General features: G+C 31.9%; 57 protein-coding genes (2 of these 57 running past the window's edge). 18 read left to right on the top strand and 39 right to left on the bottom strand.

The window, feature by feature from the left end; translation table 11 throughout:
- Together ASF10_RS20475 and ASF10_RS20470 are read right to left on the bottom strand one after the other, a co-directional pair.
- Positions 1-347, bottom strand: the 5' portion of a protein-coding gene (locus ASF10_RS20475; RefSeq protein WP_056253463.1) for a tetratricopeptide repeat protein. The gene continues 490 nt to the left of window position 1, outside the view; 347 of the gene's 837 nt are visible here — the first part of the coding sequence; its start codon is at positions 345-347; its stop codon lies beyond the left edge, outside the window.
- 176 nt (positions 348-523) lie between these two features.
- Positions 524-952: a DUF5713 family protein gene (locus ASF10_RS20470; protein ID WP_198529617.1), complete on the bottom strand. Its 429-nt coding sequence runs from the start codon at positions 950-952 to the stop codon at positions 524-526.
- A 663-nt stretch (positions 953-1,615) separates the two neighbouring features.
- Here ASF10_RS20470 and ASF10_RS20465 point away from each other — a divergent pair.
- The 3 genes from ASF10_RS20465 to ASF10_RS20455 all read left to right on the top strand — a co-directional run bounded on the left by ASF10_RS20465 (position 1,616) and on the right by ASF10_RS20455 (position 4,384).
- Positions 1,616-2,575 (top strand): hypothetical protein, encoded by a 960-nt coding sequence (locus tag ASF10_RS20465; RefSeq protein ID WP_056253460.1) that lies wholly within the window; start codon positions 1,616-1,618, stop codon positions 2,573-2,575.
- Between the two features lie 146 nt (positions 2,576-2,721).
- Positions 2,722-3,579 (top strand): DUF4238 domain-containing protein, encoded by an 858-nt coding sequence (locus tag ASF10_RS20460; RefSeq protein ID WP_056253458.1) that lies wholly within the window; start codon positions 2,722-2,724, stop codon positions 3,577-3,579.
- A gap of 349 nt (positions 3,580-3,928) precedes the next feature.
- On the top strand, positions 3,929-4,384 hold the full coding sequence (locus tag ASF10_RS20455) for a hypothetical protein (RefSeq protein WP_157849074.1): 456 nt from the start codon (positions 3,929-3,931) through the stop codon (positions 4,382-4,384).
- 77 nt (positions 4,385-4,461) lie between these two features.
- Here the strand turns inward: ASF10_RS20455 and ASF10_RS20450 are convergent, their stop codons facing one another.
- The gene (locus tag ASF10_RS20450; protein WP_241774993.1) at positions 4,462-5,034 is read right to left on the bottom strand and encodes a GNAT family N-acetyltransferase; all 573 of its coding nucleotides are present in this window, start codon (positions 5,032-5,034) and stop codon (positions 4,462-4,464) included.
- A gap of 221 nt (positions 5,035-5,255) precedes the next feature.
- Between ASF10_RS20450 and ASF10_RS20445 the strand changes: the two genes are divergently transcribed.
- The 3 genes from ASF10_RS20445 to ASF10_RS20435 all read left to right on the top strand — a co-directional run bounded on the left by ASF10_RS20445 (position 5,256) and on the right by ASF10_RS20435 (position 7,566).
- The gene (locus ASF10_RS20445; protein ID WP_056253451.1) at positions 5,256-5,798 is read left to right on the top strand and encodes a hypothetical protein; all 543 of its coding nucleotides are present in this window, start codon (positions 5,256-5,258) and stop codon (positions 5,796-5,798) included.
- A 112-nt stretch (positions 5,799-5,910) separates the two neighbouring features.
- On the top strand, positions 5,911-6,318 hold the full coding sequence (locus ASF10_RS20440) for a helix-turn-helix domain-containing protein (RefSeq protein WP_056253448.1): 408 nt from the start codon (positions 5,911-5,913) through the stop codon (positions 6,316-6,318).
- A 51-nt stretch (positions 6,319-6,369) separates the two neighbouring features.
- Entirely contained in the window at positions 6,370-7,566 is a 1,197-nt protein-coding gene (locus ASF10_RS20435; RefSeq protein WP_056253445.1) for a PQQ-binding-like beta-propeller repeat protein, read from the top strand.
- A 102-nt stretch (positions 7,567-7,668) separates the two neighbouring features.
- Here ASF10_RS20435 and ASF10_RS23990 read toward each other — a convergent pair whose 3' ends face one another.
- From ASF10_RS23990 to ASF10_RS20320, 23 genes are all read right to left on the bottom strand, one after another.
- Positions 7,669-8,805, bottom strand: a complete 1,137-nt coding sequence (locus tag ASF10_RS23990) for a nuclear transport factor 2 family protein (protein WP_082472476.1) — start codon at positions 8,803-8,805, stop codon at positions 7,669-7,671.
- Between the two features lie 40 nt (positions 8,806-8,845).
- The gene (locus ASF10_RS20425; protein ID WP_056253441.1) at positions 8,846-9,304 is read right to left on the bottom strand and encodes a nuclear transport factor 2 family protein; all 459 of its coding nucleotides are present in this window, start codon (positions 9,302-9,304) and stop codon (positions 8,846-8,848) included.
- An 82-nt stretch (positions 9,305-9,386) separates the two neighbouring features.
- Complete coding sequence (locus tag ASF10_RS20420) at positions 9,387-10,421, bottom strand: helix-turn-helix domain-containing protein (protein ID WP_056253437.1); 1,035 nt, start codon at positions 10,419-10,421, stop codon at positions 9,387-9,389.
- A gap of 92 nt (positions 10,422-10,513) precedes the next feature.
- Complete coding sequence (locus tag ASF10_RS20415; RefSeq protein WP_056253435.1) at positions 10,514-12,073, bottom strand: serine hydrolase; 1,560 nt, start codon at positions 12,071-12,073, stop codon at positions 10,514-10,516.
- A 234-nt stretch (positions 12,074-12,307) separates the two neighbouring features.
- Entirely contained in the window at positions 12,308-12,688 is a 381-nt protein-coding gene (locus ASF10_RS20410; RefSeq protein WP_131726563.1) for a hypothetical protein, read from the bottom strand.
- 87 nt (positions 12,689-12,775) lie between these two features.
- Positions 12,776-14,146 (bottom strand): hypothetical protein, encoded by a 1,371-nt coding sequence (locus ASF10_RS20405; protein WP_056253431.1) that lies wholly within the window; start codon positions 14,144-14,146, stop codon positions 12,776-12,778.
- A gap of 263 nt (positions 14,147-14,409) precedes the next feature.
- The gene (locus ASF10_RS20400) at positions 14,410-15,486 is read right to left on the bottom strand and encodes a calcium:proton antiporter (RefSeq protein ID WP_056253428.1); all 1,077 of its coding nucleotides are present in this window, start codon (positions 15,484-15,486) and stop codon (positions 14,410-14,412) included.
- A 381-nt stretch (positions 15,487-15,867) separates the two neighbouring features.
- Positions 15,868-16,287 (bottom strand): VOC family protein, encoded by a 420-nt coding sequence (locus ASF10_RS20395; RefSeq protein WP_056253425.1) that lies wholly within the window; start codon positions 16,285-16,287, stop codon positions 15,868-15,870.
- A gap of 91 nt (positions 16,288-16,378) precedes the next feature.
- A complete protein-coding gene (locus tag ASF10_RS20390; protein WP_056253422.1) occupies positions 16,379-16,921 on the bottom strand; it encodes a hypothetical protein in 543 nt (180 codons plus the stop codon).
- 26 nt (positions 16,922-16,947) lie between these two features.
- On the bottom strand, positions 16,948-17,451 hold the full coding sequence (locus ASF10_RS20385) for an endonuclease V (RefSeq protein ID WP_056253419.1): 504 nt from the start codon (positions 17,449-17,451) through the stop codon (positions 16,948-16,950).
- 60 nt (positions 17,452-17,511) lie between these two features.
- Positions 17,512-18,474 carry a hypothetical protein gene (locus ASF10_RS20380; RefSeq protein WP_056253416.1) on the bottom strand — a complete coding sequence of 321 codons (963 nt, stop codon included), beginning with the start codon at positions 18,472-18,474 and terminating at the stop codon, positions 17,512-17,514.
- Between the two features lie 161 nt (positions 18,475-18,635).
- Complete coding sequence (locus tag ASF10_RS20375; RefSeq protein WP_056253413.1) at positions 18,636-19,202, bottom strand: DUF4256 domain-containing protein; 567 nt, start codon at positions 19,200-19,202, stop codon at positions 18,636-18,638.
- A gap of 42 nt (positions 19,203-19,244) precedes the next feature.
- Positions 19,245-19,628, bottom strand: coding sequence for a DoxX family protein (locus tag ASF10_RS20370; protein WP_056253410.1), 384 nt, complete (start codon positions 19,626-19,628; stop codon positions 19,245-19,247).
- Positions 19,629-19,633: 5 nt separating this feature from the next.
- On the bottom strand, positions 19,634-20,101 hold the full coding sequence (locus ASF10_RS20365) for an SRPBCC domain-containing protein (protein ID WP_056253407.1): 468 nt from the start codon (positions 20,099-20,101) through the stop codon (positions 19,634-19,636).
- Positions 20,102-20,107: 6 nt separating this feature from the next.
- A complete protein-coding gene (locus ASF10_RS20360) occupies positions 20,108-20,431 on the bottom strand; it encodes an ArsR/SmtB family transcription factor (RefSeq protein ID WP_056253405.1) in 324 nt (107 codons plus the stop codon).
- Between the two features lie 212 nt (positions 20,432-20,643).
- Positions 20,644-22,230 (bottom strand): ribosomal protection-like ABC-F family protein, encoded by a 1,587-nt coding sequence (gene abc-f / locus ASF10_RS20355; RefSeq protein WP_056253402.1) that lies wholly within the window; start codon positions 22,228-22,230, stop codon positions 20,644-20,646.
- A 242-nt stretch (positions 22,231-22,472) separates the two neighbouring features.
- Positions 22,473-22,841, bottom strand: coding sequence for a hypothetical protein (locus ASF10_RS20350; RefSeq protein WP_056253400.1), 369 nt, complete (start codon positions 22,839-22,841; stop codon positions 22,473-22,475).
- A gap of 234 nt (positions 22,842-23,075) precedes the next feature.
- On the bottom strand, positions 23,076-24,008 hold the full coding sequence (locus ASF10_RS20345) for a transglutaminase-like domain-containing protein (protein WP_056253397.1): 933 nt from the start codon (positions 24,006-24,008) through the stop codon (positions 23,076-23,078).
- Positions 24,009-24,026: 18 nt separating this feature from the next.
- Complete coding sequence (locus ASF10_RS20340) at positions 24,027-24,878, bottom strand: substrate-binding domain-containing protein (protein WP_056253394.1); 852 nt, start codon at positions 24,876-24,878, stop codon at positions 24,027-24,029.
- A gap of 47 nt (positions 24,879-24,925) precedes the next feature.
- Positions 24,926-25,399 (bottom strand): DUF4265 domain-containing protein, encoded by a 474-nt coding sequence (locus ASF10_RS20335; protein WP_056253392.1) that lies wholly within the window; start codon positions 25,397-25,399, stop codon positions 24,926-24,928.
- Between the two features lie 118 nt (positions 25,400-25,517).
- A complete protein-coding gene (locus ASF10_RS20330; RefSeq protein ID WP_056253389.1) occupies positions 25,518-26,387 on the bottom strand; it encodes a nucleoside phosphorylase in 870 nt (289 codons plus the stop codon).
- 264 nt (positions 26,388-26,651) lie between these two features.
- A complete protein-coding gene (locus tag ASF10_RS20325; protein WP_056253386.1) occupies positions 26,652-26,984 on the bottom strand; it encodes a translation initiation factor in 333 nt (110 codons plus the stop codon).
- Positions 26,985-27,097: 113 nt separating this feature from the next.
- On the bottom strand, positions 27,098-28,048 hold the full coding sequence (locus ASF10_RS20320; RefSeq protein WP_056253382.1) for an isopenicillin N synthase family dioxygenase: 951 nt from the start codon (positions 28,046-28,048) through the stop codon (positions 27,098-27,100).
- 371 nt (positions 28,049-28,419) lie between these two features.
- Between ASF10_RS20320 and ASF10_RS20315 the strand changes: the two genes are divergently transcribed.
- Both ASF10_RS20315 and ASF10_RS20310 read left to right on the top strand, forming a co-directional pair.
- Positions 28,420-30,396 (top strand): thiamine pyrophosphate-dependent enzyme, encoded by a 1,977-nt coding sequence (locus ASF10_RS20315; protein WP_056253381.1) that lies wholly within the window; start codon positions 28,420-28,422, stop codon positions 30,394-30,396.
- Between the two features lie 68 nt (positions 30,397-30,464).
- On the top strand, positions 30,465-32,207 hold the full coding sequence (locus tag ASF10_RS20310) for a DUF885 domain-containing protein (protein WP_056253379.1): 1,743 nt from the start codon (positions 30,465-30,467) through the stop codon (positions 32,205-32,207).
- 415 nt (positions 32,208-32,622) lie between these two features.
- On the opposite strand, the gene ASF10_RS20305 is transcribed toward ASF10_RS20310, so the two are convergent.
- The 4 genes from ASF10_RS20305 to ASF10_RS20290 form a co-directional block, all read right to left on the bottom strand.
- Positions 32,623-33,594 carry a zinc-binding alcohol dehydrogenase family protein gene (locus ASF10_RS20305; RefSeq protein WP_056253376.1) on the bottom strand — a complete coding sequence of 324 codons (972 nt, stop codon included), beginning with the start codon at positions 33,592-33,594 and terminating at the stop codon, positions 32,623-32,625.
- A 153-nt stretch (positions 33,595-33,747) separates the two neighbouring features.
- On the bottom strand, positions 33,748-34,323 hold the full coding sequence (locus ASF10_RS20300; protein WP_056253373.1) for a Crp/Fnr family transcriptional regulator: 576 nt from the start codon (positions 34,321-34,323) through the stop codon (positions 33,748-33,750).
- The gene (locus ASF10_RS20295; protein ID WP_056253370.1) at positions 34,323-34,910 is read right to left on the bottom strand and encodes an RDD family protein; all 588 of its coding nucleotides are present in this window, start codon (positions 34,908-34,910) and stop codon (positions 34,323-34,325) included. The genes ASF10_RS20300 and ASF10_RS20295 overlap by 1 nt, the downstream gene beginning before the upstream one ends.
- Positions 34,911-34,940: 30 nt before the next feature.
- Positions 34,941-35,348 carry a hypothetical protein gene (locus tag ASF10_RS20290; protein WP_056253367.1) on the bottom strand — a complete coding sequence of 136 codons (408 nt, stop codon included), beginning with the start codon at positions 35,346-35,348 and terminating at the stop codon, positions 34,941-34,943.
- A gap of 174 nt (positions 35,349-35,522) precedes the next feature.
- Between ASF10_RS20290 and ASF10_RS20285 the strand changes: the two genes are divergently transcribed.
- A complete protein-coding gene (locus tag ASF10_RS20285; RefSeq protein WP_056253795.1) occupies positions 35,523-35,954 on the top strand; it encodes a hypothetical protein in 432 nt (143 codons plus the stop codon).
- Positions 35,955-36,079: 125 nt separating this feature from the next.
- Here ASF10_RS20285 and ASF10_RS20280 read toward each other — a convergent pair whose 3' ends face one another.
- Together ASF10_RS20280 and ASF10_RS20275 are read right to left on the bottom strand one after the other, a co-directional pair.
- The gene (locus ASF10_RS20280; RefSeq protein ID WP_056253365.1) at positions 36,080-37,336 is read right to left on the bottom strand and encodes a mechanosensitive ion channel family protein; all 1,257 of its coding nucleotides are present in this window, start codon (positions 37,334-37,336) and stop codon (positions 36,080-36,082) included.
- The gene (locus ASF10_RS20275) at positions 37,329-37,616 is read right to left on the bottom strand and encodes a DUF3817 domain-containing protein (RefSeq protein ID WP_056253362.1); all 288 of its coding nucleotides are present in this window, start codon (positions 37,614-37,616) and stop codon (positions 37,329-37,331) included. The genes ASF10_RS20280 and ASF10_RS20275 overlap by 8 nt, the downstream gene beginning before the upstream one ends.
- 104 nt (positions 37,617-37,720) lie before the next feature.
- On the opposite strand from ASF10_RS20275, the gene ASF10_RS20270 reads away from it, so the two are divergent.
- The 5 genes from ASF10_RS20270 (at position 37,721) to ASF10_RS20250 (ending at position 43,647) form a co-directional block, all read left to right on the top strand.
- On the top strand, positions 37,721-38,254 hold the full coding sequence (locus tag ASF10_RS20270) for a DUF6155 family protein (RefSeq protein WP_056253361.1): 534 nt from the start codon (positions 37,721-37,723) through the stop codon (positions 38,252-38,254).
- Between the two features lie 108 nt (positions 38,255-38,362).
- On the top strand, positions 38,363-39,907 hold the full coding sequence (locus ASF10_RS20265) for a DEAD/DEAH box helicase (RefSeq protein WP_056253358.1): 1,545 nt from the start codon (positions 38,363-38,365) through the stop codon (positions 39,905-39,907).
- A 416-nt stretch (positions 39,908-40,323) separates the two neighbouring features.
- A complete protein-coding gene (locus tag ASF10_RS20260) occupies positions 40,324-41,658 on the top strand; it encodes a DEAD/DEAH box helicase (protein ID WP_056253355.1) in 1,335 nt (444 codons plus the stop codon).
- An 82-nt stretch (positions 41,659-41,740) separates the two neighbouring features.
- Entirely contained in the window at positions 41,741-42,265 is a 525-nt protein-coding gene (locus tag ASF10_RS20255) for a GNAT family N-acetyltransferase (RefSeq protein ID WP_056253353.1), read from the top strand.
- Between the two features lie 122 nt (positions 42,266-42,387).
- Positions 42,388-43,647, top strand: a complete 1,260-nt coding sequence (locus ASF10_RS20250; RefSeq protein ID WP_056253350.1) for an NAD(P)/FAD-dependent oxidoreductase — start codon at positions 42,388-42,390, stop codon at positions 43,645-43,647.
- A 256-nt stretch (positions 43,648-43,903) separates the two neighbouring features.
- Here the strand turns inward: ASF10_RS20250 and ASF10_RS20245 are convergent, their stop codons facing one another.
- Positions 43,904-45,133: a multidrug effflux MFS transporter gene (locus ASF10_RS20245; RefSeq protein ID WP_056253347.1), complete on the bottom strand. Its 1,230-nt coding sequence runs from the start codon at positions 45,131-45,133 to the stop codon at positions 43,904-43,906.
- Positions 45,134-45,284: 151 nt separating this feature from the next.
- On the opposite strand from ASF10_RS20245, the gene ASF10_RS20240 reads away from it, so the two are divergent.
- The 4 genes from ASF10_RS20240 (at position 45,285) to ASF10_RS20225 (ending at position 49,047) form a co-directional block, all read left to right on the top strand.
- The gene (locus tag ASF10_RS20240; protein WP_056253344.1) at positions 45,285-45,704 is read left to right on the top strand and encodes a hypothetical protein; all 420 of its coding nucleotides are present in this window, start codon (positions 45,285-45,287) and stop codon (positions 45,702-45,704) included.
- A gap of 100 nt (positions 45,705-45,804) precedes the next feature.
- Positions 45,805-46,182 carry a hypothetical protein gene (locus ASF10_RS20235; protein ID WP_056253792.1) on the top strand — a complete coding sequence of 126 codons (378 nt, stop codon included), beginning with the start codon at positions 45,805-45,807 and terminating at the stop codon, positions 46,180-46,182.
- 349 nt (positions 46,183-46,531) lie between these two features.
- On the top strand, positions 46,532-48,448 hold the full coding sequence (locus ASF10_RS20230; protein WP_056253342.1) for a DUF294 nucleotidyltransferase-like domain-containing protein: 1,917 nt from the start codon (positions 46,532-46,534) through the stop codon (positions 48,446-48,448).
- Between the two features lie 2 nt (positions 48,449-48,450).
- Entirely contained in the window at positions 48,451-49,047 is a 597-nt protein-coding gene (locus tag ASF10_RS20225) for a PolC-type DNA polymerase III (RefSeq protein ID WP_056253340.1), read from the top strand.
- Positions 49,048-49,251: 204 nt separating this feature from the next.
- On the opposite strand, the gene acs is transcribed toward ASF10_RS20225, so the two are convergent.
- The 6 genes from acs to leuB all read right to left on the bottom strand — a co-directional run.
- A complete protein-coding gene (gene acs, locus ASF10_RS20220; RefSeq protein WP_056253337.1) occupies positions 49,252-51,162 on the bottom strand; it encodes an acetate--CoA ligase in 1,911 nt (636 codons plus the stop codon).
- Positions 51,163-51,656: 494 nt separating this feature from the next.
- Positions 51,657-53,126 (bottom strand): ketol-acid reductoisomerase, encoded by a 1,470-nt coding sequence (gene ilvC / locus ASF10_RS20215; RefSeq protein ID WP_056253334.1) that lies wholly within the window; start codon positions 53,124-53,126, stop codon positions 51,657-51,659.
- Between the two features lie 66 nt (positions 53,127-53,192).
- Positions 53,193-53,714 carry an acetolactate synthase small subunit gene (ilvN, locus tag ASF10_RS20210; protein WP_056253331.1) on the bottom strand — a complete coding sequence of 174 codons (522 nt, stop codon included), beginning with the start codon at positions 53,712-53,714 and terminating at the stop codon, positions 53,193-53,195.
- A gap of 91 nt (positions 53,715-53,805) precedes the next feature.
- A complete protein-coding gene (gene ilvB / locus ASF10_RS20205; RefSeq protein ID WP_056253329.1) occupies positions 53,806-55,494 on the bottom strand; it encodes a biosynthetic-type acetolactate synthase large subunit in 1,689 nt (562 codons plus the stop codon).
- A gap of 68 nt (positions 55,495-55,562) precedes the next feature.
- On the bottom strand, positions 55,563-57,236 hold the full coding sequence (ilvD, locus tag ASF10_RS20200) for a dihydroxy-acid dehydratase (RefSeq protein WP_056253324.1): 1,674 nt from the start codon (positions 57,234-57,236) through the stop codon (positions 55,563-55,565).
- A gap of 267 nt (positions 57,237-57,503) precedes the next feature.
- Positions 57,504-57,671, bottom strand: partial view of a 3-isopropylmalate dehydrogenase gene (gene leuB / locus ASF10_RS20195; RefSeq protein ID WP_056253321.1) — the final stretch only. 951 nt of this gene lie beyond the right edge of the window; the window shows 168 of its 1,119 coding nt (coding positions 952-1,119); its start codon lies beyond the right edge, outside the window; the stop codon is at positions 57,504-57,506.

The following is a 57,671-nucleotide window of genomic DNA, read 5'->3' as shown; positions in this document are numbered from 1 at the left end:
TTTTTTGGATAAGTCCATATTATTTTATGCTTTTTTGAGTTGAATTCTTTAGGAAGACATTCTCTTGAAATGTTAAATGCTTTTTCAGCAGTCAATAAACTTTCAAATGTCTTCTTCTGATTTCTAAAAGCAATACTTAAATGAACATAGGCATCAATATAAAATGGATACTTTTCGATTAATTTTTTTAAAGCATCTTCAGCAAACTTGTCGTCGTATTCCAATAAGTCTATCGCTTCCCAAAATTCGCCAGCCACAATTTCATTATTATATGATTCTGGATTGACAAATTCCCAATCAGTTTCATTAAATTTTCTTAGTGTTGGTCTTTCTAGTATTTTTAACATATATTTTATAAGATGAGTTTTATTTAAACTTGCACATAACGTTCTGGTACCGCCACGGGTTTGCGACTAAATTAAGCCCATTCTTCGGATTTGCCAAATCAGTCAAAATACAAAACCATTTTTCCATTAAGCCAATTACCTAAATCCGTTGTAGTAGCTGTTAGCACTAGTTTTTTCTACCATTCTCTGGGAGCAATCAGTTCTTCTACATCAGCATTGAATCCATATGCTTTAGCTATAAAGTCAAAGTCTGCCCCGATCGATTCCCTAGCACCAGTTTCAATTTCGCTGTTATGCTCAAAGAATTCGTTTTGTAAATCATTTATTTTCATAGTTGCTGTATGTGTTAACTTATAAAGTTCGTCAAGATTTTTCGGCGATGTTTTTTCAATATCAATGCATAGTTCAATAAGAATAGTTCTCACTTTGTCAACGAGAAATTTTGGAAAATATGAATCTGCGTACATATCTTTTAAATAAGCATAATTTTTCATTTTCTCGTTTTTTAAATTTTCTTGTTTTACAATTGTGTTTTGATTTTTCACTTGCTTATTATTACAAGAAAATAAAATTATAGAAATTATTAAAATAATATGTCCTTTCATCTTTATAAAATTAGTGCTAACTAGAATGTACTAGTGACAACATCTGACTTATCTCCTCAAAATTGACTAGATATGCCTGATAATGTTCAGGGTTTATTTATTATCAAATATATAATAATAAACTTATAAATAATTAAAAGGACGTTTAATTAGTTGAATGCTTTTAGTTCTGATATGGGGATAAATTCGGTAGTTTTGCTATTCTGAAAAATAGCGTAGCAATGTGATTCTCATCGCCATGATTTTATTCTATTTCTAAATATTTTAGCAGAAAGTTTTTTCAAGTCTTGGAGAAAATGGCTCGTAAACAGGTTCTTAAGGACCACCATTTTTAAAAAATCTCTAAAGTCTTTTGATTTTAGAGATTTTTTATGGTTCGAAAAAAGCTTAAATTTTTTATCTAATTCTGTAAAACCCTATGTTTACTAAAATAAATGATTCGTAGTTCTTATCGATCATAACATTACTAAGATCGCTAAGCTTTTCACTCAACTACATGAACAATTTAAAATCACAATTAATTATTTATAAAGAATTGTTTCTATATTAGTAAAGAAATAATAACTGATATTTTTCATACTTATACATCTTAATTAGGGTTGATATGTTTAATAAATCAGACATATGTATAAGTTAACTGCTATATTACTAAAAATCCTAAAAATGAATTGTATAATTTGCGACAATACAGCTGATGAAGTTGGTTCTCATTTAATCCCTGCAAGTTTAATAAAAAATTGTGTAGGGAAACATTACAGTGAAGAATCGTTTAATATTAATAGCAAAGCTTCAAAAATTGACACTTATTTTGGAAGAGATAATTTAAAAAATCAATCTGCAGAAATAAAGCAAAATCACTATAAAAGAGATTATATTCTTTGTAAAATCTGTGAAAAAAAATTAGCAGAATTAGAATCCAAATTTGCTTCTGAATTTTTACAAAAATTTAGAGAAGATAAATATTTAGCTAATTTTAATTCATATAAATCAAGTTCAGATTTAGAGATTTTAGAACCAAAAAAGATTCTTAATGTTGAGATTCAAGCTTACTTTTATTCAATTATATTACGTTTTTGCTACATCTATAAATTTGAAGGAGGTGACAGCTATATTGAAGAAAGTGATTTGTTAAAAATCAAAAAGTTTTTGTACAACTACTTATTTGCTAATAGCATTAATAAAGAATATGAAATTGAAAATTTTAAAATTGCAATAATTTTTAATAAATATTCAACTAATAGCGCATTTATTTCGACATCAGATAAACTCAAAAACCCATATATTTTTTATTTCTGCGAAGCAATTTTAATATTATATATTGAAGAGAATAAAAATGATAACAAATCATTATTTGTTGATTGCTTAAATTCCATCACTGATAAAACTTCTAAAATAATTGTTGGCCCAAAACTTATGTATGAAAAGTTTACGTCATTGATTTCATATATTATTGCAGAAGATTTTATGACGAATGGAATTAATTATATTTCAGAATTAAACAAAAAATCTTTTAAAGAAAATGAAATTGAAGTTAAAGAATTAATTGAAAAATATGAGAAAGATGAAAAAGGATTATACATTATGAAAATTTTTGAAGAACTAAAAACAAAATACAGCATTTAACAGCCGTTAAGAGAGATTTGGGTATTAGGTTGAATTTAAAGATTGTTTTTATTTGTAAAATTGTGGATATTGAAAAAAACGCGCATCTTTAATCCCAAACCTCTTGTAGCGCTAGGAAATTATATAACATTTTTAAAACCGCAAAAATGAACAACATCTCTTGGAGACATCATTATTTACCTGTTTTTTATCTTAAAGGTTTTACTAAGGATTCAGAACTTATTAAAATCTTTAATGTTCAAGAAAAACGTTTCCTGAAAAATGGGAAAGAATTCTCACCGGAATCTTTCTTTTTTGAAAAAGATGCTAATACTGTAGTATTTGGAGATAAAAGAAATGATTATATAGAAACGAGTTATGCGGATTTTGACAACGAGATGGCAATATTAATTGAAAAAATAAGTAAGTCAGATTACACAACTAATTATGATGTTACAGATGATGATATGCCACGAATGAATCACTTTGTAAGTCTTATGTATTGGAGGTTACCACATCGGACAAACGAATTAAAAAAAGTTATAAATAAAAATGATTTATCCAGCTTAGGTTTAAAAATAATAAACAAAAGCGGAGAGCGACAAAAAGCTACAGAAGAAGCGTTTAAAAACAACCCAGAGTTTGTTAAAAGTTATAAGTTTTATAATTCATTAATGGATTCAGTTCGCGGTTATAATTGTAAAACGCCATACTCAATATTAGAAAGTCATAAAAATTTTCCATTTCTATGTTCTGATAGTCCTGTAATTTTTGAAAGTGCAAATCCAAAAGTTTATGAAGATGATTATCTATTTCCGTTGTCAGGAAATAGATTGTTTATTAAGGCAAACCGCACTAGTGACTTTCCGCCATACTTAAGAATGCTAGTTGATGCTGTAGTATATAAACAAGCTCAAAAATATGTAAGTTGCACAGATGAATCATACATCCAAAATTTAGAAACTTTATTAGAAAAACAGAACATAGATGAACTAAAAGCCGAAATATTTAACTTTATAAAATAAAACATAATATATCAGCCGTTAAAGAGATTTGGGCAAAAGGCTGAATTTGAAGATAGTTTTGTATTTGGAAAATTATGCATAATTAATCCCACATACTTAATGCACAAACATTACAAAGAATATAACGCTGTGACAAATTAAAAAAATCCTCTATTTAATCGCAATTTTCTTCAAATCCTGCATAAAATGGTTCGTAAACAGGTTCGTAAGGACCACCAAGAAACTCCTTAAGAAATTAAGGAGTTTTTTTATTTATATTCTTCACAGATTTATCCGCTTAAATTTTTATTGTTTCAAAATAAATCTCAGTTTATTAAAATATGTTAGCTAATATCTAAAAAAAAATAGAGTGAACAAAAATGAATTTCTATTGATGAATAAATATATTTTATTTCTACTACTTTTAATTCTTAATAGTTGCAAATCTGAAGCAATTATGGCTAGCGGACAATATCAAATCAATTCCGTAAATGAAGGCGAATATACATTTGATATGAATACTTGTAGTTACTCTATAAAAACAGGGAATAAATCCCTTGCAAAAGGAAAATTCAAAGTTTTTGTATTGAGTTCAGAAAAAATATTAATTGTTTTTAATGATATAATTTTAAAAAAAACTAGTGGCGATGTAAGAGAAATGGATAAATCTGGCGATTCGATTGTTTCACACGTGTTTGATGGATATAAAAATGTAGGATCCACAATTTTTGAAATAACTTCAAAACAAAATATATTCTCATTTAGAAAAACATATGTAAATCAATTACAAAAAACTGAAAGTGAAGGTACTTTAATTAAAAAATAAAAATACCAAATAAAACACTTAAAATCAACTAGTTATAAGTAAATAAAAGATCTTCTGAAATAAGCGATTTGATCTTTTTAAATCGTCAATCTATATAGAATAAGATTTGGATTATTTTCGACTATATTATCTAGTTTCTTAAAATTTAATTTTTGAAGAAGTTTCGTTGAGCTGTGATTATCTTTATGAGTTTGGGCATCGATCGTTTTTTGCCCAAGTGTTTTAATTGCGTATTCTACAACCTTTCTTGCAGCTTCGAGCATAATTCCCTGACCGTGAAATTGAGTTAGAAGTTCACATCCAATTTCGCATTTCTTTAAATCATCTACAAAGTCAAATAGACAAATTGTACCAATTAGTTTATCTTCATCAGTCTTTGTAATTGCCCAATAAAAAAGATTGTTACTTTCGTTTTCTATTATAATATTGATGAAGTTTAAAGCATCTTCTACTGTTTTTCTTGGTTTTCTGTCAAGAAATTTATTTATTTCTGAGTCTGAACGTAATTGCAGTATTTCTTCGGAATCATTTTTTGAGAGTTTCCGTAGTGTTAACCTTTCGGTAATTAATGTTGGGAAAGTTTGTAAGTTCCTGTCCATTTTTGTTTTATGATGGTTTTTCTGCCTGACAACCAATATAAGAAATTTCAAATAGTTTTTTTTATCGCTTTATTGTTTTATTATTGCTTCGCGCATGAATTTAGAATCTTTAAGAGATTATAAGATATTTTCAAGTAATCATAAAAGTAAATAGACAATAAATACTAACACATTTGAGAGCAAAACAAAACCAAAAGAAAATAGACAGAAGGAAGATTAAAAACAAAGAAAAAAAAATAAACCGAAAACATTATATCCTTCTAATATTGGCAATGATTTTTTTTATTATAAATCATACGCTCTTAGAAAGCAAAACAATTGGACACGATGTTAGGTATACAATTTATATATTTTTTCTGCCAGTACTTATCGGAATACTCTTTTTTGGAATTTACAGGAAAGATTTTTTAGTTAGAACATATTTAAGTTTCAATGAAACATATGCCAAAATATACGTGATTTGCTTTTATCTACTACAAGGAATCATAATTTCATATTTGAGTTTTGGGCAAATTGCAGACGTAACATGGAATTATATAAACACCAGAGAAGCAGAAAAAAATAAGGTAGAAATAATAAATTGTAAAGTTGAAGGTTTTTACACTAGAAAAAATCCGGACATTTCTTTTAAGTTTAAAAACCGAATCGAAGTTTTTAGTGTTACTCAGGAAATGAACAGACAAAACTACAATCGCAATCCAAAGAACTATTTATTAGAAATTACAGTGCAAAAAGGAATTTGGAATTACTATGTTGTTAAACACTGGGAACTTAAAAAAATCTATTTTTTAAAGAGAATAACGTATAAAAAATAGGGATATAATACCTAACGAATAACTATTTTACAAGATAATTTTTTTATTAAAAACAAGACTTTTTAACCTAAATGGCTTTATATTTGAGCTTTCGGAAAAATTGATATTTATTATGGAACAAAAAGTACATCAGGGAAGAAACGTAAAACGTTTTAGAGAAATGCTTGGCATCAAACAAGAAGCGTTGGCTTTTGATCTTGGAAATGACTGGAATCAGAAGAAAATTTCTATGTTGGAGCAAAAAGATGTAATTGAAGACAATTTGCTTAAACAGATCTCAAATACATTAAAAATTCCTGTTGAAGCTTTTAAGAATTTTGATGAAGATCAGGCAATAAATATTATTTCTAATACATTTAACGACCAATCGAATGGATATAATTATTATCCAACTTTTAATGCAAATCCAATAGAAAAATGGTTAGAAGCTCTGGAAGAAATTAAACGATTGAATCTGGAACTTTTAAAATCTAAAGAAGAACATATTAAAGTTTTAGAGAAATTGATTTCTAATAAATAGTCCAGTATAACTTAAAAAGAACGTTGGCATTCATCAACCCAAATCATAAAAATGAGAAAAAAAATAACAACTCTTTTATTCGTATTTACTGTTATAAATATATTTGGGCAAGCGCCAGAGACACCAAAACCTGGTATTGCTAATACTAATAATAAAACTTTACCACTTACTGATATGGTGGTTAATAAGGTAATAAGTCCGCTTAAAAAAGTACCTTTAGATCTGGCATCAATTTTAATTTATGATTACGACGGTTCACTTTTTTCATTTGATTTAGAATCTGAGCAAATTGGCTGGACCGTAAAAGCTACAGACGCTTATACTGAAATGTGTGCAAACGCAATAACACTGCTGGATGGCGTTGTATATGTTCCGTTTATTAATGGTGAAATATTTGCAATTGATAACGAAACCGGTAAAGTTTTTTGGAAAACAAGATTGGGCAATATCACAGATCAAACTGTATTAAAGGATCAAATTCCGGTTATAAATGGCGGAAAACTATATATAACTTCTCAAAATGGTAATATTTATGCGCTTGATATAAAAGACGGAAGTTTGATCTGGAACTACAAATTAGATTCTGCAAATAACGATATTCCGGTTCTGTTTTTTGACAACAAAATTTTCGCTCAAAGCGGTTCTAGTTTCTATAGTTTCGAAGCAAATACAGGAAAAGTAGTTTACCAGAAAACTTTCGAACAACCTTTGCACGGAAAACCTGTAACTGATGGTGAAAATGTTTTTGTAGCAAACGAAAAAAACGTGGTTTTTGCCTTAAGTGCTAATAAACCGGATATTTTATGGGAATTTAAATTTGATGAAAATCAAAATAATGTAAAAGAACGCATATTTTGCAAAGACAAAAAAGTATATTTTGCAGCACAAGGTCCAGAAGTTTCTTCTATATATGCTTTAGATTCAAAAACAGGAACTCAGCTCTGGAAAACTGATTTTAAAGGCGATAATGTAGAATATATAGTTGAGGAAAGTGATAATATTTGGGGATATACGCGTAAGAAAAAACTTTTTCAGATAGATATCACAAATGGTGAAATAGCATTAGAAGCAAAATTAACAACAAATCCTATTTCAAATCTAGAATTTGCAAATGATGATTTCTTATTTTATTATTCTGATGCCGCTTTAATTCAATTTGAGTTTAAAACACAAGACGAAAACGAAATCTACCTTCGAACTTCAATCAAAGACGACGTTTATAGTGCTTATATCAAAATGATTCGATAAAACAATCAATTTGTTAGGTTTAAAGCCTGATAATTCACAAAAAACTCCTTAATAGCTTAAGGAGTTTTTTTTTAGATTTGATTCTTTATTTTCTTTTCCATTTTAAGTCTTTTCAGTTTTTGGTAACGCTCTCCAGGAATAACTTTTATGTACTATTTTCCAGGTATTTTGATATCTAAGTATCAAAAAATAGTCGGTAAAAGTACGCTGATTTGGTATTACGATTTCTGCTTTTGCTATTGCTGCGTCTTTTTCTATGTCGATGGCAATTATATTTCCAATTCGGTTATTTTTTTCACCAGCTTTTATATTCGCAATATATTCTTTGCCGGAACGTATCCACAAAGTATCTTTTGCAACGGTATATAAATTAAAATCCGGATGAAACGCCTTTCGCAATCTTTCGGGTTGTCCGTTTGCGGTTCCTTCAATATAATCCAGCAACATTTCTGTAATTTGTACCAAATCACTTTTTACAGCTGGATTAGTGTTTTCAAAATTAGTTTTTAGGATCGTTATAACTTCATTTGCCACTTTTAATGCTGAGCTTGGATCTTGTCCGGTTACAAATCTTCCGTCAACAATATAAAAACCGTCTCCGGCTTTTTCAGAATACTTAAAATTTCCTTTATTTTTACTTATTTCTTTGTCTATCGAGAACGGAAATGCTTTATAATATTCGGCATTTTTATTTTCGAATATATCCGGATATCCTGTAATTTTTTTTCCGGCATAAAGCGAATTCCCTTTTTCGTTTTTTAGATAAGCGATTCCGGCGGTTCCGTGGCAAATTGCAGCAATTACTCCGTTTTTGTTGTAAATCTTTCCGGCAATTTTCTGAATAGCAATATCTTCAGCTACGCCAAACATTGCTGCACCGCCGCCACTGTAAAAAATTGCCAAATAGTCATCTGCAATAATTTCCGTTGGTTTCATTGTATTCGCTAATTTGTTCATAAACCAACCATTATACAAAGACTTTTTTTGCAAACTGTCTGATATATTCATGTAACCCAAAGCAATTGCTCCGCCTTTTGGACTAATAAAATCAACTTCGTAACCGGCTTTTATGAACGCATTATAAGGCACGATAATTTCCTCAAAGTGATTGGCGGCAGGAATATTTGTGTTTCCATAAAACTCCTGGCTTGATGTTACAAATAGTATTTTATTCTGCGCATTGATGCTTGCACAATTCAAGCCTGTTAAAGCAAGCAATAAGATTATCGTTATTTTCATTTGTTAGAAATTAGAATGTTTAACTATAAAAACAACATTATTATTTTGCTTTTGGCGCAGGAGCTTCAACGGTTTTATGAGGTGTTCTGGTCGAAATTTTATCTACAATTAACCAGCCTTTGTTTGTCTTTATAAAATGAAAATAATCTACAAATAGAAGTGTCGCTGTACTAATTTCGACTTTTGCAATTGCCACATTGTTTGTAATATCTATAAATACAGTGCGACCTGACCAATTTTTGGGTCTTGGATGCGCTGTAAAACCTACAACATATTGCGCTTTAGTGACGGTTTTTAATTCATTATCAGCAAAATATTTCAATTGCCAGGAATCATCAAATGAAGAACCTACTTTGACAGAATCTCCCGTAGCTTGTCCGTCTAAGTATAAATTTATTGTTTTTTGAATAAGATCCCAATCGTTTGGAGTGTCGCTTGTTTGTGCATTTACATTTAAAGACAAAAGAATAACCGAAATAAATAAAAGCATTTTTCTCATTTTAATTTTTTTAAATTATTAATAATGAGTACAAATATTCAGGTTTTATGCGGCTTGCTGGTTTTAGATTATAAAGTAGAACTTATTTTTTCAGGATATTTTTTTGATATTCTGCAGGAGTTACGCCCGTGATTTTTTTAAACGTAGTAAAAAAGGTCGATTTTGAACTAAAGCCGCTGTCATAACCCAAACTTTCGATTGTATAATTGTTTGTGGATTCTAACAGTAATTTTGCCTTTTCGATTCTATATTCTTTAATTAGGTTTGAAAAAGATTTACCCAATATTTCATTGACATATTGAGAAAGTACATGTTTGGTTACTTTAAGTTCTTTTGCAGCTTCATCAAGAGAGAAATCAGGATTTAGAAAAAGTTCTTTTTCTAGTATAACAGATAGTTTTTGATTCATTAAACCTAATGTTTCTTTGTCGATTTCTTTGTTCTTGTATTTCTCTTTTTCAATAAAGAAAGTGGATTCAGAATTGTTTTTAAAGATTAATAGTAAAATAATTAGATATAAAACAAATGTAAAAGACAAAGCTCCAACAATATATGACGTATAGGCTGCAAATGTATAGGCCAACCAGATAAATGCCACGCCAAAATAAATACTAAGAAACCAAACATCGATTCGTTTTAAAGTTTCTTTGTCCTTTATTTTTTGAATAATCGAACGAATATATTTAAAAGATAAAAGAATGTAGACAAACCATTGAGCGTATATGACACACACAATATATTTGCTCCAAATCGCCCTGTGTTCTACGTAAGGATATAGCAAACCCAAAATGGTAATTATTACCAAATTGGGTATTACATTTTGTTTCCAGTTTGCTTTTTCTACTTCTGAATATGATTTTAGATATAAATACAGAAACGGACCAATAAGAACGCAGGCAGAAAGCCCAATATGAATGAAAATATTAGACAAATGCGGATTAAAATAAAAAAATATCGATTTGATAATTCTAATACTTAAAACCAATAGGAGCAAGGATAAAAAATAGTTTGTAAAATTTTTCTTTTTAGCATTTACACCAAAATACAACGAAAGTAAAACACCGTTGAAAGCGCCTAAAGCACTAAAAAAGAAAAGTAACAAATTTGATCCTGCCATTATTGAGTAAAATTAATAGGGTTTTAATTGGTCGTTAAACACTTGTATGCATGTATTTACGATCATATTAATGATCTTTATATTTCAATGTTTTATTTTACCCTTTTTAAATCTAAATCCTGAAAGTCGAAACTAAAATCTATGTTTGGAGAAATTCCTTTCATTAAAATAGATTGGGCTTTGCCTGTTTCATCAAGCGAAAACATAGCAAAAGCATCACAATTCATTGCCTGATATTCCCATTTTATAGCAAAAGTGTTGGCGTTATAAAAAGCCATTGGACCATTTAATTTAGGCGAACGATATGATTTGAACCATAATTGTTTATCTTTTTCAAATACTTCAATTTCACCAAACCATTTATCTGCATAAACTCCTATAAAATCTGCATTTTTTACTTTTATATTTTTTGAGGATTTTACTTTTTCCCAAATACTTTTTGTCGCTTCGTCACTTGAATTTTCACCTTGTTTCATCCATTCGGCTACTTTCTTGCTCCAGCCATAATCGTCTAAGCCCAAATAACTATCAGCAATAGTATTTGTAACTGCAGTAAAAAGTGCTGCACCGCCATTTTGGGTATTTGTCAAAATTACAATTCCAAGATTCAGGTCCGGATACATCGTTACAATCGAAAGCATTCCAGGCAAACCTCCTGTGTGTGATACTTTTAGATTTCCTTTCTCTTCAGATATTCCCCAACCTAAACCATAACCGCTAAAATGAGAATTATATCTGGGATTTGGATCTGAACCTAAAACAGTATGAATACGCCACATTTCGTCATGGTTTTTTTCAGAAAACAGAGTCGATTTTAAATCAGCTCCGTATTTTCCTTTATTTAAGCGCGTAATCATCCATTTAGACATATCGGCTGCATTTGAGATTATTCCTCCGGCAGCGCCATTAACCTGAATTTGAAATCTTTCGATAGTTTTTATTGTTCCTGATTCTGACGAATGAGGTACTGCCAGATTACTTTTATCACTTATTAAATCGCTTCCTGCAAACGAATTATTCATTTGCAAAGGCTCAATGATTCGCTTTTGTACAAATGCTTCATAACTCATACCGCTTACTCTTGCAATTACTTCTCCGGCTACAATATAAAGCAAATTGTCATAATCGAATTTAGTTCGAAAAGCCGAAACTGGCTTAAAATACTGAAAACTTGTCATAACATCCTTAATAGTAAAGTTTGAACTGTCAGGAAAAAACATCAAATCGCCAATGCCTAAACCAAGTCCGCTTCGATGCGTTAATAAATCTTCTATATTAAAATTCTCCGTTACATAATCATTATACATCTTAAATTCAGGCAAAACGTCCCTTACTTTATCTGTCCATTTTAGTTTGCCTTCATCTTCTAAAATAGAAAGTGCCGCGGTTGTAAAGGCTTTACTATTAGACGCTATTTGAAAATTGGTAAATTCGTTTACAGGCTTTTTAGTTTCTACAGAACTAACGCCATAACCTTTTAGATGAATTATTTTTCCATCTTTTACAACAGCAACTGATGCGCCGGCAACTTTTAATTCTTTTAATGAATTTTCTACTAAAGAATCAATTTTTGCAGATGATATTTGAGCAAACATTGAAGAGGTAAAACAAATAAAGAGGAGGGAGGTAAAACGAAATGTTCCTTTTTTCATAATTTTTTGTGGTTATTAGTTTCTTAAAAGTTAGAGATAAAAGGTAATAATACCCTTAAATTATAAGCGATTTGTATTACAAATTAACATTTATCGATGGCTAATATAAGAAATATCTTTCGTCTAAATAATCAACTAATTTAAGTTAATAAAAGACTTATGAACATTATTTTTATGAAGTTGAGAGGGATTTTTTGAATGATGAAATAGTAATGTTTATACTATAAATAGTTGTTATTCCTGAGAAGTTTGAATTTTGAAAGGCAATCTAAAACAACCACTTTTGTCAAAAATATTAATCAGGTTTTCCTTTTTCATTGTCACGATCAATTCGTCACAAAAATTCTTTATGGTTGTAATAGCGCAATTGCTTTTTCCTTTTTTATCCATTTCATAAGAAGATATTAAACAATTCGAATCTACATCAAAATTAACGTAAACTGTTTCTTGCTGAACTTCACAATCGTCTGGAAACAGTATAAAACTACTAATTTGAGTAAATTTAGTTCCATTTCCTGTGCTTTGGGCAATAATAAGATCTCCAAACTTGGTTTTGATTTTATTAGTGGTTGTGGTACTTTTTACATCATTTTCCTGAGCATAGATCGAGGACATAAAAATTAGCATAATTATATGTAGTGTAATTTTGATTTCTTGTCAAAAATTTAGTTTAATTGTCTCGAATATTTATCGCAATAAATTCTATTTTATCAATTTAATAAGTTCCTCGATTGTTGATTTTTTTTGGTTTAATATTATAAGCTGGCTTTTATCATTTAATAAAATTTTCTCTGCAAACTCTTTGTCTGCGTTAGCTTTCCAGTTTTTTAACTCTGGGAATTTATTCTTTATCAGTTTTAATTTTTCAGCATTGTTTTTCGAAATTATGATGATTTTGGTTAGCGTCGTTTTCTGCATTTTTTCAATGCTTGTTTCAGTAATTTCATTTTCAAACTCTGATCTTGAACGATATCTGAATAGTTTTCTTATTGTATTTTCATCCTCTTTATTCTCGCTTATCACATATCTGTAAGACATTATATTATTGAGCTCATTTATCCAATCCGGAAAATTTTCTTCGTAAATCCTGATGTAATTATCAATAAAGTTTTTATCAATTGGTTTCTTCTGATCGATATATGCTGTAACCAACGGATAAATTTGCTTTGCCATCAGGCTAATGTATTTTTTATTATACCAATCTCCGCTGTCAATTTTACCGTCTAATTTTCCGTAAACATAGCCATTTCCTAATGCCGTTGCCAGGGCTTCATTCATAAGCTGATAGGCATAATTGCTGTATTTTGATTTATTTTCTTTAAAATAAGTATCAATTTCTGTTTTTACTTCAAGCGATTGTTCGTCATAAATAATATGGTAGGTTTCGTGCAGCATCACACTAAAAAGATCTTTATAAGATCCTAAATCCGTTTGTACGGCGCTTATAAAATTGTTGCAAAATGCCTGTGCCGTAAATCCGTTAGAATTAGGCAAAGGATAAAATGCGATTATAAAAGGAATCGATTTATCCCAACTTGAATTATAAAATACCAATCCGGTTTCAAAATATTTTTCTATATCCTGCTCGTTAGAATATTTTGTAATTTCTAGAAGTTGTTTTTCGAATTTTTCTTTGTTCGGATTATAAATGAGTTCTTTATAAATGGGAGTAAATTCTGAAATTGCTTCTGCCAAGTCACTCAATGTTTTATTAGGAATAAAGCCAATTGTATGCAATTTAAAATCGGTCAAATTTTCGGTTTCAATTAGATTTTTTTTCAGCAGATCTTCTGTTTGCATGGACTTTTTTGATCCATACGGATATTCTTCATATCTAAAACTATAGTCAATAGATAATTTTCCAAATTTTGAAATAATGCTTTTGTATTTCTCGGTATTGTATTTTGATTGCTTAAAAGCTGTTTTAAAAACATTCTCGGGATAATCTTCAGATAGATTTTGCAAAAAAACAAAAACAGCTAACTGTTCAGAATATTTAATTTTAAAGGTTGTCTTTTGTGCAAATGCAAAAGTTGTTAAAAATAAAAAAGTTAATAAGAGTTTGTTTTTCATCCTGTCGTTTAAAGTTGTTACACTATTTTTGGCTATTTGAATAATTTAATAAATACTATTTTTTGAAATCATAAATAGTCTTTATTTCTACGTTTTAGATATCATATACAAGCGAATATAAGAAATATCTTCATTGTTAATACTTTAAACTTTTAACTTAGAAAATTAAAAACTTCCTTACATCAATTATAAAAAAGTATAAAAACAAAAAAACTCCATTAATTATAATGGAGCTCTTGTATGTATTCAAATATTAAAAACTATTAAGGATATATCATAAGAAATACAAAGGCAAATAAATTTACCAGAAGTACGACTCCGTAAACAATATTCGATTTTCCTTTGCTAAGGGATAACATTACAGTAAATACTGATAACGCTAACAGAACTATAGATTTAATATCAAGTCCCAGAATAATAGGCATATCCATCATGATACAAACCGCAGCAACACTTGGAATCGTTAACCCAATACTTGCCAAAGCTGAACCCAGAGCTAAATTTATACTCGTTTGCAGTTTATTTTTTCTGGCTGCGATGATTGCTGCAATAGCTTCAGGAAGCAAAATTATGGCTGCTATTACAACTCCTACCAATGTTTTGGGAAGATGGTAACTTACAATAATGCTTTCGATAGTAGGCGAGAGGGTTTTCGCTAATAAAACAACAATACCCAAACTTACAATCAGGAAAACAAGACTGGTATAAAAGGTTTTATTATCGATTGATATAGGCTGAACAGCTTCTTCGTTTTCATCATCGCCAACCGTCAGGAAATATTGTCTGTATCTGCTGGTTTGTGCAAATAGAAAGGAAGAATAAATAACAATACAAGCAATTGAAGCAAATACAAGCTGTGGAATTGAATAATAAGATCCGGCAACACTTTCTGTAAAAGTGGGGAAAACCAATGTAAATACGATAATTGAAACCAGCGAAACCAAACCAATAGTTACAGAAGATACAGAGAAATTTTGTTCATAATGTTTTAATCCGCCAATTAAGAGGCAAAGCCCAATAATACCGTTTAGAATAAGCATTGTCGCAGCATATACGGTATCACGTGCTAAAGAAGCCGCTTCTGAACCTTCTGACAACATTAGTGAGACAATAATCGAAACTTCGATTACGGTTATGGATATCGCGAGAATAATGGTTCCATAAGGTTCACCAACTCTTTCTGCTATAATCTCAGAATGATGCACCGCAGACATAACACTGAGGATAAGTAAGATACTTGCTACAACCTGAAAAATACTGCTGTTGTCTACAAGTCCGCTAAAAAAAAGTATCCAGGCGAGAGCCGGAATTATGGTAGTCCACTGAAGTAATTGTTTCATTTTCTTAATATTTCTACCAATAGATTTTATTATAGATTGGCGTTTTAAATTCCTGTAATATAAGGCTTTTTGCAAAAAGGAGCAAACAAAACAAGGCTTGTTTCATTTTTTATTACAGAATTTACACTAAAAAACAGCCGTTTTTAAGTCGATTTTACCTAAGAATTTAGGTTACAAAATGATTCAAAAACTTCATTTAAAGCACAAAAAAACTCCATTATTTCTAATGGAGTTTTTAGTATTTGAATATTTAGTAAACTATTTTGTTTCAATCTCATGATCTGGTTTTTTATTCAACCGTACCAATCTGACCATTTGATATATAGCATGATTTTTTAAGGACAAGGAGCGTGCAATTTCTGGAATTCCCTGCATGTGTTATTAAACCGGCTCCCAAAGCTCTATTTTATTACCATCTGCGTCCAGGATATGAACAAATTTTCCGTAATCAAAAGACTCAATATCATCCAGAACCGTTACTCCGTTTTGCTTGAGTTGCTCTACAAGTTCTTCTATATGCTGAACCTGATAATTTATCATAAAATCTTTTTTGGAGGGAGAAAAGTAATCGTCTCCTTTTTTAAAAGGACTCCATTGCGTCGAAGTTATTTCGTCAGGTTTATTTATTTTTCTGGATTCAAAAGTCGAACCCCATTCGTTAACATCAAATCCTAAGTTTTTAGCGTACCATTCTCTGGTTTCCTGCGGATTATCCGAAAAAAAGAAAATACCGCCAATTCCTGTTACTTTTGGCGTGTTATCATTTGTGGGTGAATCTGTTTGGTTTTTTGAATCTTCCATGATATTTGTTTTGATTTATAAATCCAGTTTATCAAATTTAATAAATTAATTAAAATATAATTCAGTAAACCAATCCTTTACAAGTAATTTATCACCAGGTATTATCATGTATTTGATATCTGATATATTCTAATTTTCGATTGTTGAATTCTAATATTTTGATGAGATCTGAGTCTTTAAAATATTCCAGATAAATAAAATCTTCAACCTGTAATTTTCTAAAGTTGCCATTATCCATGAAAATATATTTATTTTTATTTTCAGGCTCAGAAAATATTTTAATCACATTATGACTCGTAGAATCTGAATCATGCTGATTGGTAATTAATTTCTCGAGAACTTTAAAAGAACCTGCTATTTTCTTTTGTTTGTATAAGTTTTTCTTCCACTTTATATTTCGTTCAAAACCTTTAATTAAGGCATAAGTAAAGAATCCTAAAAATGCAATTTCTACTAAAATAAAGCCGTCTAAAATGGAAGCCTCAGATGGAATTTCCTTTGAAAAATTGAAATGATAAAAAGCATAGTACAAACAAAGCATAATTATTGTCCATAGAATACTGTATCTGTCGTATTCCTTAATTCTTTCTTTCAGGAATTGGATATCGTCGTCTGTTAATGCTAATTCTTCCAAATAATCAGTTTAATAATAATCTGTATTTACAATTCCTTCGTTAATCGATCCAGCTCTTTTAGCAGTGTGGGAAATCTAAATTCTCCCGCCATACTTGCCACTTTTTCAAAAGCATCGTCTAAGTCAATACCGATAGATGTAATATAAAGCGGTTTTTTGCTGTCGCCTCTAACTAACGCTAGTTTGAGTTTTTCGATAGCGGCAAAATTTGTTTTTGCAACACCAATTATTGGGATTTTATTATTGAGTTTTTCGTATAAACGACCTCCTAAACCATATTTTTTTTCATCGTCTAAATACACAAATCCATCTACAATAATAGCTTCTATATTTGTTAGATCAATCTTGTTCAACAAACTAATGATGCAAGGTAACTCTCTTTTATAAAATTCACCGGGAATATATTCTTCGACATTATCGATAATTTCTGTGTGAATTTTAAAGTTTTTATCTTCATTCCATTGTTCAAATTCAAGGCAAACCGTTTTTGCTTTTCCGTCAAAATAATAAGTATCAAAGGCTAGAATCATATTTTATTTTGTGTCAACTTTTGTTATGTAATCATGTACCAAAATTTCTTTTTGCAGTGATTAGTTTGATTTTAATTTTAATTCAAATTCTTTTTTAATTTGATATTTTGGTTCATACAAAATAAATTCATTTTCTATATCACCAACACCTTCCAGAATTACATACAAACTTTCTGTAGTAGTAATATCATCAAAAGTTAAATGCTTTTTAAAATCTTCAAAAGTATAATCTTTATTTTTTGATATAAATTCAAAGTATTTCTGTCCACAAGCCATACTATAAATCATGGAATTTTGCGAATTGTCGTCGTAAACTAATAATTCCTTTTTTTTGTTTAAAATCAGTAACTTAATATTGTTTTCTAAATTTGATTTGATCTGCTTTTTCAGAATAACTTTATTATTGTAGATTTCAAAAAGCTCATATTTAATACCATTTATGTCCAGAATCGAACCAACTTTTGTTTTGTCTAACGTAAGAGTAGAATAATCAGTTAAAAATGATAACTCATAAACAACAGTTCCTTTTAACTTTACATCTTTATTATTCGATGTAATAGATTGCCTGTTAGCCGTTTGATATTCTAATTCTGTATTTGAATCTTTTTTAAATTCACCTCCCAAATTCAAAAAGCCACTCTCAGACAAGCTGACCTTTTGATTTCTGGAATCAAGTAAATTACTGCTTACACTTTGTAGCTTAACAAATCCAAATGATTCACAATTATAATCAGGCGGAAATTTAGAATCCAACATAACATCAACTTGATTATTATCTTTTTTCCGAATTGATAAAGTAGCATTCTGTGCAAAAATATCAGCCGATTTTTGTAAAACCTCTGCTTTACATTTACTCGTCATAAAAATTTTTTCCGGAACGTATTTTTTGGTTTTTAAGGTATAAGAAGGTTTGTTATGATATTCTTTCGACATCTCATATTTATACTGAAACAGTTGCTCTTTGGTTTGGGCAAATGCACTATAAAAGCTAAGAAAAAGGAGCAGGCTTAAAGTTGTTTTCATTTATTGATTTTGGTAAATTGTTGCTAATATAAATAAAAACCAATCTCAAATCTTTAAGATTATTTAAAAGAATAATTATAACTCCTTTCTTTTCTGTCCACAATTAAACCTAAGCTTATTTAACTGTTGATTTTCAGGTTTTAGAATCGTAATCCGAATAACTAAACTCGCAAAAAACCTCGAAAACCTCTCGCTGCATAATAAGATTCGGCGCCATTATGATACACAAATACTGTATTGTAACGGAAATCAGAGAATATGGCTCCGCCCAATTGTCTAATATTAGAAGGTGTTGCGATCCAGCTGGATGTTTTTAAATCAAAATTACCCAAAGCCTGAAGTTCTTTGTATTGTTCTTCATTTAAGATTTCGATTCCCATTTCGGCAGCCATATTTAGCGCACTGTCAGCGGGTTTATTTTCTTTTCTTTTTTCTAATGCTTCATGATCATAACACAAACTTCTGCGTCCTTTAGGGCTTTCAGCAGAACAATCATAAAAAATATATTCATCGGTTTTTTTATCATAACCTACAACGTCCGGTTCGCCTTCAGTTCTTTCCATTTCATCGAGTGACCATAATTTATTGGGATTTGCTTCAAGTTTCGCTTGTACTTTTGCCCATTCAATCCCTTTATGACGCGCTGTATTTTTGTTGAAACGAGTTTCTAAAATATCAAGTATTTGTGTTTGTTGCTCTGGAGACAACTTATTTTTATTTGTACTCATGTCTTTAAAATTTTTCTTACTAAGTTAAAAATATTAGAAATATTATAGGTTTAATGAAGTTACTTTTCTATCCAATGGCCTGAAATACCAAGAAGTCAGCGTGAGAACAATTAGCAAAACTGGTCCAAAAAGAGCTATAACAGGATCTGCTGAAGCTAAATGAGAAAAAACTGCACCAGACATTGCAAAAAAGAAACCGGCATAAGCCCATTCTTTCAATAAAGGAAATTTAGGAATTAATATCGCTATAACGCCAAGTATTTTCCAGATTCCTAATAGTGTCAAAAAGTAAATAGGGTAGCCTAAATGGTTCATCATATCTACTTCTTCTTTCATTTTGATCAATTGTACTATTCCTGTAGCTGTCATTCCTAATGCAAGCCAAAGTGTGGCGATCCAATAAATAATTTTATTTCTTTTTGTCATGATTTTTATTTTAGTTGGTTTACAATTTCCTGTAATCTGTTGTGTGCCATATTTATACCTTGTGCAAAAGGTAATTTTAGCATTTGATCGCGAAGCTCAACTGATTTATAAATGATATGTATCGTTAATTTGCTAGTTTCGTCAGAGATAGATTCAAAGTCTAAAAATTCAAGCTGAACAGCAAAAGGGGAGTTCTCCATCTCAAAAGTGCGCGTAATCCTTTGGTTTGGACTACATTCATGAATGACGCCATTTGCTTTAAATACAACATTTCCGTGAGGATCAGTCGTTTCAAATTGATAACCTCCGTGTTGCTTGTTTTCTAATTTGAGCACTTTTGTGCCCATCCATTGTGCTACAATTTCAGGATCATCATAAGCCTTAAAAAGTAATGCTAACGGAAGATCAAATTCTCTTGTAATAACAAGATCCTGCTTGCCATTCTGGGCATCAATTTTAGTTTTTAGTTCCATAAATAGTTATTTTTCAGGTTTATAGTTTTTCATAATACTTTCTAATTTATTAAAACGATCATCCCACATTTGACGAAAAGGCTCGATGAAATCGGCTACTTCCTTCATTTTTTTTGCATTAATATGATAATAAATTTCTCTGCCATTTTGCGCCTGTTCCAGTAATTCGCATTCTGTAAGGATCTGAATGTGTTTTGAAATCGTTTGTCTTGACGAATCAAAATTTTCCGCGATAGTTCCGGGGGTCATAGCCTGGATTGCAACTAAACTTAGTATTGCCCTGCGGGTAGGGTCGGCAATTGCCTGAAATACATCTCTACGAATTTCCATTGTGCAGTTATTTGACTGCAAATATAGTGCAGTTATTTAACTGCGCAAATTTTTTTACTGATTTTTTATTATAAATCAATTATTTACAAACAAAAAGCTCTAAAGTTTTTAGGCTTTAGAGCTTTGATTAATTGATATATTGCGACTAATATTGAGATAATTTTAAAAACTGAATTAAGTTGAAATCTAATTAATAAAATAATTCAGTTCATTTACAGCAGGATACTTTTTTCGATATTTATTTCTTCCAGAAATGATTCATCGTGAGAAACCACAATCAATGTTCCCTGATATTCATTGATCGCGGCAGTCAGGATTTCAATATTCTGAATATCCAGGTTATTTGTTGGTTCGTCTAATATAATAATGTCAGGAGATTCATTATGTATGGTCAAACAACACAACATTAATCTCATTTTTTCTCCACCACTTAAGGCATGACAAGGTTTATCCCAATATTCTTTATTAAATAAAAAGCGATTTAACCTCATTTTTATTTCGTGTTCTTCTAATCCTGAAGTATTAAATTGTTGTGCCTGATCGTATACTTTGAGGTCATTATTTAGCAATGAATAATCCTGATCTATATAAACCGATTTATTTTGTGCGATATATACCGTTCCTGATTTGGGCTCTAATTTTCCCAGTATTATCTTGATCAGAGTTGTTTTTCCGGATCCGTTTTTGCCTTTAATCGCGATTCTTTCTCCGCTTACTATCTCGATATTTAAATCTTTTTGCCACAATAAATGCTTGTGATAACTGTAGTTGATTGCGTTTGCCTTAAATAAAATTTTACCTTTATGTAAATCCGAATTATCGAAACCAAATTTCATCTGATCAATATCAGGCAACGCAGATCGTAATTCGCGTAATTCTTTAGCAATACCATCAATTTTTTCTACATGAACACTTTTGAGTTTCGAGGAACTGTTTTCTGCATTATTCCGTAATGTATTCATCATTATTCTGGCAACTCCGGATTTTTCCTGTTTCTTTTTGCCTCGTGCATCCAGTTTTTGCTGTCTTTCTATTGTTTCCCGCTCTTTTTCACGTGCTTTTCGCAACGCTTTTTCCTTACTCTGCAAATCCTGATTTAGAGCAGTATTTTCAATCTCTTTCTGTTCTGTATAAAAATTATAATTTCCGCCATACATACTGATTCCGCGTTTGCTGAGCTCATAAACTGTATTTAAAAGGTTGAGTAATTTTCGATCGTGGCTCACAACAATCAAGCTGCTATTTGTAGTACCAATAAAACTATATAGTAATTCTCTGGCTGCGTAATCTAGATGATTACTGGGTTCGTCAAGTAAAACCAGTTCCGGTTCATGAATCGAAATACCAGCGAGAAAAACCTTTGTTTTTTGACCTCCGCTTAACGTTTCCATTTTTTGAGTCAATTCCAGATCAGATAATTGCCAATATTTTAGCGCATTACTGCAACGTTCTTCAATAGTCCAGTCGTCGTTTAGAACCGTAAGATTTTCTTCGGTTACGTTTCCGTCCAGTATTTCTTTGAGCGCATTAAGTTTATCATGGACACGCAATGCTTCACCAATCGTAAAATGATTGTATTGTCCAAAGATTTGAGGTATATAATAAGGCTCAGAACTAACTCTTAGTACTCCGTTTGAAGGTTCTAATTCGCCAGCAATAATTTTAAGCAACGTCGATTTTCCAACGCCATTATTACCAATTAATGCAATTTTGTCCTGATTGTTTAGTGTAAAACTAATTGTATCAAACAATACATCAGTATTGCTGTGTTTATATGAAATGTTTTGTAGAATAAGCATAATTTCTTTCTCTAAAGATGAATAAATAGAACAACCACAATTGCAGTTTACCCTTTAAATTGTCTGAAAGAAATTATTTTTCACATAAATTATTACGTTGTTTTAAGATTGCAAAGATACAATTTGGATTTTTATTTAAAAAAAATATTAATTGTAATAACAAACCTAAATTGGGGATTTGCCTAAAATAAAAAACCACGCTGTGTTACAGAGTGGCTCATTAGGTTTATATAAAAAGTATATTATATTTTTTTGAGTGTGACTTTCATCTCTTTGCTGTCTAAAATCAGTTCGTCATCAGTTATAGTACTCTCACAAGGATATGGGGTTCCTGTTTCATCTTTTATTACTAAACTTTTTCCTCCTTTTGTCAACGCAAATGTACCATCAGTTATTTCTCTTTGTAGATATCCCGTAACATGTCCGTCTTTTGTAAATGTAAGTTGTCCCTGAGTCAGGATTACATTTTTTAAAGAGTCAGAAAGAGGTATTTTTGGCTCAACAGCTGTAATTTTCCAGGAGTTTACCAGTTTATTTCGACCCTTGTGACATGAAACCATTAATACTGCTAATAACGCAATTCCGAAGATAAGTAATTTAGATTTTTTCATGATTTTGGTGATTAAAGTTAGACCATAGAAATTTACAAAATTATTTTTAATTAAAAATCTAAAAACCAAATATTTACAAAAATAAACAAGAACTAAACTTACAAAAACTCAATTCAATCAGCAAAGGCGATACTTTAGTAAAAAATGACAAAGCACAAAAAAAGGCACGCCATTGTGTGCCTTTATATAAAATATCTGAACCTTTGGTGTTCAGAATGTTAGTTGCTTAAAAATTTATTTTAAAGTCAAAGCTCCCAAAATTTCTTCGTACATAAATGGTCCGCCGGGATATTTGGCTGTATAATCAAGATTCATCCATACTTGTCCGCGTTCGTCAATATGATAATGGATTTTCTTGCCGTAGCTTTCTTTTACAAAAAGTACATTCTTAATCAGATAATTTACTTTTTCCAGATCGATTGATGAACCAATCAAAATTTCCGGATAAATATGTCCTTTCGTATGAATTAGCCTTGGAGTTCCGCCAATAGAGCGGATTGCGGCCGCCATTAAAATAGAATGATCGTCGCAATCGCCTGAAAAATATTCTAACGATTCACTTGCTGTAGCAATATAATCACCTTCTTTAGGGTCATTGACATAATTCCAGCGTCCGTTTATTTCTTTAAAAACCGCAAAACACTGAATAATGGTTCTGTAGTCAGAATATCCTCTTATACCTTTAAAATGCTTTGTAGTCGCCATTATCGCAAAATTCCGAACCTTGGGGTTTTGGTATTCTATGGCATTGATAATTTTTGTTTTATTAGGAAACGGAAGTAGTTTTGCCACAATAATATCCTGCGGAAAAGGATTATCTGACATCGTATAAATCATCGAATTATAATCTTCGGATATTTCGCTGAAGCCATAATTTCCTATAACACTTCCGTAGATAAGGACTAATATATAAACAGCTATACATAAGATTATTATCGTTCGCAGATACATTAAAAGAAAGAAAATAGCAGCAAATATAAAGATAAAGATAAAGACACGATCAAGATTAAATGACCACTCTAAATCAATCAGGTTTTGATGCAGAATGATAAAAATTGGTATCGTAATTAAAAGACTCAACAGCATAATAATAATCCTATCCCAGGGAGATTTCACCTGTAATTTGGATTTTAATTGCGGAAAGTCAATTTTAGGAAATTTTATCATAAGAATCAAAAGCAGTATTTACAGCGCTTTTACAGTTTCAACAAAAGTACTTTTTTTATCAATAATTCCCAGATCAAATAACTGATTTTGAATTTTAATAAATGCTTTTTCACTCAAATTCTTTTGAGACCATTGCGTAAGTTTTAACCATTCCTGAATATCTTCGATTTTTTGATTGAATAATTCTGATAATGTTTTGTCTATATTAGGGATTTGAGTAAAATCCTGAGTTGTTTTGTTTATAATTTCGAGTATTTTTTCGACTGTTTTAGGGTTCTTTTTCAGGAATTCGTCACGAACCGTAATAACAAAGGAAGGCCATGGAGTAGGGCAGTCGCCAACGCGTCTAAAAATCCCCTGATCTACAAGTGGTTTTGTCATAAAACGTTCCCACATAAAATAATCAGCAGTTCCTTTTGTCAAAGCTTCAACAGCGCCGTCGATCGTATTAATAATCTCAAATTGCAAATTATCAGTTTCCCAACCGTTTTCATATGCATTTACATAAGCCATTAATTGCGATCCTGAACCTAATCTGGAAATAGCTACTTTTTTATCCTTTAGATCTTTTACAGTTTGAAAATCTGATTTTGCAGCAACATGAATTCCCCAGATCAAAGGCGACTGAACATAAATCTGAACAATTTTACTGGGGTTACCGGCAACAATATCTTTTATAATTCCTTCTGTCAAAATAACAGCAATATCAGCTTCACCATCACGGAGCATCTGACACATTTTGCCGGTACCTTCAGGAATATTGTTCCATTGCAAATCAATGCTTTCAGCTTCAAATTCGCCATTTTCGATGCATAAATGCCATGGCAAATTGAAGTGTTCAGGAACACCTACAATTTTTACAGTTTTCATTTTTAAGTTAAGTTTAAGTTTGGTAAGCGTATTCTAAGTTTGTTTGTTTAGTTTTTTAATAAATCAGTTCTGTGTTTTTCAGAAATACAAGGTTCTGCATATTCTATTACCGCAAGGGATTCGTATTCGTCTAAAAGACTTTTTACAATAGAATAGTCAACGCTTTTTATAATCTCTACCGCCAGAAAAGTATCGTTTAAAGCTTCTGAAACACAATTAATCGATTTTAATTTTTCTCTTATTATTTCCTTATCAAATCCTTCCTGCAGAATTAAAACCTGAACGATAGAATTTCCCGAACTTTCTATGGTTTCTCTGTGAATAAAAGTCTTTTCATCTTCATCGTATTCAGCCCTGAAAATATCATCAGTTGCAATCAAAGGTCCAAAAAACGGAATATTATCTAATTTAAAATATCCTTTCTCTGCATCAATGATTTCTGCCCACATGGTTTCTGAAACCACTTCTTCTAAATAAGTACTATAATATTTAAATAATATTTTTTTATGCGTTTCTGCCATTTTATAATTGTGTAATATTTTTTAAGCGCAATCTCTTTAATTATCTAATTTTCAAATTGACTAATTCTCTAATTATTTTTGCTAATTATCTAATTTTCAAACTGACTAATTATCTAATTTACTTCTCCGCCAATTTATTCAAAGTATATGCAATCAACTCATCAACTGCTTTATAAGGATCTTCACTAAAAGTTCCTGATGCACGATTTGCAATTATAGCGTTCAATGACAAAGCGTTATGTCCTAAAAGCGCCGATAATCCATAAATAGCAGCCGTTTCCATTTCTAAATTAGTGATTTTTTCGTCATTAAAAGTAAAATTATCCATTTTACTGTTTAATTCTTCATCCTGAATATTTAAACGCAAAACACGTCCTTGTGGCCCGTAAAAACCTCCTGCTGTAGCAGTAATACCTTTAAACATTTTATCTGACTCGATAATTTTTTCTAATTTCTCAGAACATGCAATTGCATAAGGTTTTCCTTTTCTGATATCCCAATTCGTGTGCGCAATAAAAGCATCTTCAATTGCTGCATTCGATACTTTATCGATTAAATAGGAGCGGAGCATATTATCTAATCCTAAACCAAATTTAGACATTACAAAACTATCCACAGGAATATCAGCATGTAAAGATCCGGAAGTTCCAATCCTGATAATATTCAAAGACGTTAATTCTTCTTTTGGCTGGCGTGTTTCTAAATCAATGTTTACAAGAGCGTCTAATTCATTTATAACAATATCAATATTGTCAGGACCAATTCCGGTTGACATTACAGATATTCTTTTTCCTTTATAAATTCCGGTTTGTGTTTTAAATTCTCTTTTTTGTGTAGAATATTCAATCGAATCAAAAAACTGTGTAATTTTTTCGACTCTGTTTTGATCTCCAACAAAAATTATATCGTGAGCAATATGTTCAGGACGAAGGTTTAAGTGGTAAACACTTCCGTCCGGATTAAGTATTAATTCTGAGTTTTGTATCATTTTTTTAAGGTACTAAGGTTCTGAGCTGCAAAGGTTCTAAGGTTTTCTGTAGCGATGCATAAAAATGCTACTTTTTATGCCCGCAGATTTAACGGATTGAACTGATTGTCACAGATTATTATTATTAATATTTTTTTTTAAACTTTTTTTTAAAATTTCAAAATCATGAAAATAAAATATTTAAAGCCAAAGCTTTGCGTTCTTTTCGGTTAATTTTTTTTATCGTTATTCAATCTAAAATCTAAAATCAGAAATCTAAAATTATTATCCTCCCACACGTTTTGTTTTAAATCCTTTTGCATTCAGGATTTCCATGATTTTATCGCGATAATCGCCCTGAATAATAATCGAAGCGTCTTTAAAAGTTCCGCCAACACTAAGTTTGGTTTTAATTTCTTTCGCAAGAATTTTAAAATCTTCGTCAGATCCTTCGTAACCTTCGATAATGGTTGTGGCTTTTCCTTTTCGCTTTTCGAATTTACAAATCATAGGCTCTTTCTGAATGTAAAGCACATGATCATTTTCCTGAACTTCCTCAGGTTCATTCGATTCTATATGATCCGGAAATAAATTTTTTAATTGATCTTGTAAGTCCATAATTTTTTTAGGCTAAAAAATAAATTTCAATAGTTATGGTTTTTAAAAATTAAATTCCAAATCCCAATTGATAGTTGGAATTTGGAATTTTAATATTGGAATTTAATTTGGTGTTATTTTTTTATTAATCCCAAATCTACTAAACGTTCGTATAAATAGTCTCCCGCAGTAATATCTTCGAATTTTTTAGGATTCTCAGCATCAATACAGTTTTCTAAACAATCCAGACGCATATCGCTGACAGGATGCATAAAAAACGGAATCGAATAGCGTGAAGTTCCCCATAATTCTCTTGGCGGATTTACTACTTGATGAATCGTTGATTTTAGTTTGTTGTTGGTATGTCTTGACAACATATCTCCCACATTAATAACCAATTGATCATCTTCTGCGATAGCATCAATCCATTCTCCATCATGGTTTTGAACCTGTAATCCTTTACCTTGCGCACCCATTAAAAGGGTAATCAGGTTAATATCTCCGTGAGCCGCTGCACGAATCGCATTTTCTGGCTCAGAAGTAATTGGCGGATAATGAATTGGTCTCAAAATAGAGTTTCCTTCTTTTGCATATTGATCAAAATAAAACTCATCCAGGCCTAAATGCAAAGCCAAAGCTCTTAACACATAAACCCCTGTTTTTTCAAGCATTTGATAGGCTTCTTTACCTACAACATTAAAACGAGGTAATTCTTTAACTTCAACATTGTCAGGATATTCAGAAGCATATTTAGAATCTTTGTCAACATATTGGCCAAAATGCCAAAACTCTTTCAAATCCCCTTCTTTACGACCTTTAGCATGTTCTTTTCCAAAAGAAACATACCCTCTTTGACCACCAATTCCGGGAATTTCATAACTATGTTTCGTCTCTACTGGCAAGGCGAAAAATTTTCTAATTTCGCCATAAAGTTCGTCTACTAACTGGTCGTCTAAAAAGTGACCTTTTAAGGCTACGAAGCCAATGTTTTCAAATGCACTGCCGATTTCATTTACAAATTTTTGTTTACGTTCCGGGTTGTCCGAAAGGAAATCACGTAAGTCTACACTAGGAATGTTTTGCATACTTTACATTTTTTATTAAAAAGAACTAAGGATATTAATCCTTACAATAACAAAGGTATAGAATATTTTAGATTTGAATTTTAAATTTTACCATAAAATTTAATTTTAAATGCAATTTTTAACCCAAAAAGATTGCTTTAATTTTTGAATATTCAAAAAATCATTCATTATTGCTTTGTAGCTAAAATAACATAAATTTTAATTTAACAGAGGAATATCATATTATATTTGTGCTGTCTTTTTTAAAAATAAAAATCATCCAATTATTTTTTTATTTTTATTAAAACAAATGATTCCAGATTTTAAATTATTTAACAAATAATGTTAAAATTGTTATATTTTTATATATTTGAATACTAAAAAACAACCTAATGATCTTTTACAGACAAAACCTTACAGACAATCAATTACTTGACCTTTATAAAAAAATTCTAAAACCCCGTTTAATCGAAGAAAAGATGCTGATCTTAATCCGACAGGGAAAAGTTTCGAAATGGTTTTCAGGAATAGGGCAGGAAGCGATTGCAGTAGGAGTTACAGCTGCATTAGACGAATCAGAATATGTATTGCCAATGCACAGGAATCTGGGTGTTTTTACGACCAGAAATATTCCTTTGTACCGACTTTTTTCGCAATGGCAGGGAAAAGCGAATGGTTTTACAAAAGGAAGGGACAGAAGTTTTCATTTTGGAACGCAAGACTATAATATTATAGGTATGATTTCGCATTTAGGTCCTCAATTGGGGATTGCTGACGGAATTGCCCTGGCAGATAAACTTCAAAAAAATAAAAAAGTAACCGCTGTATTTACAGGAGAAGGCGCAACAAGCGAAGGAGATTTTCATGAAGCCCTGAATATTGCGGCGGTCTGGAAATTACCCGTAATGTTTATTATCGAAAATAATGGATACGGACTTTCGACTCCTACAAACGAACAATATGTATGCGAAAACCTCGCAGATAAAGGTATTGGATACGGAATTGAAAGCTATATTATTGACGGAAATAACATTGTAGAAGTCTTCAATAAAATAACACAGTTAAAAGAGGACATGCAAAAAGATCCGCATCCTGTTTTATTAGAGTTTAAAACTTTTAGAATGCGTGGTCACGAAGAGGCAAGCGGAACCAAATATGTACCGCAGGAATTAATGGACGAATGGGCTGCCAAAGATCCGGTTGCGAATTATAGAAAATACTTAACCGAAAATGGTATTCTTACAGCAGAATTTGATGGGCAATTACACAGCGAAATCAAACAGGAAATCGACGAAAATTTAGCCATTGCAAATGCAGAACCTGAAATCGTACCAACTTACAGTGGCGAATTAGATGATGTTTACAAACCTTATCAATATGAAGAAGTTAATCCATCTGAAGAAATAAAAAACATACGTTTTATAGATGCAATAAGATATAGTTTGGAGCAATCTATGAAACGCCACGGAAACCTCATTATTATGGGGCAGGATATTGCAGAATATGGCGGCGCTTTTAAAATTACAGACGGTTTTGTAGACTTATTCGGGAAAGACCGCATACGCAATACGCCAATTTGCGAAAGCGCGGTGGTTTCTACCGCAATGGGATTGTCTATAAATGGTTATAAAGCAATTGTTGAAATGCAATTTGCTGATTTTGTTTCGACAGGTTTTAACCCAATTGTCAATTTACTGGCAAAATCGCATTACCGATGGGGCGAAAAAGCTGATGTTGTTGTACGTATGCCTTGTGGCGGCGGAACTCAGGCAGGACCGTTTCACTCACAAACAAACGAGGCGTGGTTTACAAAAACTCCGGGATTAAAAGTCGTTTATCCGGCTTTTCCTTATGATGCAAAAGGTTTATTGAATACCTCTATAAATGATCCAAATCCGGTTTTGTTTTTTGAACATAAACAATTGTATCGCAGCGTTTATCAGGATGTTCCAGTTGATTATTACACGATTCCACTAGGAAAAGCTGCTTTGCTAAAAGAAGGAAATTCAGTTACTATTATTGCTTTTGGTGCTACAGTACATTGGGCTTTGGATACTTTATCTAAAAATCCTGAAATCGAAGCTGATTTAATTGACCTTAGAACTTTACAGCCTTTAGATACTGAAACTATTTTTACATCTGTAAAAAAGACCGGAAAAGTAATTATTTATCAGGAAGACACTTTGTTTGGTGGAATCGCAAGCGATATTTCGGCTTTAATTATGGAGGAATGTTTTGAGTATCTGGATGCTCCGGTAAAAAGAGTCGCCAGTTTAGATTCTCCAATTCCGTTTACTAAAGCCTTAGAAGATCAGTTTTTACCAAAAAACCGTTTTGAAGAAGTTTTATCAGAATTATTGAAATATTAATTACAAATAGCAAATAGTTTTGCATAAAGAACATTTTTTTTATCTTTAAACCATAAAAAAATTAACTTATGAAAAAACTATTTGCTTCTGTTTTTGCAATTACACTATTTTTTTCCTGCAACAAAAGTACTAAGTCTAACGATGATAAAGCATTAGACGGAAAATTTGACAAGTATAAAGATGGTTATGTAACTTCTTTATGGAAAATTAATCCAGGTTGGGCTTCTGGCGTTGGCTACCACAAATACGACAGCATATTGTCTATTCCGGATGCTAATGGAGATAAACTACAACTTGAATTCGTAAATGCACAATTAGATTCTTTAAAACAATACGACATTGAAAATTTGTCTGATAACAATAAGACAGATTTTCAAATGATTAAAAATCAGCTTGAAGCTACTATTTTTAGTATAAAAGAATTAAAATCTTCTGAATGGAATCCGTCTGAATACAATGTATGCGGATCATTTGCAGAGATTTTAAATGGAAAATACGCTCCTTTAGAAGTTCGTTTACGCGCTTTTAATATCAAAATGAATAATGTTCCGGCTTACTACGAAGCTGCAAAAAAGAACATCAAAAACCCAACTATTGAGCATACTGAACTTGCAATAGCACAAAATCTTGGTGGTTCATCTGCTTTTGACACCGATTTGAATGCTGCTTTACAACAAAGTAAACTAAGCGCTGCAGAGAAAAAAGAAATTCAGGATAAAGCTAAAATTGCTAAAAAAGCAGTTACAGATTATGCGGATTGGTTAAAAAAATTACCAAACAAAACGCCACGTTCTTTTAGATTAGGCGCTGCATTATATGCTAAAAAATTCAATTTTGATATTGAGTCAAGCTATTCTGCTGATGAAATCTTTAAAATTGCAAACGATCACAAAAAAGACTTACACGATAAAATGTTTGTTCTGGCTGATAAACTTTGGGCTAAATACAAAGGAAATGAAGCAAAACCAACAAACAAACTGGATTTAATCAAACAAGTTATTGATAAAATTTCTTTGCAGCATACTACACCAGAAAAGTTTCAATCTGAAATTGAAAAACAAATTCCGGAATTAACGGCGTATGTAAAAGCAAAGGATTTATTATACATCGATCCATCAAAACCACTTGTAGTTCGTAAAGAGCCTGCATATATGGCTGGAGTTGCCGGAGCATCTATTTCTGCGCCTGGACCTTATGATAAAAATGCAAATACATACTATAATGTAGGAAGTATGACGGGCTGGACAGCTGAAAACTCTGAAAGTTATTTACGTGAATACAACGATTATATTCTACAGATTTTGAATATTCACGAAGCAATTCCAGGACATTACACACAATTGGTTTACAGTAATCAATCGCCAAGTATCATTAAATCTATTTTAGGAAATGGCGCAATGGTTGAAGGCTGGGCTGTTTATGCTGAAAAAATGATGTTAGAAAGTGGTTATAAAAATTCTGATGAAATGTGGTTGATGTACTACAAATGGAATTTAAGAACAACTTGTAACACTATTTTAGACATTAGTGTTCATACTAAAAACATGTCTAAAGAAGCTGCAATAGATTTATTAACCAAAGAAGCTTTCCAACAACAAGCAGAAGCTGACGGAAAATGGAAACGTGTAACTTTATCTCAGGTTCAATTGTGTTCTTACTTTACAGGATATACTGAAATTTATAACCTTAGAGAAGAACTTAAAAAGAAAGAAGGAGATAAATTTAACCTGAAGAAATTTCATGAAAAATTCTTAAGTTTTGGAAGCGCTCCGGTAAAATACATCAAAGAATTGATGATATCGAAAGAGTAGTTTTTATTACTATTTTATAGAAAAAGGTTTGATGGAATTTATTTCTGATCAAACCTTTTTTTTATTTATAGATTTTGTTTGAATTTAAAAGACAAAAATGAATCTTGATTAACTTGGATTAATTCACTACTTCACAATCAGAATCCGCAATCAGAGTCCGCATTCTTGTCATTTCGACGAAGGAGAAATCTTCGTAAGAAGCTCGACAAAGATTAGATTCTCGTTACGGAGTTTCTTGTGAAGATTTCTCGTTCCTCGAAATGACAAGATTGGCGAATATGTAAACGGAAATACTAGTGTGATCTCTCCTTCGTCGAGATGACAAACTTTACAGTCGTTTTTTCTAAAAATATAAAATCTGTTTTTATCCGCGTTTTGCTTTAGCAATCCGTTTAATCCGCGTTCAATTTAAACCCTAAACAATAACCACCAATCGTTTACCATCAGCAACTTCAATATTCCACGCTTTTTCGATATCAACTAAACCAATAGTTTCAATATTTACCTGCAATTTGTTTTGGGCGGCTAAAAGAAACATTTCCGGAAGAATCTCTGTAAATAACAATTTTACTTCGTCTTTTGTCCAGCTTCCTAAACCGGAACCTGACAATTGTAAATCTACGCTTCTTAAAATTGCGGCTGATAATTGTATTGTATCACCAGACATTGCACCAATGGAAACATATCTAACACGATGCGTGAAATTTCCTTTTCCCTTTAAAAACGAAAAAATTAATTCAGCCGAATGTCCCCACAAATAATCCAAAATAATATCGATTGGCGTATTTTCCTGAATCGATTTAAGCTGTGCAATAATTGCCTTATCATCTTGTTTTAAGGAAATAATTTCATCTGCGCCCAATCTCAAAAGACTTTGAAGTGTTTTTTCGTTTCTTCCGGTTACAATTATTTTTTTTGCTCCGTAATGTTTAGCAATCTGAATTGCCATTTGCCCCGTAAAACCCGTAGCTCCGTTAATTAAAACTGTTTCTCCCCGTTGTATTTTTGCCCTGAAACGTAACGCCATTGCTGAACCCGCAACCGCATTTGGCATTGATGCGGCAATGGCATCACTAATTCCGTCAGGTAAAGGAACCATTCTGCTTTTTTCTACAATTGCTTTTTCGGCAATAGTACCACTGATTCCGCGAGCATAAACTCGTGTTCCGTTTTCTAATAAACCTATGGCGTCGCTGCCAATTACAGTTCCGTTTTGGTTTTCATTTTCTGCAGAATAATGATCTCCACTTACAATTCCTTTGTCCAGATTCGTAATCGACACGGCTTTAACTGAGATTAAAACTTCATTTTCGTTTTTTACAATTGGATCCGAAAATTCTGCGTATTTTGGCAATTCGCCTCTTTTATAAATAACTGCTGCTTTCATAATTATTAAATTTTATGAAGCAAAATTAGGAAGTCGTTTATGGGGACACGATAACATTTGTTATCAAATAAAAATATTAAAACATATAAGTGATGTAAGAAATTATAAGCAAAAAATTAAATGAACTTATATAACTTATATGGTGAAATTTAATTATTTCTTATTTAGTAATTTGCTTTTTATTCGGCTTAAATGAACTGTAGTTACGCCGAGATAAGAAGCAATATAATGCTGAGGAACGCGCTGAATGATTTGAGGTCTTTCTTCAATTAAATTGAGATAACGCTGAGTAGGAGAGTCTTTTATAAAAGAAACAAAATATTTCATATAATCGAACGTACGCTCAAAAAGCATATTGATTAAACGATCTCTTAGTTCTGGAATTTCCTTGATCTCTTCCAGAATTTTATCCAGATCATTTTTATGAATCCACCATAAAACAGAAGATTCAATAGTTTCAACCACAACCGGACTTGGCATTTTCTTCATAAAACTTTCGATAGAAGCAACACTTTGATTTTCGAAAAAGAATTGAGTCGTCAGATCTTTTCCGTTATTATTAAACCAAACTCTGATACAGCCTTTTTCGATGATAAAAAGCTTTTTTGAGATTTCGCCTTCTTCTAAAAGAGTTGTCTTTGCAGGAACTTCAATGCGATTGAAAAGATTGGTGTATTCAATCCATTTTTCATCTGATAATGAAAATTTATTTCGGAATTGGTTAAACATTATCCCTTAATTACTTTAGTTCCTGAGATTACATCATGAAAACCATTTCTTGAAAAGAAAAATGAAAACCTATCAAAAGGAATTAATCTACAAAATGTTCGACTCACAATATCAGCAAGTTCTGGTTTATTTCCTTCTAAATTAACAACTTTCGTTTTAGTTATAATTTTCCCTAGAGTTTTTTGAGATTTATATTCAAAAGGAATATAATAAAGAGCTATAAAAAACACCAACGAACTAATTCTATATATTGAAAATTCAACTCTACTCACTAAAGGCAAAAATCCTTCAACTACAGGAGATATCAAAGCGAAAAGAATAAATATTACTATAAAATCAATTGCAAAATTCACAAATCTAATTCCAGAACTAACAGAGCCTTTTTCGATGTTTATAATTATACTTTCATTGATTTTAATCTTTTCGCTTACTTCTTCAAATTTAAATGATTCAATTTTTCTTAAATCAATCTCATTTTCAGCAGCTATAATAGCTATTTCTTGATATTTGCTTCGATTTATAGTTACGATTTTAATTAATTCTTCGTCTGTTTTATTAGACATCACATTCGTAAAGTTATTCTCCATTTGGGTTTAATCTCTTTTTTTTGTTTTAATCTAGTTCAAATCCTTTTCAACTTCAAACAATTGAACCTGACTTTTCAATCTTTCAACCAACAAATTCATCATTCGTTTGTTTAAACTGGAAGAATTCTGGATATAAGTATCATATTCTTCAATGGTAAAAAGTGCCATGATAATTCCTTTAAGAGAATTTCTAAACTTAATATCTTTCTGAATAGAATTTTCTATGGTTTGCAATTTCTTTTCTACAGTATAGGAATAAAAATCGGCTTTATTTTTATTTACGTAGTTAATGAAAACTGCTATAAATAAATCATTTTGAAGTTTTAAAATGGGCCTAATAGTCTGGTTTTGAAATAACTCATCTGGCGAAGATTGAGCACTTACAGTTCCTAAAGTCTCTCCTCTAAATTCTCTTAAAAAAGCATCTCTATCTTCCATGTTTTTTCTTTAAATTTAGAAAAAATTATAATGCGAAAATTAGTTTAACCTTATGAATTATAAATAAAGTTTCACCATATAAGTTATATAAGATATTATAAGTTGATCTAAAATTAAGCGTAAAGCTTTAAATGAACTTACATCACTTATATGGTAAAAAGAAAAACCCTTTCTATGAATATAAAATCTTCATTGTTTTCAGTTTTAATCATAATCTTAATTGTTTCCTGCAATTCTAAAGACAAAAAAAGCGAATACAATCATATTGTATATCATGCCGTAAATGGCAAAGACACTGCAATTTTAGCCATAAATATTAACGACAAACGCTTTTACGGACGTTATGAAAGATCTTATTATCAACAAGGTAAAGATTCCGGAGATGTAAGAGGCGATATAAAAGGAGATACTTTAAGAGGTGATTTTCATTTTATATCAAACGGAGGAAGCTGGAAAAGAATCCCGCTGGCTTTACTGAAAAAAGATAACAAATTATTTTTAGGAAGCGGGGTAATAGGCATATACTTTAATCTTCCGTGTTTTATGCCCGGAACTCCAATAGAATATCACAACTCAAAGTTTGTTTTTGAAGAGATTAAAAAATAGTTTTTAGTCTCAGTCTCAGTTTTCAGTTTAACTGTAACTCCAAAACTGAGATTAAAAAATAGTTTTCAGTCTCAGTCTCGTTTTTCAGTTTAACTGTGACTGAAAACTGAGACTGAGACTGAGAACTAACTTAAAGGTCCAATCGTCGACGGCAATTCGAATATTTCAAGATCAAAATAAATAACCGAAGCCATTACATGATCAAAAATATCTGACATAATATATTCGTAATTCGCCCAGCGTTTATCGCTCGAAAAAGCATAAATCTCTAACGGAACACCATGTGCAGTCGATTGTAACTGACGGCACATAATATGCATATCTTTGTTTAATCCGGGATGATCCAGAAGATATTGCATAATATATTTTCTAAACAATCCTAAATTGGTCATATTTCGACCATTTAATGACAATGATTTATCGATACCGCGCAAATCATTGTATTTTTCAATTTCAGATTGTCTGGTTTCGATATAAGTGTTAATAAGCTGTACACGTTTCATATGATTGAGATCATCATTATTAAGGAAACGAATACTGCTGCTTTTTATTAAAATATGTCTTTTTATACGTCTTCCGTCAGATTTTTGCATCCCGCGCCAGTTCTGAAAAGAGTCTGAACTCAGCGCATAAGTTGGAATCGTGGTAATCGTATTATCAAAATTTCGAACCTTTACCGTAGTCAGGTTTATTTCGATTACATCACCATCTGCTCCAAATTTATCCATCGTAATCCAGTCACCAATACGAACCATGTCATTAATGGCAACCTGAACACTTGAAACAAATCCTAAAATAGTATCCCTGAAAATCAAGATAATAATTGCCGAAAGCGTTCCTAAAATCGTTAATAATTCTCCTTTTTTGATTCCGAATAACGTCGAAATAATCATCGCAACGCCAAAAATCCAAAGAACAATCATAATTACCTGAACAAAACTATCGATAGGTTTATCGCTGTATTCCGGTTTTTGTTTTAGATAATCTCTTAAAGCATTAAAAATAGTTCTGATGATCCATAAACTGATCAAAACGATATAAATACCCACTATTTTTCCAAAAAGAGATTCCCAATATTCGTATTTATCCAGAATAATAGGAACAGCTTTATAAACAAAGAAAAATGGAATTAAATATGCCGTGTATTTTGTGGTTTTGTTGTGAATTAAGTAATCATCAAACTTAGTTTTAGTTTTTTGCGCAAAAATGGCGGTTAAGGTTACTAAAACAAATTTTGCTACATAATATATGGCAAATGCCAAAATTACCATGATTACAATATTAAGGACAAGGCTAATATAAGACGCAAAGTTGCGGCTCATTCCCCAATCCCTAAAAAGCGGATATAAAAAGTTAAATATTTTATCCAAAGGTTTATGCATTATTTTCCAGATATTTTTTCTCGATATAGAAAGTTCCAAAAGGAATAAGGGAAGCAATCAGGATGATTCCGAAAGTTTTAAGGTCCCAATTTTGAGATTTTCTAAGTAAAACTGCTAATATTATGTACCCAATAAACAAAACCCCGTGCGTCATTCCTAACGGACGTAATATTGTATGATATAATTCAGGATTACTGTTTTTGATAATCAACATATTAGCGAATAACACCAAATAAGAGATTCCTTCTAAAATTGCGGTAACTTTGAAAATCTTGAGCATGTATCTGTTTTTTAAGTTTTATACAAGCAAAATTAAGTATTAGGATTGGTTTTTGCGGTATGAATCAATAAAGTAATTTACTTTTGTAACCTTAAACTTTGATAATGAGTAAACGCGATTTAAAAAAATATTTGGGCGAATTGACCAAGGAACAACTCGAAGAACAAATTATTGAGTTGTATGAAAAATTTAGTCCCGTAAAAGTCTATTATGATTTTGTTTTTAATCCTAAAGAAGATAAACTTTTGCAGGAATCGAAAGTAAAAATATCGCATGAATACTTTCCTGTAAAGAAACCCAATGCAAAATGGCGTCCAAAAGCCAAAATGCGACGTTCTGTTGCTCAAAAAATCATCAAACATTTTATAATGATTGGCGTTGATCCTTTTGTAATTGCAGATTTGATGCTTTATAATATCGAAATTGCACAAACCTATTCGTCCAATAATTTTATTAAACAGGAATTATTTTACAAAAGCATTCTTAATTCATTTGAGCAAGCTGTAAATTTTGTAATTTCTAATGGAATTTTGCTGGAATTTAAGGAACGTATTTTTGCCATTCAACAAGAAACTATTCAACAAAAATGGAAAAACAAGTACGAATTTGAGGCAATTTCAGACAAAATAGACTTATAAAGGCTTTTCTCATAAAAAATCTTATTTAAAAAAATCATTTATTTTACGTTAAAATAAGATGAATAACTGTTTTTTAGGTGTATTTTTGCAAAAATCCAAAAATAAACAATGTCTCAAAACACTTTAGAAATAGAAAGAGAAGAGAAAAAAGAACTTTATGCATACCAAAAAGGCGATATCGATGCCATTTTTGAACGTTTAGACAATGCTCCTTCCAAACATCATTTATTATATCAATTGCCAACAGGTGGGGGAAAAACAGTTATTTTCTCTGAAATCGTTCGTCGTTATTTAGCTAATAATGATAAAAAAGTGGTGGTTTTAACGCATCGTATCGAGCTTTGTAAACAAACATCGAAGATGCTAAAAGGTTTTGGTGTTTCTAATAAAATCATTAACAGTAAAGTAAAAGAATTACCGGACCAAAACGAATATTCGTGTTTTGTGGCCATGGTTGAGACTTTAAAAAACCGTATCAATGACGAAAAATTGCACCTTGATAATATTGGTTTGGTTATTATCGATGAGGCACATTACAATTCATTCAGAAAATTATTAAACTCATTCAAAAATGCTTTTATTCTTGGAGTAACAGCAACGCCTTTGAGTTCGAATATAAAATTACCAATGCACCAGAGTTATGATGAACTTATTGTGGGAGACACCATTAGTTCATTAATCGACAAAGGATTCCTTGCACGTGCAACAACCTATAGTTATGATGTGGGATTAACATCACTAAAAGTTGGTATTAACGGAGATTATACCGTAAAATCATCAGACGATTTATATACGAATACCATCATGCAGGAAAAACTTTTGCATGCGTATACAGAACGTTCGTTAGGTAAAAAAACTCTGATTTTCAACAACGGTATTCATACTTCATTATATGTATATGAAACTTTTAGAGAAGCCGGTTACGACATTAGACACCTTGATAATACAAGCAGTTCAGAGGAACGTAAGGATATTTTGGCATGGTTCAAAAAGACTCCGGACGCAATTTTAACCTCTGTAGGAATCTTAACTACAGGTTTTGATGAACCTACAGTTGAAACTATTATCTTAAACAGAGCAACAAAATCACTAACATTATACTACCAGATGATTGGTCGTGGATCTCGTAAATTACCCGGTAAAGACGAGTTTACAGTGATCGATTTAGGTAATAATGCAGCACGTTTTGGTTTATGGAGCGAGCCGGTAAACTGGCAGCATATCTTTAAATCACCAGAATTTTATCTGGAAAATCTACGTGATGATACTGAAATCGAATTGTATTTTAAATACAGCATGCCTCCGGAATTACGTGCTAAATTTGCAAAAACTGCTGATGTTACTTTTGATGTTGATGAAGAACATAAACTAATCATCAAACAAAATTTACGTTCAAAAGTAGTACTGGACAAATCATTAGAGCAACACGCCGCAATGTGTGTTGATAATACCGAGACTTTGCAAGAAGCAAAATCATTAGGAAAAGAACTTGATGATGATATCGAATGTCGTATCAAACGTTACGCAAAATGTTTGAGCCAATGCAGTAAAAACTACCGTGAATGGCTGGTTGACGATTATAAACTAAAATTAGTCTTATTAATAGGTAAAAAATATCGTGAGAAAATCATGAACGAACCTGACGAAGAATAAAAAATTTGTTTCAGGTTTAAGGTTTCAAGTTTCAGGTTGTCACGCTGAGCGATCCCGATAGCTATCGGGAGAAGCGCTATCCAGTTGGAATTTTAAAATCATTGGAATTTTTAGGAGCTATTTCCTGCTGTCCGCTAAATCTTTTCCCGGCTAAAGAAGCCAGAAAAAGGATACCGCTGCCATCAGGGCTAAGGCTTTAGATTTCATAAGGAATAATAATTATAAAGTTATGTCACCAAAATAAAGGAGAAATCACACTAGTATTACACAAAGTTTGTCGAATATTGGATGTGATTTCTCCTTCGTCGAAATGACAAAAAAATAAAAGAACTGAAGGTTCTAAAAAATCATTTTAATCTGAGTAATCTGCGGCAGAAATCTAAAATCTAAAATCAGAACTCTACAATAAAAAAACAATGTCTAAACAATTCTCATCATTAGGAATTTCAGCACCAATTTTAAAAGCATTAAGCGAATTGAATATTATTGAACCAACAGAAATTCAGCAAAAAACAATTCCGTTACTTTTATCTGAAAGTCATGATGTTGTAGGTTTAGCCAAAACCGGAACAGGTAAAACAGCCGCTTTCGGATTACCATTATTACAATTAATCAATACAGAATCGTCTATTGTTCAGGCTGTAATTTTGGTTCCCACCAGAGAACTTGGACAACAAATCTTTAGAAATTTAGAAGATTTTGGAAAACACATTCCAAACATTTCTATTGCTTCAACATGTGGCGGAATCCCAATAAAACCACAAATCGAGCGTTTATCGCAACCTACACATATAGTAGTTGCAACACCGGGACGTTTGATTGATTTGATTCAGCGCAAAGCAATTGATTTAAAACAAGCAGAATATTTAGTATTAGACGAAGCCGATGAAATGGTTTCGATCCTGAAAGAAAGCTTAGACGAAATCGTAGCTGAACTGCCTAAAAAACACAGAACTTTATTATTCTCAGCAACTTTGCCGGGAACGATCAAACAATTGATTCAGAATTACTTAAATAAAAACGTAGTTCAGGTTAGCGCCAATATGGAAACTGTTGGTAACCAAGGAATTGATCACGAATATATTGTAGTTGATCCTATCGAAAAATTAGATGTATTAATGCATTTCCTGAATTCAAGAGACGGAGAACGCGGAATCATTTTCTGTAAAACCAAAGCTGCAGTAAATAAACTGGCTAAAAACTTAGCGATCAATCGTTTTTCTTCAGGCGCATTACATGGAAGTTTATCACAAGGAATTCGTGACAGAATCATGGAGCAATTTCGTGAAGGTCATATCAATATTCTGGTAGCAACAGATTTAGCAGCAAGAGGAATCGATGTAAAAGAGATCTCTTATGTAGTCAACTATCATTTACCGGATACCTACGAAAACTACGTTCACAGAAGCGGTAGAACGGCAAGGGCAGGAGCAAAGGGACTTTCCCTGACGGTTTTACAAGAAGAAGAAACAGCTGAAATTCCGGAATTCGAAAAAGAATTGGGGATTAAGTTTACGCAGTTCCAAAAACCTTCTGTAGTAAGTCTGGAAGAAAACAATACTCTTTTATGGGCAAAACAAATCTTTAAAACAAAACCTAATCACGATATCTCAACGGATTTAAAAACGAAAGTAAAAACAGTTTTTCACCACCTTACAAAAGACGAATTAATAGAAAAATTGTTAGCCAATTACGTTCTTCAAAACAAAGTTGAAGTAACCGAAAAGCCTGTTAAAAAATTCAAAAAGTAACATTTCAGTTCATTGGTTTCATAGTTTCTGTTGTATTTTTATAAGGTATTCCAAACCTTAAAAACACAACAGAAAGTTACTTATGGAAACTATTGAAATAAAAAGAATAACACTACAAGAAATCGATCAATTGAAAGAAATTGGTCGAAAAACTTTTCATGAAACCTTCTCAGAATCAAATTCTGAAGAAAACATGCAAAAATATCTTGATGAAAAATTTTCCAGCGAAAAACTAACAGAAGAACTTAAAAATACTGATTCTGAATTTTATTTTGCTACGCTTGAAAATAACGTAATTGGTTATTTAAAAGTAAACTTTGGCGAATCTCAAACCGAATTAAAAGACGATAAAGCGCTGGAAATTGAGCGAATTTATGTTTCGAAAGAATTTCACGGAAAAAAAGTTGGACAATTGCTTTACGATAAAGCAATAGAAATTGCCCAACAAAAAAACAAAGACTATGTATGGTTAGGTGTTTGGGAAGAAAATCTACGAGCAGTACGTTTTTATACAAAAAATGGTTTTAGAGAATTTGATAAACACATTTTTAAGTTAGGAAATGAGGAGCAAACAGATCTTATGATGAAACTTAAATTGACGCATTAATTCTGTAACAATTTTAAAAGAAAACTCACATTGGGTTTTGTATCTTGAAATTATAATGTTAAATTTATACAACTGCTAAGGCAGAATCGTTTTACTCATGAACCCTACTTAATAAATAATATATGAACATAGTCATCATAGGAGGTGGTTTTGCAGGACTAAATCTCGCAAAAGAGCTTGTAAACCAACCTCAAATACAAGTAACACTTGTAGACAAAAACAATTATAATTTCTTTCCACCACTTATATATCAGGTTGCTACAGCGTTTTTAGAACCATCAAGTATTAGTTATCCTTTTAGAAAATTCTTTGCAGGCAAAAAAAATCTTCAGTTTCGTTTAGGCGAATTAATTTCTGTAGTTCCTGCCGAAAATAAAATAGTCCTTAATAACGGCGAGTTGTCCTATGATCATTTGGTTTTTGCAACCGGAGCCGAAACAAGCTATTTTGGTATGGAAAACGTAATGAAAAACGCTATCCCGATGAAAACCTTAAATGATGCCATCGAAATGCGTAATACATTGCTTAAAAACCTGGAGAAAGCAGCAATTACAAAAGACATACGCAAACGTCGTAAATTATTAACGATTGTTGTTGCCGGAGGTGGCCCAACAGGAGTAGAGGTTTCAGGAATGTTTGCAGAAATGCGTAAAAACATACTTTTAAAAGAATATCCGGAGTTAGAAACATCTGCCAGCAACGTGTATCTGGTCGATGGGGGAGACGCACTTCTTGCGCCAATGAGCAAAGCTTCGCAAGAAGATACTCTGGACGCTATTACAAAACTGGGCGTTGTCGTAAAACTTAACAGCCGCGTTACAGATTATATAGATGATACCGTATATTTTGAAAACGGAGAAACAATCAAAACCAAAAATCTAATTTGGGCTGCGGGAGTTTCGGCTAAAATATTTGAAGGAATCCCAACAGAAAGTTATGGCCGCGGCAGACGTATGGCAACAGATCAGTACAATAAAGTAAATGGTCTTACGAATGTGTATGCAATTGGTGACACAGCAATTTTGGCCGGAGATAAAAATTTCCCTGACGGACATCCACAAGTGGCTCAGGTTGCGATTCAGCAAGGATTGAATTTGGCTAAAAACTTTAAAGCATTAGTTCACAACAAACCTTTAAAACCATTTATGTATAATGACAGAGGTTCTATGGCAATCATTGGTAAAAATAAAGCTGTAGTTGATTTACCAAGTCCAAAATGGCATTTTAAAGGATTCTTTGCCTGGATTATCTGGTTGTTTATCCACCTGATATCGTTAATTACTTATAGAAACAGATTAAATACATTCTGGAACTGGATGGTCGCTTATTTTGCAAGAGATCAATCGCTGAGAATGATTATCAGACCTGATAAAAGATCTTAAATTGATAAAAAAACAATTCTAAAATCTTCATTCAATTGGATAATAAGATCACAATAAAAAAGCCAGAATTATTAAATTCTGGCTTTTTTATTATTTAAAATATATCTTAGAGCATCAGGGAATACATCACGTTTGTCATTTCGACGCAGGAGAAATCTTCGCAAGTAGCTCGACAAAGAATAATGACATTCTATATATAATTCTAGTGTGATTTCTCCTTCATCGAAATGACAAGATTATGTAAAATTGTTTTTTTTTAATGCCCAACTAAAACATCTTCATTTTCAGAAACTTCAACTTTATTTTTGATAAAACGTTTTCCAATATTTAAAACAATAAAGGCAATAATAGTTGTTACGGTCATAATAAGAACCATTGGTGCAACAGAATTTTTCACAAAAACTCCAACAGCAAACGAAGCTAACGCACCTAAACCAAGCTGAATTGCGCCCATAAGAGCTGAAGCACTTCCTGCATTTTTAGCAAAAGGCGCCATAGTAAGTCCGGCAGTATTGGGATTTGAAATTCCTAAGCATCCTAAAAACAAAAAAAGCATTGCAATTGTTTCATATAATCCTAATAGATTGTTTACAGAAAGGATTAAAAAAACAATACTAATCACAGATTGTATAATTAGTGCCGCAAAAATCATTTGTTCGCTTGAAAATCTCTTTAATAAAACCGAATTTAACTGACTAGATCCAATAAAACTAACGGACATAAATGCAAAAATCCATCCGTACGTTTTAGCGTCTACATGATAAATATCCATAAAAACTATAGGAGAGGCCGCTACATATGTAAATAATCCTGAAAAAGCGATAGAACCTGTAAATGCGTATGTAAAAAACTGAGGTTCTTTAAGGACCTTCAAAAAGTTTGAAATAATAGGTTTTGGCTTTAATGAAATCGAAGTGTCAGGTTTATAACTATTAGGCAAGCCAAGCTGAGCAGCTATTAAAATAGCGATTCCCATACACATCAAAATAAAAAACACCGTGTGCCAGCCATAATCTTCAGTAACGTAACCACCAATTGTTGGCGCCAACATTGGCGAAAGTCCCAAAACCAGCATAAGCAATGAAAAAACTTTAGGAATATCTTTTACAGGAAATAAATCCCTTACCATTGCCACAGAAGCAACTGTCGCAGCACAACTGCCAACAGCCTGAATAAAACGTAAAAGTATAAATGAATCGATATTAGTAACATAAACACAACCCAATGAGGCTAATATATAGACTAATAATCCAATAAATAAAGGTTTCTTGCGTCCAAAACGATCCAGTAACGGTCCGTAAAGTAATTGTCCGGCAGAAATCCCGATAAAATAACTGGATAAACTCATCGAGACTTTCGCAACCGTTGTATGCAAATCCTTAGCTATACCGGAAAACCCGGGCAAGTACATATCGATTGAAAAAGGACCAAGAGCTGTCAAAGAACCTAAAATAAGGATGAGTTTAATGTATTTTTTTGTTGTCATTATCTTAAAAAATTGCTTTTAATTTCGTGCAAAGGTAAATATTTAGTACCTTGTTATGTAATTAAACACCATCTTATAACAACAAAAGAGGGTTTATTTAATATAGAATTGATTTCAAAAGAAATTAATCTTAATTTAAAAACTAAATTTTATGAAAAAATTCACTTTACTATTAGCTCTTATTTTTACAACAATGTCATTTGCTCAGACTATTACAACTAAAATAGAAGATGCGTCGCCAGAGCAATATGCACTTTTACAAAAAGTAAACCAATATTATCCGGACATTACTTTGAACAAATCTGTTACAAATTTCTATGCCGACGGAAAAATTATTGATACACAGCAAGAATTTAATCTTAGTACGTCAAAATTCTCAAGTTATAGAATTGGAATTGAACCGGATAATAAAAAATTATTATTTGAATATGTTTCTGATGAAACCGGAAAAGTTTATGGAGATGTTTCTATTTTTAAAGGAAATGCTTTAAGAACAACTTTCTCAGAAAAAAACAATGAAATAAATGTTGCCTTAAACGGGAAATCTGTTTATTTGAAAAAAATTAAATAAATTAGAATTTATATTCAAAACAAAAGCATTCGCCACGGTGAATGCTTTTTTCGTTTATATTTGGAGCGTATTTATTAAAAAAAGTTTTTTAAAATTTTATATGAGAAAATTTATTCTATTATTGTTGTTGATTTCATTTTCAGCGCATGCACAAACAAATCGATTTACAGGAACCTGGAGCACTGAAAATTGCAAGGATTGCAGCAAAGAATATATTTTTAAATTAAACATCGCACAGTCAAATAATAAAATATTTGGAACCGCAGAGATTATAAGCGACAATGAAAAATTTGTTACGGATGTTATGGAAGTTACCGGATACGTAAATTCATTTGGTGAAAAAGCTCAAATAAATATAAAATCTAAAAATGGCTCTGTAAGCGCAGTTATTTTTACAAATGATCAAGTACTGCAATTCATTAAAAGAGGTGGCGCTGATTTAGTGCCCAAAGAAATAATTCTCACGAAGTTATATTAGTCGAAAAGGATGATTTAATACAAATCACAGCTCAAATAAAAATATACTATTTGAACTATAATTTATATTATGTAAAATAGAATATTTTGGAATCTCCTCCAATACAATCCTGATTCCTGTAAAAAGATTTCCAATAAAACGGCAAACAAATGTTTTTTGAGCTCTCTTCTGCTTAATTTCAAATGTAAATAACAATTTTAAAAGACTAAAAAAACGTTTTTAAAGCCTTGAAAACAGGAAACTTTAGCAATTATTTAAAATAATGACATTCTCATGAAGATGCTTTCATAGTAAGACTTTATTTTATTATTTTTACATTCGATACTTTAAAAAAAATTATCAAAAAATTATGAATACAATTGCTGAGCATATTGCAGATTTTTTAAAAGAATACCCGCCATTTGATAATTTAACTTTTCAGGAATTATCTGATATTGCTACTAATATTCGTGTTATCAATTTAGAGAAACACGCAGTTTTATTTCAAATTAACGATGTGCTTCATGATAGTTTTTATGTTGTAGCTTCTGGTGTCATAAATTTAACTACAATTGCCGATGCCGAAGAAACGATTATAAACAAATGCCATGAAGGCGATATTTTTGGTTTACGTCCGTTTTTTGCTAAAAACAACTATATGATGACAGCAAAAGCGCGTGAAGAAAGTATCATTTATGCTATACCAATAGCAGTTTTCAGACCTTTTGTAGCTAATAATTCAGACGTTTTAAACTTTTTACTGGAGAATTTTGCCATCAATTCAAGACACGCAAAAGACAATGTAAATTCTAACGGAAAACTGATTTCTGACACTGCATTCTATGTAGATCAGCAAACAGAAATGCAATATATTCAATCTCTTGTCTATAATAATTCGCCATTAACTACAGAATCTAACCGTATCGTTAAGGATGTTGCGATTTTGATGACCGAATCAATGGTTGATAACATTGTAATTTGCGAAAAAAATAACCCAATTGGGATTGTAACAAATGCCGATTTATCGTCTAAAATTGCGACCGGACGTTACCCTATTACAGAAACAATTGACAAGATTATGTCTTCGCCGGTTGTTACGGTAATTGAAAATGTTTCATTGGCCGAAGCTCAATTATTAATGCTGAAACACAATGTTACGCATTTATGTGTTACTAAAGATGGTACAAGTAAATCTGCCGTGAAAGGAATTATTTCTGAACACGATTTGATTGTAGCTCAAGCCAGTAACCCTGGCGTTTTAATTAAAGAAATTAAACGTTCACAGCTTCCAAAAGACTTAAAACAAATACGCGATCGTTTGTCTGATCTGATTCAAAACTCAATTCAGAAAAATATTCCAATTTCTCATATTAGTAATATTGCCAGCGAAATTAATCTGGCGATTATAAAACGTGCTGTCGAATTATCTATTTTGGATTTAGGCTCCCCTCCTGCTCGTTTTGCATGGTTAAGCATTGGAAGTCAAGGTCGTAAGGAACAATTATTACTTACAGACCAGGATAGTATACTTATTTTTGAAGATGTTGCGCCAGAGAAATACAGAGAAGTTAAAGATTACTTTTTGAGATTGGCAAAAAGAACAACTGCCATACTTGAAAAAGTTGGTTACGAGTATTGCCCAAACGGACATATGGGAAGTAATATGTTATGGTGTAAATCATTGACAGACTGGACAAAACAATACAACAGCTGGATGAATACTCCAGGTGAAAACAGCAATGATTTAAGTAGTATTTTCTTTGATTATGAAATTGTTTTCGGAGAGCCAAAAATCGAAGAAGTAATAGAAAATGTTATCTTTAAAAATGCCGTTAACAATACCTTATTCTTTGACTTTTTAGGAAATGATGCTTTAAAGAAAAATTCTGCTTTGAGCTTTTTCAAAAAATTCATTTTAGAGGAAGAAGGACCACATAAAACAAAATTTGATATCAAAACCCGCGCATTAATGCCATTAATTGACGCTGCCCGTTTGTTGATTTTAAATTCAAATATAAAAGGAATAAAAAACACTTATTTAAGATTTAAACAACTCGCGATAACAGATTCTAAAAATGCCGAAATATATTTAAGCTGTGCCGAAGCATTTTTAACATTATCAAAATTTAGAACTGTTGAAGGATTAAAAAATGACGATTCGGGACAATACGTCAATATAAGAGAAATGTCTAAAACGGACAAAGAAAAGTTAAAAAATGCCTTAACCCCAATGAAAGACCTTGAGGAACTAATTAAGAGTAAATTTCAACTTACACAATTCTCATAACTATGCTAGACTGGATTAAAAATATCAACAAAGAGTATCCGGATTTCTGGAAAGATTATCTGACTAAATTCGAAACAAAACCCAATAGATTTGTAGTTCTGTCTACAGAAACTTCTGGATTAAATCCTAACAAAGATGTGATTTTATCTCTGGGGGCTTTTTCAGTAGTTGATGACAGCATTATAATAAAAGAAAATTTTGAAGCCGTTTTACTGCAATATAAATTCCTGCAGGATAACGGACTTTCGAATGAGTTTATCATTGAAAGCAAAATGGTCAAAATGCCTGAGCCGGATGCAATTGAAGCATTTGTAAATTTTATAGGTAATTCTATTTTGGTAGGTCATCACATTAATTTTGATATCGAAATGCTAAACGCAGCACTTGAACGCCTGGATTGCGGACGTTTAAAAAACGAAGCATTGGATATTGACATGATGTATCGCAAATTAATGGATATCAACGACAAACAATTTTCGTTAGATGATTTAAGCGAAATATTCAAGATCCCTAAAAGTGACAGAAACTCTTCATCTGAAGACGCTTATAAAATTGCGCTTTTGTTCCTAAAATTAAAATCAAGATTGGGTATTAAATAAATTTTTAAAACCATATAAGTTATATAAGAATATTTAAGTTTTACTTGTCAGACTGAGCGAAGTCAAAGTTTTTTTTTATGGAGAATCACTTTGCGGGACTTCGACTTCGCTCAGTCTGACAAATATTTAATAATACAATTTTAAACATAAAAAAATGCCTCTTAATTTCTTAAGAGGCATTTTTATTTCTATTTATCTTTAGAATTAAGAAATTCTTTCTTTAGTAATTTCTTCTACAACTTCAGGGTTTAACAAAGTCGAAGTATCTCCAAAATTAGAGAAATCTCCTTCGGCTATTTTACGTAAAATTCTACGCATAATTTTTCCTGAACGTGTTTTTGGTAAACCAGATACAAACTGAATTTTATCTAATTTTGCAATTGGTCCAATATGGTCAGAAATGTATTGGTTAATCTCTTTAGACAGGTTCTCTTTATTTCTAACTTCTCCTGTTTCTTTCAGGATTACATAACCATATAATGCATTTCCTTTAATATCATGCGGGAATCCAACAATTGCAGATTCAGCTACTGCCGGATGCTCATTGATCGCATCTTCGATAGGCGCAGTTCCTAAATTATGACCGGAAACAATTACAACATCATCTACTCTACCCGTAATTCTGTAATATCCAACTTCGTCTCTTAAAGCTCCGTCTCCTGTAAAATATTTACCCGGGAAAGCAGAGAAATAAGTGTCTTTGTAACGCTGGTGATCTCCCCAGATTGTTCTGGCGATTCCTGGCCACGGAAATTTAATACATAAACTACCTACAACCTGATTTCCTTCGATCTCATTGCGTTTTTCATCCATTAAAACTGGCTGAATACCCGGTAATGGCAAAGTAGCATAAGTTGGTTTTGTTGGTGTAACAAAAGCAATAGGAGAAATCATGATTCCGCCAGTTTCTGTTTGCCACCACGTATCAACCACAGGACATCTTTTATCTCCTACGTGATCGTTAAACCAGTGCCATGCTTCTTCGTTGATTGGTTCTCCAACAGATCCAATAACTTTAAGTGATTTTAGAGGATATTTTTGAATATAATCTAAGCTTTCTTTTGCTAACGAACGAATTGCTGTAGGCGCTGTATAGAATTGTGTGATTTTATGTTTTTCGATAATATCCCAAAAACGGCTGAAATCCGGATAAGACGGAACTCCTTCAAAAATTACAGTTGTTCCACCGTTTAACAATGGTCCGTATAAAATATAAGAGTGACCTGTAATCCAGCCAATATCAGCAGTACACCAGAAAATATCATTTTCTTCGTGACTAAAAACATTTTTAAAGGTATAAGCTGTGTAAACCATATATCCGGCTGTGGTGTGAACCATTCCTTTTGGTTTTCCTGTTGATCCTGAAGTATATAAAATAAACAAAGGATCTTCGGCATCCATGATTTCAGCAACACTATTGTCTAAAGCTGCATCTAATAAAGGCTGTAAATATTCGTCACGACCTTCTTTCATTTTGATGTTGGTGTTGGTTCTTTTAGCAACCAAAACTTTAGTAACAGATGGGCAGGTTTCTAATGCTTCATCTACGATTCCTTTTAAATCTATGGTTTTATTCCCTCTGTAACCTCCATCTGAAGTAATTACCATTTTACATTCGCAATCATTAATTCTTGCAGAAACTGCCGAAGCTGAAAATCCTGCAAAAATAACAGAGTGAATTGCCCCGATTCTCGCACATGCTAAAACCGAAACTGCCAACTCAGGAATCATTGGTAAATAAATACAAACTCTATCACCTTTACGAACACCCTGCTCACGCAAAACATTCGCCATTTTTGAAACTCTTTCGTATAATTCGTTATACGTTATATGTAAAGCGCTATCAGAAGGATCATTTGGTTCAAAAATAATCGCCGTTTTTTCTCCTCTTTTGCTTAAGTGTCTATCGATGCAATTTTTGGTAATATTAACTTTTGCTTCAGTAAACCATTTCACTTCAGCATCAGCCATATTAAAATCTACTACTTTCTCCCATTGTTGGTACCAGGTAAAATTTTCTTCTGCTATTTTTCCCCAAAATTTCCTTGGTTCCCTTATTGACTTATTGTAATGTTTAAAATATTGTTCTAAATTTTCAATTTTATAATAACTCATATGTTTCTGGAATTTTTTTATAAATGTATTAAATATCAACGTATTCTTAAAATTATTTAATTCATAAATTTTGTCGAAAAAAAACACATATTAAAAAAAATATTGCTTTTTTCTGAATTTACTATAAATTTTTACTTTTTTGAATAAAAAGCTGATGACAAAAAAGGCACGATAAATAAATACCATGCCTTTTGTTTTTAACAATTTCAATAACAATTAATTTTGTAATTCTGTATTACAATGCCGGGTTCTATTTTGAAAATAGCAGCATCTTTATTAATTAAAATGAAACTTCAACAAGTATATCTATTTTACTAAATATACCCCTTCATTAGGGATTAGCTTCACTTAACTTACTTGCTTGCAGAAGTTAAGTGAATGCAATATGCATCTATATCCATTTTTCTTAATAAGTGCTTACTAATTCAAAATATTACTTAGAACAGAGATACAGTGCAAATCCCACATTCGAATGTGTGGTAATTCCCAATTTATTATCCAATTTTTTTCATTGCAGTCATAGATTCTCTCAACCATGCTCCTACTTCTTCGATAGGATGTTGGCGGATTTCTTTGTTTACTGCAATTAAAATAGCATTATCTACTCCGTTTGAAGCCGAGAATGGTTTTCCTATAATGTTAGTTTCAACAGTTTTCATATATTCTGTTAATAACGGTTTGCAGGCATGGTCAAATAAATAACAACCATATTCTGCAGTATCCGAAATAACACGGTTCATTTCAAACAATTTTTTTCTTGCAATTGTGTTAGCAATCAAAGGCAATTCGTGTAATGACTCATAATAAGCAGATTCTTCGATAATTCCTGCTTCTGTCATAGTTTCGAAAGCTAATTCTACTCCGGCTTTAACCATTGCAATCATTAAAACTCCATTGTCAAAATATTCCTGCTCAGAAATTGCAGCATCTGTTGGAGCTGTTTTCTCGAAGTTAGTTTCTCCTGTAGCAGCTCTCCATGTCAATAAGTTTTTATCGTCATTAGCCCAGTCAATCATCATAGTTCTTGAGAATTCTCCTGAAATAATATCATCCTGGTGTTTTTGGAATAACGGACGCATGATGTCTTTTAATTCTTCTGCAATTTCATAAGCTTCAATTTTTGCAGGATTAGACAAACGATCCATCATATTTGTAATACCACCATGTTTCAAAGCTTCTGTGATAGTTTCCCATCCGTATTGAATTAATTTTGAAGCATATGCAGGATCAATTCCTTTTTCTACCATTTTATCAAAACATAAAATAGAGCCAGTTTGCAATAATCCGCAAAGGATTGTTTGCTCACCCATTAAATCTGATTTTACTTCGGCAACAAATGATGATTTCAAAACTCCTGCTTTGTGTCCTCCAGTTGCTACAGCGTAAGCTTTTGCCTGATCTAAACCAAAACTGTTTGGATCATTTTCCGGATGAACTGCGATAAGTGTTGGTACACCAAATCCTCTTTTGTATTCTTCACGAACCTCAGAACCAGGACATTTAGGCGCACACATAATTACTGTAATATCTTTACGAATTTGCATTCCTTCTTCAACAATATTGAAACCGTGAGAGTATGCTAAAGTCGAACCTTGTTTCATTAATGGCATAATGGCGGTAACTACAGCAGTATGTTGTTTATCCGGTGTTAAGTTACAAACCAGATCAGCAGTTGGAATTAATTCTTCGTACGTACCTACTGTAAAACCGTTTTCAGTAGCATTTTTATAAGAAGCTCTTTTTTCAGCAATTGCATCTGCACGTAATGCATATGAAATATCCAAACCAGAATCTCTCATGTTTAAACCTTGATTCAAACCTTGCGCACCACAACCTACAATGACAACTTTTTTTCCTGCTAATGCTGAAATTCCGTCTGCAAATTCTGATTGCTCCATAAATTCGCAAACTCCTAATTGTTCTAATTGTAATCTAAGTGGTAATGTATTGAAATAATTTGCCATTTTCTTTTTTAATATTTAATGAATGTGTAATTTGATAATTGATTAACTAAGTAAACTAAAATGATACTATTTGAATGTTTCTAATAATGTCGAAATCTCCATTTTTTCTTTAGAAACAGATATTCTGCCGGAACGTACAAATTGCATAATGCCGTATGGCTTAAATTTTGCATATAATTCTTCAATTTCTGAACGTCTTCCTGATTTTGAAATCACAAAGAAATCACGCGAAACTGTTACAATCGTAGACTGGCTGTCTTTGATGATATTCTGAATTTGTTTTTCGTCAAACAACAAGCTTGAAGCGATTTTAAATATTGCATTTTCAAGATAAATAGTCTCTTCATCCGTGTGATAAAATGCCTTTATTACTTCGATTTGTTTTTCTATTTGACCTACAATATTCTTAACCCATTTTTCAGTTGTATCTACAACGATAATGAATCTTGAAACATTCTCTATTTCTGATTCTGAAACGTTTAAACTTAGTATGTTAATGTGGCGCTTTAAGAATATTCCTGATATTCTATTCAACAAGCCCACGTTATTTTCTGAATATACCGATATGGTAAATGTTTTATCTTCCATGTTATTTTGTTTAAAGTTTTTCTTGTTTCAGGTTTCATGTTTCAGCGTAAAAACTTGAAACAAATAAAACTTGAAACTTGAAACTCTCTTTTTAGCTTAATCTAATTTCAGAAACACAAGCTCCTGTTGGAATCATTGGGAATACATTATTCTCTTTTTCTACCATAACTTCTAAGAAATAAGAATCTTTTGAAGCCAGCATTTCTGCAACAGCTGCATCGAGATCTTCTCTTTGTGTTACTTTTTTAGATTTAATATAATATCCTTCAGCAATTGCTACAAAATTTGGATTAATCATATTTGTTGAAGCATATCTGTTGTCAAAAAACAATTCCTGCCATTGACGCACCATTCCTAAGAATTCATTGTTTAGAACCACAATTTTTACCGGAACTTTAGTCTGGAAAATAGTTCCTAATTCCTGAATTGTCATCTGGAAACCTCCATCACCAATAATGGCTACAACTTCACGATCCGGTCTTCCCATTTTTGCTCCAATTGCAGCTGGCAAAGCAAATCCCATAGTTCCTAAACCTCCCGAAGTAATATTACTTTTGGTTGAATTAAATTTAGCATAACGGCAAGCAAACATTTGGTGCTGTCCAACATCCGAAACTATAATCGCATCACCTTTTGAGTGTTTATTGATCATTTCCATGGCTTCACCCATAGAAATACCTTTGTTATTTGTTGGGTTTAACTCTTCGTTTATAACTGTTTCTACTTCAATTTTAAGCAATTCCTTGAATTCGTTATGCCATAAATCATGTGATTTTGCATCAATTAAAGGCAATAAAGCATTTAAAGCTTCTTTTACATCGCCTAAAACAGCAACTTCTGTTTTTACGTTTTTATCAATTTCCGCAGGATCAATTTCAAAGTGAATCACTTTTGCCTGTTTTGCATATGTTTTTAGATTTCCTGTAACGCGATCATCAAAACGCATTCCCAACGCAATTAAAACGTCACATTCGTTGGTCAGCATATTTGGACCATAGTTTCCGTGCATTCCTAACATACCAACATTTAAAGGATGATCTGTTGGCAAAGCCGAAAGTCCAAGAATTGTCCATCCTGCCGGAATTCCTGATTTTTCGATTAATGCTTTTAGCTGTTCTTCGGCCTGACCGAGAATAATTCCCTGACCAAAAACGATAAAAGGTTTTTTTGCACTATTGATTAAAGCAGCAGCTTCGGCAACTTTATCTAATTTTAATTTAGGAACTGGTATATAACTTCTAATTGCTGTACATTTTTCATAACTAAATTCGAACTCATCAAACTGAGCATTTTTAGTAATATCGATCAATACAGGTCCCGGACGTCCGGAACGTGCAATATAAAACGCTTTTGCAATGATTTCCGGAATTTCAGATGCTTCTGTAATCTGATAATTCCATTTTGTTACCGGAGTCGAAATCCCGATAATATCTGTTTCCTGAAAAGCATCAGAGCCCAATAAATGTTTTCCAACTTGTCCGGTAATACAAATCATTGGCGTTGAATCGATTTGTGCATCTGCAATTCCGGTAACTAAATTTGTAGCACCCGGTCCAGACGTAGCGATTGCCACTCCTACTTTTCCTGTCGCTCTCGCATATCCCTGCGCAGCATGTGTTGCACCTTGTTCATGACGTACTAAAACGTGGTGTAACTGATCCTGAAATTTATACAATTCGTCGTAAACAGGCATTATGGCTCCTCCCGGATATCCGTAAACCAAATCTACTCCTTCTGCTAATAAACATCTTATAACGGCTTCTGCCCCTGATATTTTCATAGTATATTTTTTTTATCAATTGCGATTTCAATTAAAATCGCAATTGATTTTGATATGTTGTTGTAAAATTATTTATCGGTAACGCAACCTGTAGAAGCGCTTGAAACCGATCTTGCATACTTAAGCAAAACTCCTTTTGTAACTTTTAAAGGAGGCTGAACCCAACTCGCTTTACGAGCTGCAAATTCTTCGTCAGATATCTTCAGGTCGATTGTATTTTTTACAGCATCGATTGCGATTAAATCACCATCTTTTACTAAAGCAATACCACCACCATCATATGCTTCTGGTGTAATATGTCCTACGACAAAGCCATGCGAACCTCCAGAGAATCTGCCGTCTGTGATAAGTGCACAACTGCTTCCTAATCCGGCTCCAATAATTGCAGATGTAGGTTTCAGCATTTCAGGCATTCCCGGACCACCTTTTGGTCCACAATACCTGATGACGACTACACTGCCTGGTTTTATTTTTCCGGCCTCAAGACCTGGAATTACTTCAAATTCACCTTCAAATACAACAGCAGGTCCTTCAAAATATTCTCCTTCTTTTCCGCTGATTTTTGCTACAGCACCTTCAGAAGCAAGATTTCCGTATAAAACCTGAATATTTCCTGTAGGTTTCAATGCTTTCTGGATTTCATGAATTACTTCTTGTCCATCTTGTAAATCCGGAGTAGAAGCTAAATTTTCAGCTACTGTTTTTCCTGTTACTGTTAAACAATCTCCATGAATAAGTCCAACTTTTAAAAGATATTTCATTACAGAAGGAATACCTCCAACTTCGTGAATATCTTCCATCATGTATTTACCGCTTGGCTTCATGTCAGCCAATACAGGTGTTTTATCATTAATTGCCTGAAAATCATCTAATGTAATTTCGATATCAACAGCGTGAGCCATTGCAATTAAGTGCATAACTGCATTTGTAGAACCTCCTAAAACTGCAACAATTGTAATTGCATTTTCAAAAGCTTTACGAGTCATGATATCTCTTGGCTTAATATCTTTTTCTAATAAAATTTTTATTGCTTTACCGGCAGCAAGACATTCGTCTCTTTTTTCCTGGCTCAAAGCAGGATTCGAAGAACTGTATGGCAAACTCATTCCTAATGCCTCGATTGCTGAAGACATAGTATTTGCAGTATACATACCACCACAAGCACCAGCTCCGGGACATGCATTTTGAATTACTCCTTTAAAATCTTCGGCAGTAATTTCGTTTTTTACTTTTTTTCCTAAAGCCTCAAAAGCAGAAACAATGTTTAAGGATTCACCTTTCCATTTTCCAGAATGAATAGAACCACCGTAAACCATCATCGCCGGGCGATTTAATCTCCCCATTGCGATTAATGCTCCGGGCATATTTTTATCACAGCCGGGAATTGCAATTACACCATCGTACCATTGCGCACCTACAACTGTTTCGATAGAATCTGCGATAACATCACGGGAAACCAATGAAAAACGCATTCCTTCAGTTCCGTTAGAAATTCCATCACTTACACCAATAGTATTAAAAATAAGTCCGACCAGATTTGCATCCCAAACACCTTTTTTGACATCTTTTGCCAAATCGTTCAAGTGCATGTTACACGTATTACCATCGTAACCCATGCTCACAATACCAACTTGTGCTTTTTTCAAATCTTCTTCAGTTAAACCAATACCGTACAACATGGCTTGCGCTGCAGGTTGTGTTTGATCTTGAGTGATGGTTTTGCTGTACTTATTTAATTCCATTATTGTATTATTTATTTTAATTTTTATTCAAAAAAAAACCTTCCAGTATTTGGAAGGTTTGTAATATAGTTTTTCAATTATATTTATACCATTCCCGCCGCAGATGTGTGAATCACATTGACAACAAAGACAGAAGTAATAATAATTGAGATTTGCATTATCTATTTTTTAGTGTCACAAAAGTATGAAAACTAATAGGACTAAAAAAATAAAATCTCAACATTTCACATACTTCTTGTTATTTATTTCATTATTTTAATAAAAAACCTAAACTATTGTCGATTGACCGATATGAACATTGTCATTATTAAAATATAGCAAGTCATCTTTGCTGAAAATAAAATTAGAAACAAACTCCCCTACTTCATTTGTACCGAATTTTGAATCTGGTTTTAAATCAACTGTAACCACTTTGTATTCGATTGCTTTTTCAAC

This window comes from Flavobacterium sp. Leaf82 (assembly GCF_001422725.1).
Lineage (GTDB): Bacteria > Bacteroidota > Bacteroidia > Flavobacteriales > Flavobacteriaceae > Flavobacterium.
The sequence above is the reverse complement of the archived record's forward strand: the minus strand, read 5'-3'. Positions and strand labels throughout refer to the sequence as shown.

Coding starts and splice junctions, on each gene's coding strand:
- ASF10_RS20470 (WP_198529617.1), bottom strand. CDS start 952: ATGAAAGGACATATTATTTTAATAATTTCTATAATTTTATTTTCTTGT.
- ASF10_RS20465 (WP_056253460.1), top strand. CDS start 1,616: ATGAATTGTATAATTTGCGACAATACAGCTGATGAAGTTGGTTCTCAT.
- ASF10_RS20460 (WP_056253458.1), top strand. CDS start 2,722: ATGAACAACATCTCTTGGAGACATCATTATTTACCTGTTTTTTATCTT.
- ASF10_RS20445 (WP_056253451.1), top strand. CDS start 5,256: ATGATTTTTTTTATTATAAATCATACGCTCTTAGAAAGCAAAACAATT.
- ASF10_RS20440 (WP_056253448.1), top strand. CDS start 5,911: ATGGAACAAAAAGTACATCAGGGAAGAAACGTAAAACGTTTTAGAGAA.
- ASF10_RS20435 (WP_056253445.1), top strand. CDS start 6,370: ATGAGAAAAAAAATAACAACTCTTTTATTCGTATTTACTGTTATAAAT.
- ASF10_RS23990 (WP_082472476.1), bottom strand. CDS start 8,805: ATGAAAATAACGATAATCTTATTGCTTGCTTTAACAGGCTTGAATTGT.
- ASF10_RS20425 (WP_056253441.1), bottom strand. CDS start 9,304: ATGAGAAAAATGCTTTTATTTATTTCGGTTATTCTTTTGTCTTTAAAT.
- ASF10_RS20420 (WP_056253437.1), bottom strand. CDS start 10,421: ATGGCAGGATCAAATTTGTTACTTTTCTTTTTTAGTGCTTTAGGCGCT.
- ASF10_RS20415 (WP_056253435.1), bottom strand. CDS start 12,073: ATGAAAAAAGGAACATTTCGTTTTACCTCCCTCCTCTTTATTTGTTTT.
- ASF10_RS20410 (WP_131726563.1), bottom strand. CDS start 12,688: ATGTCCTCGATCTATGCTCAGGAAAATGATGTAAAAAGTACCACAACC.
- ASF10_RS20405 (WP_056253431.1), bottom strand. CDS start 14,146: ATGAAAAACAAACTCTTATTAACTTTTTTATTTTTAACAACTTTTGCA.
- ASF10_RS20400 (WP_056253428.1), bottom strand. CDS start 15,486: ATGAAACAATTACTTCAGTGGACTACCATAATTCCGGCTCTCGCCTGG.
- ASF10_RS20395 (WP_056253425.1), bottom strand. CDS start 16,287: ATGGAAGATTCAAAAAACCAAACAGATTCACCCACAAATGATAACACG.
- ASF10_RS20385 (WP_056253419.1), bottom strand. CDS start 17,451: ATGATTCTAGCCTTTGATACTTATTATTTTGACGGAAAAGCAAAAACG.
- ASF10_RS20380 (WP_056253416.1), bottom strand. CDS start 18,474: ATGAAAACAACTTTAAGCCTGCTCCTTTTTCTTAGCTTTTATAGTGCA.
- ASF10_RS20375 (WP_056253413.1), bottom strand. CDS start 19,202: ATGAGTACAAATAAAAATAAGTTGTCTCCAGAGCAACAAACACAAATA.
- ASF10_RS20370 (WP_056253410.1), bottom strand. CDS start 19,628: ATGACAAAAAGAAATAAAATTATTTATTGGATCGCCACACTTTGGCTT.
- ASF10_RS20365 (WP_056253407.1), bottom strand. CDS start 20,101: ATGGAACTAAAAACTAAAATTGATGCCCAGAATGGCAAGCAGGATCTT.
- ASF10_RS20360 (WP_056253405.1), bottom strand. CDS start 20,431: ATGGAAATTCGTAGAGATGTATTTCAGGCAATTGCCGACCCTACCCGC.
- abc-f (WP_056253402.1), bottom strand. CDS start 22,230: ATGCTTATTCTACAAAACATTTCATATAAACACAGCAATACTGATGTA.
- ASF10_RS20350 (WP_056253400.1), bottom strand. CDS start 22,841: ATGAAAAAATCTAAATTACTTATCTTCGGAATTGCGTTATTAGCAGTA.
- ASF10_RS20345 (WP_056253397.1), bottom strand. CDS start 24,008: ATGATAAAATTTCCTAAAATTGACTTTCCGCAATTAAAATCCAAATTA.
- ASF10_RS20340 (WP_056253394.1), bottom strand. CDS start 24,878: ATGAAAACTGTAAAAATTGTAGGTGTTCCTGAACACTTCAATTTGCCA.
- ASF10_RS20335 (WP_056253392.1), bottom strand. CDS start 25,399: ATGGCAGAAACGCATAAAAAAATATTATTTAAATATTATAGTACTTAT.
- ASF10_RS20330 (WP_056253389.1), bottom strand. CDS start 26,387: ATGATACAAAACTCAGAATTAATACTTAATCCGGACGGAAGTGTTTAC.
- ASF10_RS20325 (WP_056253386.1), bottom strand. CDS start 26,984: ATGGACTTACAAGATCAATTAAAAAATTTATTTCCGGATCATATAGAA.
- ASF10_RS20320 (WP_056253382.1), bottom strand. CDS start 28,048: ATGCAAAACATTCCTAGTGTAGACTTACGTGATTTCCTTTCGGACAAC.
- ASF10_RS20315 (WP_056253381.1), top strand. CDS start 28,420: ATGATCTTTTACAGACAAAACCTTACAGACAATCAATTACTTGACCTT.
- ASF10_RS20310 (WP_056253379.1), top strand. CDS start 30,465: ATGAAAAAACTATTTGCTTCTGTTTTTGCAATTACACTATTTTTTTCC.
- ASF10_RS20305 (WP_056253376.1), bottom strand. CDS start 33,594: ATGAAAGCAGCAGTTATTTATAAAAGAGGCGAATTGCCAAAATACGCA.
- ASF10_RS20300 (WP_056253373.1), bottom strand. CDS start 34,323: ATGTTTAACCAATTCCGAAATAAATTTTCATTATCAGATGAAAAATGG.
- ASF10_RS20295 (WP_056253370.1), bottom strand. CDS start 34,910: ATGGAGAATAACTTTACGAATGTGATGTCTAATAAAACAGACGAAGAA.
- ASF10_RS20290 (WP_056253367.1), bottom strand. CDS start 35,348: ATGGAAGATAGAGATGCTTTTTTAAGAGAATTTAGAGGAGAGACTTTA.
- ASF10_RS20285 (WP_056253795.1), top strand. CDS start 35,523: ATGAATATAAAATCTTCATTGTTTTCAGTTTTAATCATAATCTTAATT.
- ASF10_RS20280 (WP_056253365.1), bottom strand. CDS start 37,336: ATGCATAAACCTTTGGATAAAATATTTAACTTTTTATATCCGCTTTTT.
- ASF10_RS20275 (WP_056253362.1), bottom strand. CDS start 37,616: ATGCTCAAGATTTTCAAAGTTACCGCAATTTTAGAAGGAATCTCTTAT.
- ASF10_RS20270 (WP_056253361.1), top strand. CDS start 37,721: ATGAGTAAACGCGATTTAAAAAAATATTTGGGCGAATTGACCAAGGAA.
- ASF10_RS20265 (WP_056253358.1), top strand. CDS start 38,363: ATGTCTCAAAACACTTTAGAAATAGAAAGAGAAGAGAAAAAAGAACTT.
- ASF10_RS20260 (WP_056253355.1), top strand. CDS start 40,324: ATGTCTAAACAATTCTCATCATTAGGAATTTCAGCACCAATTTTAAAA.
- ASF10_RS20255 (WP_056253353.1), top strand. CDS start 41,741: ATGGAAACTATTGAAATAAAAAGAATAACACTACAAGAAATCGATCAA.
- ASF10_RS20250 (WP_056253350.1), top strand. CDS start 42,388: ATGAACATAGTCATCATAGGAGGTGGTTTTGCAGGACTAAATCTCGCA.
- ASF10_RS20245 (WP_056253347.1), bottom strand. CDS start 45,133: ATGACAACAAAAAAATACATTAAACTCATCCTTATTTTAGGTTCTTTG.
- ASF10_RS20240 (WP_056253344.1), top strand. CDS start 45,285: ATGAAAAAATTCACTTTACTATTAGCTCTTATTTTTACAACAATGTCA.
- ASF10_RS20235 (WP_056253792.1), top strand. CDS start 45,805: ATGAGAAAATTTATTCTATTATTGTTGTTGATTTCATTTTCAGCGCAT.
- ASF10_RS20230 (WP_056253342.1), top strand. CDS start 46,532: ATGAATACAATTGCTGAGCATATTGCAGATTTTTTAAAAGAATACCCG.
- ASF10_RS20225 (WP_056253340.1), top strand. CDS start 48,451: ATGCTAGACTGGATTAAAAATATCAACAAAGAGTATCCGGATTTCTGG.
- acs (WP_056253337.1), bottom strand. CDS start 51,162: ATGAGTTATTATAAAATTGAAAATTTAGAACAATATTTTAAACATTAC.
- ilvC (WP_056253334.1), bottom strand. CDS start 53,126: ATGGCAAATTATTTCAATACATTACCACTTAGATTACAATTAGAACAA.
- ilvN (WP_056253331.1), bottom strand. CDS start 53,714: ATGGAAGATAAAACATTTACCATATCGGTATATTCAGAAAATAACGTG.
- ilvB (WP_056253329.1), bottom strand. CDS start 55,494: ATGAAAATATCAGGGGCAGAAGCCGTTATAAGATGTTTATTAGCAGAA.
- ilvD (WP_056253324.1), bottom strand. CDS start 57,236: ATGGAATTAAATAAGTACAGCAAAACCATCACTCAAGATCAAACACAA.